The sequence below is a fragment of the Pseudosulfitobacter pseudonitzschiae genome, from assembly GCF_002222635.1.
Classification (GTDB): domain Bacteria; phylum Pseudomonadota; class Alphaproteobacteria; order Rhodobacterales; family Rhodobacteraceae; genus Pseudosulfitobacter; species Pseudosulfitobacter pseudonitzschiae_A.
This window is the reverse complement of the sequence record NZ_CP022415.1, coordinates 342,799-399,920: the sequence shown is the minus strand read 5'-3', so window position 1 is coordinate 399,920 and position 57,122 is coordinate 342,799. Positions and strand designations below refer to the sequence as shown.

General features: G+C 60.4%; 50 protein-coding genes and 2 pseudogenes (1 of these 52 running past the window's edge). 22 read left to right on the top strand and 30 right to left on the bottom strand.

The genetic code is table 11. The features are described 5' to 3' along the window. Positions 1-58: 58 nt before the first annotated feature. Positions 59-400, bottom strand: coding sequence for an ArsR/SmtB family transcription factor (locus SULPSESMR1_RS01805; RefSeq protein WP_089419292.1), 342 nt, complete (start codon positions 398-400; stop codon positions 59-61). A gap of 48 nt (positions 401-448) precedes the next feature. Here SULPSESMR1_RS01805 and SULPSESMR1_RS01800 point away from each other — a divergent pair, with 48 nt between their 5' ends. Together SULPSESMR1_RS01800 and SULPSESMR1_RS01795 are read left to right on the top strand one after the other, a co-directional pair. Continuing rightward, positions 449-895 carry an SRPBCC family protein gene (locus SULPSESMR1_RS01800; protein WP_089419291.1) on the top strand — a complete coding sequence of 149 codons (447 nt, stop codon included), beginning with the start codon at positions 449-451 and terminating at the stop codon, positions 893-895. Between the two features lie 27 nt (positions 896-922). Beyond that, positions 923-1,264 carry a hypothetical protein gene (locus SULPSESMR1_RS01795; protein WP_089419290.1) on the top strand — a complete coding sequence of 114 codons (342 nt, stop codon included), beginning with the start codon at positions 923-925 and terminating at the stop codon, positions 1,262-1,264. Positions 1,265-1,894: 630 nt separating this feature from the next. Here SULPSESMR1_RS01795 and SULPSESMR1_RS01785 read toward each other — a convergent pair. Next, positions 1,895-2,206, bottom strand: a complete 312-nt coding sequence (locus SULPSESMR1_RS01785; protein ID WP_157728956.1) for a hypothetical protein — start codon at positions 2,204-2,206, stop codon at positions 1,895-1,897. Between the two features lie 111 nt (positions 2,207-2,317). After that, on the bottom strand, positions 2,318-3,523 hold the full coding sequence (locus SULPSESMR1_RS01780; RefSeq protein ID WP_089419287.1) for an acetolactate decarboxylase: 1,206 nt from the start codon (positions 3,521-3,523) through the stop codon (positions 2,318-2,320). Positions 3,524-3,591: 68 nt separating this feature from the next. Here SULPSESMR1_RS01780 and SULPSESMR1_RS01775 point away from each other — a divergent pair, with 68 nt between their 5' ends. Next, positions 3,592-4,128, top strand: coding sequence for a Crp/Fnr family transcriptional regulator (locus SULPSESMR1_RS01775; protein WP_157728955.1), 537 nt, complete (start codon positions 3,592-3,594; stop codon positions 4,126-4,128). A gap of 360 nt (positions 4,129-4,488) precedes the next feature. On the opposite strand, the gene SULPSESMR1_RS01770 is transcribed toward SULPSESMR1_RS01775, so the two are convergent. Then, positions 4,489-5,808 (bottom strand): MFS transporter, encoded by a 1,320-nt coding sequence (locus SULPSESMR1_RS01770; RefSeq protein ID WP_089419285.1) that lies wholly within the window; start codon positions 5,806-5,808, stop codon positions 4,489-4,491. Next, on the bottom strand, positions 5,805-6,659 hold the full coding sequence (locus tag SULPSESMR1_RS01765; RefSeq protein WP_089419284.1) for a sterol desaturase family protein: 855 nt from the start codon (positions 6,657-6,659) through the stop codon (positions 5,805-5,807). Before SULPSESMR1_RS01765 ends, SULPSESMR1_RS01770 begins: the two co-directional genes overlap by 4 nt. Positions 6,660-6,745: 86 nt before the next feature. Here SULPSESMR1_RS01765 and SULPSESMR1_RS01760 point away from each other — a divergent pair, with 86 nt between their 5' ends. From SULPSESMR1_RS01760 to SULPSESMR1_RS01740, 5 genes are all read left to right on the top strand, one after another. Then, positions 6,746-7,408 (top strand): ArsR/SmtB family transcription factor, encoded by a 663-nt coding sequence (locus SULPSESMR1_RS01760; RefSeq protein ID WP_198362835.1) that lies wholly within the window; start codon positions 6,746-6,748, stop codon positions 7,406-7,408. A 182-nt stretch (positions 7,409-7,590) separates the two neighbouring features. Further along, positions 7,591-8,031, top strand: coding sequence for a MarR family winged helix-turn-helix transcriptional regulator (locus SULPSESMR1_RS01755; protein WP_089419282.1), 441 nt, complete (start codon positions 7,591-7,593; stop codon positions 8,029-8,031). Then, positions 8,028-9,101 carry an efflux RND transporter periplasmic adaptor subunit gene (locus SULPSESMR1_RS01750; RefSeq protein WP_089419281.1) on the top strand — a complete coding sequence of 358 codons (1,074 nt, stop codon included), beginning with the start codon at positions 8,028-8,030 and terminating at the stop codon, positions 9,099-9,101. The genes SULPSESMR1_RS01755 and SULPSESMR1_RS01750 overlap by 4 nt, the downstream gene beginning before the upstream one ends. Continuing rightward, on the top strand, positions 9,098-10,180 hold the full coding sequence (locus SULPSESMR1_RS01745) for an efflux RND transporter periplasmic adaptor subunit (RefSeq protein ID WP_089419280.1): 1,083 nt from the start codon (positions 9,098-9,100) through the stop codon (positions 10,178-10,180). Before SULPSESMR1_RS01750 ends, SULPSESMR1_RS01745 begins: the two co-directional genes overlap by 4 nt. Further along, positions 10,177-13,230 carry an efflux RND transporter permease subunit gene (locus SULPSESMR1_RS01740; protein ID WP_089419279.1) on the top strand — a complete coding sequence of 1,018 codons (3,054 nt, stop codon included), beginning with the start codon at positions 10,177-10,179 and terminating at the stop codon, positions 13,228-13,230. Before SULPSESMR1_RS01745 ends, SULPSESMR1_RS01740 begins: the two co-directional genes overlap by 4 nt. 61 nt (positions 13,231-13,291) lie before the next feature. Here SULPSESMR1_RS01740 and SULPSESMR1_RS01735 read toward each other — a convergent pair whose 3' ends face one another. Beyond that, positions 13,292-15,481 (bottom strand): NADP-dependent isocitrate dehydrogenase, encoded by a 2,190-nt coding sequence (locus tag SULPSESMR1_RS01735; protein ID WP_089419278.1) that lies wholly within the window; start codon positions 15,479-15,481, stop codon positions 13,292-13,294. Positions 15,482-15,724: 243 nt separating this feature from the next. Between SULPSESMR1_RS01735 and SULPSESMR1_RS01730 the strand changes: the two genes are divergently transcribed. Further along, positions 15,725-16,189 (top strand): hypothetical protein, encoded by a 465-nt coding sequence (locus SULPSESMR1_RS01730; RefSeq protein WP_157728954.1) that lies wholly within the window; start codon positions 15,725-15,727, stop codon positions 16,187-16,189. 124 nt (positions 16,190-16,313) lie between these two features. On the opposite strand, the gene SULPSESMR1_RS01725 is transcribed toward SULPSESMR1_RS01730, so the two are convergent. From SULPSESMR1_RS01725 to SULPSESMR1_RS01685, 9 genes and pseudogenes are all read right to left on the bottom strand, one after another. Beyond that, positions 16,314-16,682 (bottom strand): DUF4168 domain-containing protein, encoded by a 369-nt coding sequence (locus SULPSESMR1_RS01725; RefSeq protein WP_089419276.1) that lies wholly within the window; start codon positions 16,680-16,682, stop codon positions 16,314-16,316. Positions 16,683-16,724: 42 nt separating this feature from the next. Further along, a pseudogene (locus SULPSESMR1_RS01720) lies at positions 16,725-17,243 on the bottom strand (integrase core domain-containing protein); the annotation flags it as partial. A gap of 160 nt (positions 17,244-17,403) precedes the next feature. Further along, positions 17,404-18,543 (bottom strand): M20/M25/M40 family metallo-hydrolase, encoded by a 1,140-nt coding sequence (locus SULPSESMR1_RS01715; RefSeq protein WP_089419275.1) that lies wholly within the window; start codon positions 18,541-18,543, stop codon positions 17,404-17,406. A 67-nt stretch (positions 18,544-18,610) separates the two neighbouring features. Continuing rightward, entirely contained in the window at positions 18,611-19,777 is a 1,167-nt protein-coding gene (locus SULPSESMR1_RS01710; protein WP_089419274.1) for a M20 aminoacylase family protein, read from the bottom strand. Then, positions 19,774-21,459 (bottom strand): ABC transporter ATP-binding protein, encoded by a 1,686-nt coding sequence (locus tag SULPSESMR1_RS01705; RefSeq protein ID WP_089419273.1) that lies wholly within the window; start codon positions 21,457-21,459, stop codon positions 19,774-19,776. The genes SULPSESMR1_RS01710 and SULPSESMR1_RS01705 overlap by 4 nt, the downstream gene beginning before the upstream one ends. Before the next feature lie 3 nt (positions 21,460-21,462). Next, positions 21,463-22,350 (bottom strand): ABC transporter permease, encoded by an 888-nt coding sequence (locus SULPSESMR1_RS01700; RefSeq protein WP_089419272.1) that lies wholly within the window; start codon positions 22,348-22,350, stop codon positions 21,463-21,465. 1 nt (position 22,351) lies between these two features. Then, positions 22,352-23,293 carry an ABC transporter permease gene (locus SULPSESMR1_RS01695; protein WP_089419271.1) on the bottom strand — a complete coding sequence of 314 codons (942 nt, stop codon included), beginning with the start codon at positions 23,291-23,293 and terminating at the stop codon, positions 22,352-22,354. A gap of 74 nt (positions 23,294-23,367) precedes the next feature. Continuing rightward, positions 23,368-24,975, bottom strand: coding sequence for an ABC transporter substrate-binding protein (locus SULPSESMR1_RS01690; protein WP_089419270.1), 1,608 nt, complete (start codon positions 24,973-24,975; stop codon positions 23,368-23,370). Then, entirely contained in the window at positions 24,969-26,555 is a 1,587-nt protein-coding gene (locus SULPSESMR1_RS01685; RefSeq protein ID WP_089419269.1) for a M81 family metallopeptidase, read from the bottom strand. Before SULPSESMR1_RS01685 ends, SULPSESMR1_RS01690 begins: the two co-directional genes overlap by 7 nt. 123 nt (positions 26,556-26,678) lie before the next feature. Here SULPSESMR1_RS01685 and SULPSESMR1_RS01680 point away from each other — a divergent pair, with 123 nt between their 5' ends. After that, positions 26,679-27,488, top strand: coding sequence for an IclR family transcriptional regulator (locus SULPSESMR1_RS01680; RefSeq protein WP_089419268.1), 810 nt, complete (start codon positions 26,679-26,681; stop codon positions 27,486-27,488). A gap of 230 nt (positions 27,489-27,718) precedes the next feature. Here the strand turns inward: SULPSESMR1_RS01680 and SULPSESMR1_RS01675 are convergent, their stop codons facing one another. Then, entirely contained in the window at positions 27,719-28,240 is a 522-nt protein-coding gene (locus SULPSESMR1_RS01675; RefSeq protein WP_240311509.1) for a transposase, read from the bottom strand. Positions 28,241-28,334: 94 nt separating this feature from the next. Next, a pseudogene (locus SULPSESMR1_RS25165) lies at positions 28,335-28,436 on the bottom strand (transposase); the annotation flags it as partial. A 548-nt stretch (positions 28,437-28,984) separates the two neighbouring features. Between SULPSESMR1_RS25165 and SULPSESMR1_RS01670 the strand changes: the two are divergent. Next, on the top strand, positions 28,985-29,449 hold the full coding sequence (locus SULPSESMR1_RS01670; RefSeq protein WP_157728953.1) for a hypothetical protein: 465 nt from the start codon (positions 28,985-28,987) through the stop codon (positions 29,447-29,449). A gap of 124 nt (positions 29,450-29,573) precedes the next feature. Here SULPSESMR1_RS01670 and SULPSESMR1_RS01665 read toward each other — a convergent pair whose 3' ends face one another. The 5 genes from SULPSESMR1_RS01665 to SULPSESMR1_RS01645 all read right to left on the bottom strand — a co-directional run bounded on the left by SULPSESMR1_RS01665 (position 29,574) and on the right by SULPSESMR1_RS01645 (position 33,726). Beyond that, positions 29,574-29,831, bottom strand: coding sequence for a DUF4168 domain-containing protein (locus SULPSESMR1_RS01665; RefSeq protein ID WP_089419266.1), 258 nt, complete (start codon positions 29,829-29,831; stop codon positions 29,574-29,576). Between the two features lie 513 nt (positions 29,832-30,344). After that, positions 30,345-30,932, bottom strand: coding sequence for a PRC-barrel domain-containing protein (locus tag SULPSESMR1_RS01660; RefSeq protein WP_198362834.1), 588 nt, complete (start codon positions 30,930-30,932; stop codon positions 30,345-30,347). Positions 30,933-31,127: 195 nt separating this feature from the next. Further along, entirely contained in the window at positions 31,128-32,330 is a 1,203-nt protein-coding gene (locus tag SULPSESMR1_RS01655; RefSeq protein WP_089419264.1) for an MFS transporter, read from the bottom strand. A 143-nt stretch (positions 32,331-32,473) separates the two neighbouring features. Next, positions 32,474-33,103 carry an FMN-binding negative transcriptional regulator gene (locus tag SULPSESMR1_RS01650; protein WP_089419263.1) on the bottom strand — a complete coding sequence of 210 codons (630 nt, stop codon included), beginning with the start codon at positions 33,101-33,103 and terminating at the stop codon, positions 32,474-32,476. A 5-nt stretch (positions 33,104-33,108) separates the two neighbouring features. Beyond that, complete coding sequence (locus SULPSESMR1_RS01645) at positions 33,109-33,726, bottom strand: helix-turn-helix domain-containing protein (protein WP_089419262.1); 618 nt, start codon at positions 33,724-33,726, stop codon at positions 33,109-33,111. A gap of 125 nt (positions 33,727-33,851) precedes the next feature. Between SULPSESMR1_RS01645 and SULPSESMR1_RS01640 the strand changes: the two genes are divergently transcribed. Next, a complete protein-coding gene (locus SULPSESMR1_RS01640; protein WP_089419261.1) occupies positions 33,852-34,565 on the top strand; it encodes a B3/B4 domain-containing protein in 714 nt (237 codons plus the stop codon). Between the two features lie 155 nt (positions 34,566-34,720). Here SULPSESMR1_RS01640 and SULPSESMR1_RS01635 read toward each other — a convergent pair whose 3' ends face one another. Further along, positions 34,721-37,015, bottom strand: coding sequence for an adenosylcobalamin-dependent ribonucleoside-diphosphate reductase (locus SULPSESMR1_RS01635; RefSeq protein WP_089419260.1), 2,295 nt, complete (start codon positions 37,013-37,015; stop codon positions 34,721-34,723). A gap of 154 nt (positions 37,016-37,169) precedes the next feature. On the opposite strand from SULPSESMR1_RS01635, the gene SULPSESMR1_RS01630 reads away from it, so the two are divergent. Continuing rightward, positions 37,170-37,604 carry a DUF1489 family protein gene (locus tag SULPSESMR1_RS01630; RefSeq protein ID WP_240311505.1) on the top strand — a complete coding sequence of 145 codons (435 nt, stop codon included), beginning with the start codon at positions 37,170-37,172 and terminating at the stop codon, positions 37,602-37,604. Positions 37,605-37,669: 65 nt separating this feature from the next. Here the strand turns inward: SULPSESMR1_RS01630 and hisG are convergent, their stop codons facing one another. The 3 genes from hisG to hisS are packed head-to-tail and all read right to left on the bottom strand — an operon-like array spanning position 37,670 to position 40,943. Beyond that, positions 37,670-38,356, bottom strand: coding sequence for an ATP phosphoribosyltransferase (gene hisG, locus SULPSESMR1_RS01625; RefSeq protein WP_089419259.1), 687 nt, complete (start codon positions 38,354-38,356; stop codon positions 37,670-37,672). Continuing rightward, entirely contained in the window at positions 38,353-39,435 is a 1,083-nt protein-coding gene (locus SULPSESMR1_RS01620) for an ATP phosphoribosyltransferase regulatory subunit (protein ID WP_089419258.1), read from the bottom strand. Before SULPSESMR1_RS01620 ends, hisG begins: the two co-directional genes overlap by 4 nt. After that, positions 39,432-40,943: a histidine--tRNA ligase gene (hisS, locus tag SULPSESMR1_RS01615; RefSeq protein WP_089419257.1), complete on the bottom strand. Its 1,512-nt coding sequence runs from the start codon at positions 40,941-40,943 to the stop codon at positions 39,432-39,434. Before hisS ends, SULPSESMR1_RS01620 begins: the two co-directional genes overlap by 4 nt. Before the next feature lie 126 nt (positions 40,944-41,069). Here hisS and SULPSESMR1_RS01610 point away from each other — a divergent pair, with 126 nt between their 5' ends. Further along, positions 41,070-41,264 (top strand): SlyX family protein, encoded by a 195-nt coding sequence (locus SULPSESMR1_RS01610; RefSeq protein ID WP_089419256.1) that lies wholly within the window; start codon positions 41,070-41,072, stop codon positions 41,262-41,264. A 73-nt stretch (positions 41,265-41,337) separates the two neighbouring features. Here the strand turns inward: SULPSESMR1_RS01610 and SULPSESMR1_RS01605 are convergent, their stop codons facing one another. Beyond that, positions 41,338-42,330 (bottom strand): hypothetical protein, encoded by a 993-nt coding sequence (locus tag SULPSESMR1_RS01605; RefSeq protein ID WP_198362833.1) that lies wholly within the window; start codon positions 42,328-42,330, stop codon positions 41,338-41,340. Between the two features lie 89 nt (positions 42,331-42,419). Continuing rightward, complete coding sequence (gene dnaE, locus SULPSESMR1_RS01600) at positions 42,420-45,935, bottom strand: DNA polymerase III subunit alpha (RefSeq protein ID WP_089419254.1); 3,516 nt, start codon at positions 45,933-45,935, stop codon at positions 42,420-42,422. 209 nt (positions 45,936-46,144) lie between these two features. Here dnaE and xdhA point away from each other — a divergent pair, with 209 nt between their 5' ends. The 7 genes from xdhA (at position 46,145) to SULPSESMR1_RS01565 (ending at position 55,470) form a co-directional block, all read left to right on the top strand. Continuing rightward, complete coding sequence (xdhA, locus tag SULPSESMR1_RS01595; RefSeq protein WP_089419253.1) at positions 46,145-47,536, top strand: xanthine dehydrogenase small subunit; 1,392 nt, start codon at positions 46,145-46,147, stop codon at positions 47,534-47,536. Then, entirely contained in the window at positions 47,533-49,833 is a 2,301-nt protein-coding gene (gene xdhB, locus SULPSESMR1_RS01590; protein ID WP_089419252.1) for a xanthine dehydrogenase molybdopterin binding subunit, read from the top strand. The genes xdhA and xdhB overlap by 4 nt, the downstream gene beginning before the upstream one ends. Continuing rightward, a complete protein-coding gene (xdhC, locus tag SULPSESMR1_RS01585) occupies positions 49,830-50,780 on the top strand; it encodes a xanthine dehydrogenase accessory protein XdhC (RefSeq protein ID WP_089419251.1) in 951 nt (316 codons plus the stop codon). Before xdhB ends, xdhC begins: the two co-directional genes overlap by 4 nt. Beyond that, positions 50,777-52,291 carry an ABC transporter ATP-binding protein gene (locus tag SULPSESMR1_RS01580; RefSeq protein WP_089419250.1) on the top strand — a complete coding sequence of 505 codons (1,515 nt, stop codon included), beginning with the start codon at positions 50,777-50,779 and terminating at the stop codon, positions 52,289-52,291. The genes xdhC and SULPSESMR1_RS01580 overlap by 4 nt, the downstream gene beginning before the upstream one ends. Positions 52,292-52,360: 69 nt before the next feature. Next, positions 52,361-53,443 carry an ABC transporter permease gene (locus tag SULPSESMR1_RS01575; RefSeq protein ID WP_089419249.1) on the top strand — a complete coding sequence of 361 codons (1,083 nt, stop codon included), beginning with the start codon at positions 52,361-52,363 and terminating at the stop codon, positions 53,441-53,443. Then, a complete protein-coding gene (locus SULPSESMR1_RS01570) occupies positions 53,443-54,363 on the top strand; it encodes an ABC transporter permease (protein WP_089419248.1) in 921 nt (306 codons plus the stop codon). The genes SULPSESMR1_RS01575 and SULPSESMR1_RS01570 overlap by 1 nt, the downstream gene beginning before the upstream one ends. Before the next feature lie 27 nt (positions 54,364-54,390). Further along, the gene (locus SULPSESMR1_RS01565) at positions 54,391-55,470 is read left to right on the top strand and encodes a BMP family ABC transporter substrate-binding protein (protein WP_089419247.1); all 1,080 of its coding nucleotides are present in this window, start codon (positions 54,391-54,393) and stop codon (positions 55,468-55,470) included. An 88-nt stretch (positions 55,471-55,558) separates the two neighbouring features. On the opposite strand, the gene SULPSESMR1_RS01560 is transcribed toward SULPSESMR1_RS01565, so the two are convergent. Together SULPSESMR1_RS01560 and SULPSESMR1_RS01555 are read right to left on the bottom strand one after the other, a co-directional pair. Next, on the bottom strand, positions 55,559-56,236 hold the full coding sequence (locus SULPSESMR1_RS01560; protein ID WP_089422076.1) for a ZinT family metal-binding protein: 678 nt from the start codon (positions 56,234-56,236) through the stop codon (positions 55,559-55,561). A gap of 120 nt (positions 56,237-56,356) precedes the next feature. After that, entirely contained in the window at positions 56,357-56,680 is a 324-nt protein-coding gene (locus SULPSESMR1_RS01555) for a hypothetical protein (protein WP_089419246.1), read from the bottom strand. Between the two features lie 167 nt (positions 56,681-56,847). Between SULPSESMR1_RS01555 and SULPSESMR1_RS25930 the strand changes: the two genes are divergently transcribed. Next, on the top strand, positions 56,848-57,122 hold the 5' portion of the coding sequence (locus tag SULPSESMR1_RS25930) for a glutathione S-transferase family protein (protein WP_089419245.1). It continues 334 nt past the right edge of the window; 275 of the gene's 609 nt are visible here — the first part of the coding sequence; the start codon lies at positions 56,848-56,850; its stop codon lies off the right edge, out of view.

The window sequence follows — 57,122 nt, the reverse complement described above, 5'->3', positions numbered from 1 at the left end:
CCGATCACGGTACTTTGGCACGGCCAGTTCGAGCCCGCCGCGCCCCAGCATCAATCCTTTACTCTGCGCTGGCAACTTCGCCTTCCACCGCATCACTGAGATCACCCAACATGGAAACCGCGTAGGCCGCATAGGGACCGATCCAGCGCCGTTGCAGATCATGGATCGGAAGTGCATCCAGATGGTTCCAGCGCTCGCGGCCACGCCTCTCGATGGCGATCAATCCGGCTTTCTCCAACACGGACAGATGTTGCATGACTGTGCAGCGGTCAAGTTCAGGCAGCGCCTCGCAAAGTGCGCCGGTCGTTTGGGGCCCATCACGTAGCCGGTCAAGCATCTTCCGTCGCACTCTATGGCCGAGCGCCTTGAAAAGACTGTCGAATTTTTCTTCCGTTGACATGTTATAAATTTATAACATTATTGTACGAAACAAAAGAGGAATCGCACAATGGAGTTGAAATTCACCGTAGCGGGGCGGATCGCGAAACCTGTCGGGGAAGTCTTCGAAGCAGTCGTGGATCCGGATCTCTTGTCGAATTACTTCACGACCGGGGGTGCGCGGGGCCGACTAGAAACCGGCGCGGAAGTGACTTGGGATTTCCATGATTTTCCTGGTGCGTTCCCGGTCCTCGTCCAAGAGGTCATTCCCGATGAACGTATCGTCCTACAATGGGAGGCGGATTACACGCCGGGCAGCTGGACCACGGTCACGATGGACTTTCAGCAACTGGAGGACGGGCGCACGCTGGTCCGGATCAGCGAATTTGGCTGGCCCGAGACCGATACCGGCCTGAAGGCGTGCATGGGAAACTGCGAGGGTTGGACCGGAATGCTTTGCGCGATGAAAGCTTGGCTGGAACACGGCATCAATCTGCGCGCCGGTTTTTACAAGTAAGCGTTAAATAACAGGAGAAACGGAAAAATGAGACCTGGAAAGAATATCGCGATCAAGGTTCCACTGCATCGCTGGCGTGATACGGTTGCCTTTTACCGCGACCGTGTCGGGCTGACGGTGTCGCGCGAATTGGAGGAAAGCATCGGCTTTGAGTTCGGGGCGATGACCCTTTGGATTGATCGCGTGCCGCACCAGAGCCAGGTCGACGTCTGGATCGAACTGTTCGACGAAGACCCTGACGCGGCCCTTGCCGTTTTGGGTAGCCCGCAGCGCGAAGAACTGGAGCCGCTGACAGGCGTGACCGGACACTGGACCTCTGACCCCGCAGGAACGGTCATCCTTTTGCGCAAGGAAAACAGTGCGTCGTAGCTTGGAGTCATCGAAACCCAAGGATGGCGTTCCGAACGTCAGTGTCCAAAGGCTGGTCACTGCGATGGCTTTCACCAAGACCGGATCGGTTGAGTGCTTATTCTATCGCGCCTGAATCACAAGATTGAGGTGACTGCCGACACTCACCGCCATCTCCCGCCAGCCGGCGTTGCCCCAATCCGGCCCCTCACCATAGAACAGCCCCAAGATCTGCTTTTCAGGCAATCCGGCTTCGAGTTCGGCATTGAGCCAGACATCCCATTTTCGAAGGGTCGTTCGTCCAGAAGGGCGTTTGAGAAATGGTCCACTTCAAGGATGCAAAACGGCATCTGCTCATGGAACAGTTGCGCGGGGAAATTCCTTAGTTTTTCCCCTTTTGGTCAGAAGGGGCTTTCCTTTGTGATGTTGCACCGCCCTGGGAAATGGGGAAAGTTCCAAGACGGAGTTGCTGTTATTGAGTGTGCGAAATTCGATCATGTGAGAATATTGTGAATGACCACAGGTACTGGCCAGAACTAGCTCACGCCACGCCCAGCGCGCGATTTGGCGTCTGAAGCGAGGCGAAATCTATGATCTCTCCACAGATGCTCGATCTGAATTCGGGATAGGCGAAAGCTGACGATCACGTTGTCATTCTGACGTATCTTCAGCACCTTGCAGGCGCAGCCAGTTCGCCTGAGCGTTGCGACCCGCCAAGGCATCAAACTGCTCCGGATAGAAAAAGGCCGAGCGGTCAACATCGACGGAACCGATGACGCCCGCGCCGTCGTCAATATGGGCGCGCATCCTGTCCCGCAGATCTTGCAGATAGTTGCGTGTGCCTGCCCGTGCCTGCGCCAAGGTCGTCAGGGGCTGTGTCGGGGGACAATAAAGCTGTGAGTTCAGCGCCTCGATGGCGGCGACGCTGTCCGGCCACTTGGCCCTGTCCAAAAACTCCATCACGCCCTGAATTCGACCGACCTAGTCGAATTCGCCGGTGAACGCGGCTTGGGTGTCGAGCAATGGCAAGAAAAGCGCGGCAAGGGTCAAGACAATTTGCGTCACAGAAAACCCTCAGTGATCGTGCTGGCTCCGGCCCGAAGCCAGCGCCATATGATGGGCCTGATGGTGCATCCCAACCGTCATCAGACCGATGAAGCCAAGCCCCCGAATGCGTGCGGTGTCGGGTCCGGTGACGGTCATGATGACGCCGCCCTCGACCTCTTCAACCTGCATAGCCCAGCCTTCCACTCCGTTCATTGTGGCCACATGCGCCGGCACCATTGCGCGGATCGAAGCCGTGACGTCAGGATTCGCGGAAGTCACGACGAAACGCGCCCCTTCGTCGATCTTTTCGCGGGTGACATCGGCCCGCAGCGTGACGTTGTCCATTTCGATCAGGTGACGGCGCAGGGCTTCGATATCCACCTTGCTCCAATCCGTTGCGGGATCGGCCATCAGCGCGACCGTGATTTCCTGAAGCGCGGCAAAAGCTGATTGCCCGCCTTCACGCAAGGCGGGAGCGGGATCATGCACGGCGGGATCAAGCGCTGCGGCTTGCTGGGCTTTGGGAAGCAACAGCGCAGCACCTGCGGGGATCGTGATCTCGTCCACATGGCCGGAACGCATCCCGTCCGAAGAGACAAAATGCAGATGCAGTTTCTTGCCCGGATGCGAGGCGATACCCTCCAGTGCGGCGCCCGTGTAAACGCCAACGATCTCGCCAGTCGTCCCCGCTTCGTCGTAGATGTTCATCCCGGACTGGATATTGGAATGTCCCCTGCCATGCCCTCCATCTGCGCCTTGCGCCGATGCCTCGCCCGTCACCACATGCCAGACCAGATGGGGAAAGCTGCCCTGCACGCGGATTGGAGACCCGCCGTCAAGATCAAGGCCGATGCTTTGCGCCTGTATTTCAATGAAGTGGGTCAGACGATCGGGCGCCATGTCATGCGGGATCTCGATCTTCTGCCAGTCCGTAACGGTGCCATAGGCCAGTACGACAGCTTCCTCACCTGCCTCGGGTGGCGCGACACGGGCGTGCGCGTCATCACCACGGCTGACCAGGATTGCACCGTCACGGATCAATATCTCACCACGCAGGCCGGCGATGGCGCCCAGACCCCATGCTGAAGGGGCGGTCAGCGTGTCGAGGGCAATCGTGCCATCGGTTTCGCCCGAGTGTATCATGTGACGGAAATTGCCGTGGGCCGTCAGTTCCTGCGCAAAGGTAAAGCAAGGCAAGGTTACAGCAAACAACGTCAGTGGGATCAGTTTCATAGGTTATTCTCGCGGTTCCGGTTGCACCTTTATTGCAGGCCCGCTGCCCATGCCATATGATCGCAATCATGTCGCAAGGCTTGGAAACCCTGTTCACCGGATCACGATCCGTTCAACTCTCAGCGGGAGCTGTTCTGTTCCGCAGCGCGGCGCCCGTGTCCGAGATGTTCATGGTAAATGCGGGGCAAGTCCATTTGTGCCGCCATACGGTGCATGGCGCGGAACTGGTTCTGCAACGGGCGATGCCGGGCATGATCGTGGCCGAAGCGTCAGCCTATTCCGACAGATACCATTGCGACGCGACTGCCGCGACGGACTGTGTCGTTCTGGCGCTGCCCAAACCCGTTTTCCTGTCTGCTCTGGCAGCGGATGCAGGTTTCGCCGCCAGCTGGGCCGCAACGCTGGCCCGCGGGGTTCAGGCAGCGCGATTCCGATCAGAAATTCGGTCTCTGCCCAAGGTAGCAGACAGGTTGGATGCGTGGCTTGGGGAAGGAAACCATCTGCCACAGAAAGGCCACTGGCAGGATGTTGCGAATGAATTGGGCGTCGCCCGCGAGGCGCTTTACCGCGAACTGGCCCGACGCCGCAACGAGAGAGCAGGCTGACCTTTGCCTGATTGGCGACCAGTCTGATCCTTTGTGCGCTGATCTTTCTGTCTCAACGCGGATTAACAGTTAAGGTTTGTAAGCCGCGTCCTGTCGTCATCCATTGAAGCCGCTCTGCATGACAACAACGTTCGACCGTCCTGCGACCCGAAGCGTGCTCGGGCGGTATGCGCGAGCGTCTTCACCATCAGAACACCAGCACCTTGTTGGCGGCCAGCGTCGGCCATCAAGAAGACGGTGATCTCGGCCACGGGGCCGTTCCTGGCCAGGCGTGGGCCATGCGCAAGCCGTTAAAGCTGCGCTCGGTGCCGTAAGGCGGATCGTTCAAAAGGATCAGATGTTTCATGGTTTATCCTCAGTTCAGGGTGCGCATGTCGATGCGGGTTCCGGTCGAGGCGCGGGGTTGAGACGCGGGTGCGTTTCTGCGCCAAGCCAGAACAGCAGGCCGCCGGAAACGAACATCGAAATCGCAACGAACCAGAAGGCCGCCTCGGCCGCCCCGGACAGGTTGGCGGCGAGTCCAAGGCCAAGCGCGCCGATGGCATAGCCGAGATCGCGCCAGAAGCGGTAGACCCCGATGGCCGATCCGCGCCACGCGGGTGGCGTGATGTCGGCCACTGCCGCCGAAAGGTTCGGATAAAGCAGCGCCATGCCAAAGCCCGCCACGCCTGCCGAGACCGACCACCAGAGCGCGCCCGAACCCAGCACCACCATCGCCACGCCCGAACCGCAGATCCACATGCCCAGCACATTGGGCCAGAATCGTCCGACATGGTCCGACAGCCGCCCGGCGAACAACTGCGAGCCGCCCCAGACAAAACCGTAGACGCCGACGATCCAGCCGACCTCGGTCAGGCTTGCGCCCTTTCCCACGAGGAAAACGGGGAACAGCGCCCAGACCAGCGCATCAACAAACTTCTCGACAAGCCCTGCCTGACTGATCGCAAAGAGGCGCCGATCACGCCAGCTCATCAGTGCGAACACCTCGCCCGTTGTCGGGTTTTCCGAAACGTCTTGCGGATAGCGCGGCAATGAATTTGGTGGCGTCGCCTTATGCGCGGCGGTTTCGGCCATGGCCCATGGCAGCGTATCCTTGACCCAGACCACGGTCAGAACCAGCGCCAGTAGCACCACGACCATGCCGAAGATTAGCAGGCCCACGCGCGCGCCCAAGGCTTCGGCTGTATATGCAGTCAGGATGCCCGCGATTGCCACGCCCACATAGCCCGAAAATTCGTTCAGCCCCATTGTCAGACCGCGTTCCTCGGCCTTGGTGACGTCGAGCTTTGCCGTCTGCGTCATCGACCAGCAGAGCCCCTGATTGACGCCCAGCAGCACCGTAGCGACCACGATCCAGTTCCAGTCGGGCGCATACCAGATCATCACAGGAATCGGCAGCGCCACGACCCAGCCCCAGAACAGAACCCGCTTGCGCCCGATCCGCTCGGACCAGCGTCCGGCGACAAAGTTCATCACCGCCTTGACGGCGCCGAAGGCCACGACGAAGGAGGCCAGCAACAAGAACGAGCCCCGTTCGAGCCCGAATTCGCTTTCGGCCAATGCGGGGACAACCGTGCGGGTCATGCCGATGGCGAAGCCCACGAGCATCACCTGGATCAACTGATGCGCGACCTGGCCCTTGTTCTCGCGGATACCACGTTGAAGCTGGTTTTCCGTCATTCGGTGGGTTCCTTCATGGTAATGCGTGGATCGAGCGCGTGGCCCGACGCGGGGCCGCGCAAAGGTTGGATCAGCATCCAGTCGAGCCAAAGATCGCGCCGCGTGCGGAACTGCTCGATCCCGATCGCCATGCCCTCATGCCCCTTGGCGGGCTGGGCGATATAGGTGCCCAACAGCCGGTCCCACCACGGCAGGTTGAAGCCGTAATTCGAGTTGGTCTCGCGCGGGTCGACGGAATGGTGGACGCGGTGCATATCGGGTGTCACGACGAACAGGCGCAGTATACGGTCAACGGGCCGCGGCAGGTCAATGTTGGCGTGATTGAAGAGCGCGGTGGCGTTCAAAAGCACCTCGAACAACAGAACTGCGATGGCGGGCGGGCCGAGGGCCGCGACCACAACCAGCTTGATTCCCATCGAGATCAGGATTTCAACGGGATGAAACCGCAGCCCAGTAGTCGTGTCGAAATCAAGATCGGCGTGGTGCATCCTGTGCAGCCGCCAGAGAGCGGGGATTGCGTGGAACATGACGTGCTGAAGATAGATCGCCAGATCGAGCAGCAACATCGAAGCCATAATGGCCAGCCAAACCGGTACGCCAAGGTTGTTGAGCAGACCCCAGCCCTTGTCCTCCGCCATGACGGCAAGGCCCACCGCGACAATCGGAAAGCTCAGCCGCAGGATCACGGTATCCAGAACCACAAGACCAAGGTTGTTGGTCCAGCGGATCACACGCGGAATGTCACGCCGCCGCCGCGGGGCCGCGACCTCCCACAGCGCCATCGCCGCCAGAATGCCCAGAAAAATGGACAGGCGGATCGCGGGTTCGGCAGAAAGGATGGTTTCGGACATGACTATGACCCTTGGGGTTGCACAGTGCGAAAGATTCGCTATCATTCAATTACTCACTTGATTGTTCTAATCTCAGGAGACAGCTTGTGTCAATCAGCCCCAAAATGGCCCTTCTCGAAGAGTACGCCCTCGTTGCGCGCGCCCTGTCCGCCCCGGGGCGGCTGATGCTGCTCGAACAATTGGCTCAGGGAGAGCGGGGCGTGGAAGGTCTGGCGGAAAAGACCGGGCTGACCGTCGCCAACTGCTCCCAGCATTTGCAGCAGTTGCGCCGGTCTGGGTTAGTGACCAGCCACCGCGAAGGAAAAGCGGTGATCTACCAGCTGACGGATACGAATACGCTGGAGCTGATGGACCTCTTGCGTTTGCTCGCCGAGCGGAACCTTGCCAAGGTCGAGCAGATACTGCGCGGTCTGTCAGAAGGTGAAGAGGCGCCTAAGCCGGTTAGCCGCGATGAGCTTGCAGCGCGACTTGCCGAAGGTTCCGTGACGGTTCTCGACGTGCGCCCCGCCGACGAATACGCGAGCGCGCACATTCCCGGTGCCCGCAACGCGACGCTGGCCGATCTGGAGCGGATCCTCCCAACGCTCGACCCGACTACGGAAATCGTCGCCTACTGCCGGGGCCCCTACTGCATCTATGCCCATCAGGCGGTGACCGCTTTGCGCAAGCGTGGTTTGGCCGCCCGGCGGCTTGAGGGCGGGTTGCCAGAATGGCGCAAGGACGGACGGAAGGTTGCAACAACCGGCTAAGTACTAAAAAGGCCGCGATAGAGAAGCGGCCATTCAATCATGGGTCTAACAGCGGTCACTTTTCAGGACTTCTGGTAAGATGTGCCATTTACTTCGGGAAAAATATGTTTCATATTCTGAATTAAAATTGCCATGATCGACGTCACCCGCTTCAATCCCCTTCCACCCCGAGGATCGCATAAATGTCGAAAGAGATTTTTCTGTCGACCAGCATCCAGTCGCTGAACACTGCTTTGGACACACGGGTGCAGGCCGTCGAGTTCGAACTTAACCTGCCGCGCCACGACCTGCACATGCTGGTGCGGTTGTCTGATCCCAAACGCATGGGCGCGCTGGCTGATGAAATGCGGGTTCTGCCTTCGACTCTGACCACCATTGCCGACCGGCTTGAACACAGCGGTCTGATCCGGCGCACCCGTGACCCGGAAGACCGCCGCGCATGGTTGTTAGACCTGACTGACGAAGGCCGCGCGTTACGGACCCGTGTCATGGCCACCGCAACCGAAGGTTTCCGTGCACTGACCGGCCTGAACGACGAAGAAATCGAAATCTTTGCAAATTTGATGCAAAAGGTGATGACAAATATGAACGATACTTGTTGCTTTGAAGAGGTGACGCCATGATGCTTCTCACACGTGGCCTTTGCGTCCTGTCACTAGGTGTGGCGCTGGCCCTGACTGCCCCGTGCGCGCAGGCCGAAGAACCGCTGGCGGTCGAACTGTTCACCACCACCCGCAGCGCCCAGACGCTGACCTTTTCGCTGACCGGCGAAGTGGTGGCGCGCAACACGCTCAGCGCATCCTTCCCCGCAGGCGGTCGTATCGCACAACTGCAAGCCGAAGAGGGCGACCACGTCAAACAGGGTGCCGTTCTGGCGCAGATGGACAGCGTGCAACAGGCGCAGGCCTTGCGCGCCGCACAGGCCGGCCTGTCCACCGCCAAGGCAAACCACGCGCAAGCCATCGAAGATCTGAACCGCCAGAACACTTTGCTGGATCGCGGCGCCACCACGCGGATCAGCCGCGACAGCGCCGAAGACGCCCTGCGTATCACCGAGGGCGCGCTGACCCAAGCCAACGCCGAGCTTGATCGCGCGCAAAAGGCGCTGGACGACACGACACTGACCGCCCCGATGGACGCCACGGTGATTGCGCGGCTGGCCGAACCCGGTCAGGTCGTGGGCGCGGCCCAACCGGTTCTGGAACTAGCCTTGGGTGGCAAGATCGACGCAGTCTTTGACGTACCCGAAGTGCTGACAACCACGCCCCACCCCGTCAAGGACATCGACCTTGCCCTGATCGACCACCCCAAGGTGCAGTTCACCGGTAAAGTTCGCGAAATCTCGCCGCTGGTGGACCCTGCAGCAGGCACCGTTGCGATCAAGATCACCATCCCCGACTCTGTGCCGTCCATCACTTATGGCGACGCCATCCGTGGCACCGTGACGCTGACCGACGCACCTCGCATCGCCCTGCCCTATACCGCAATGGCGGCCACGGCGAATGGTCCTGCGGTTTGGGTTGTTGACCCCGATACAATGGCGGTGGCGCTGCGGGCCATCACCGTAGACCGCTACCAGACCGGCTGGATCATCCTGTCGGGCGGGTTGGAGGAAAACGAAGTGGTGGTGGGACGCGGGGCGCAACTGCTCTATCCCGGCCGGATCGTGCGCGCAGTTGGAGACAACCAATGAAAACCGCCCTCGTCCTGACGCTGTTGGCAAATCTCGCGGCCCCCGTGCTGGCCGGGGAAACCGCAACACCCGCGCAACCGACCCCGCGTCCTGTGGTGTCGGAAATCGTGGACACCACAGCAGGCTACCGCAGCCGCTTTGTGGGGATCGTGGCCGCGCGTGCCGAAACCGATCTTGGGTTTTTGCTGGCAAGCACCATCGCCGAACGCCCGGTGGAAACCGGCGATCTGGTCAGCAAAGGGGATGTTCTGGCGCGACTTGATCCCGAAGATCTGGACACCAACGTGCGCGCCGCCGAAGCAGGTGTGCAAGTGGCCACAGCCCAATTGCGCGCGGCCCGCGATGCCGAGAACCGCGCCCGCACCTTGTTGAACAGCGGTACAGATAGCGCCACGCGTCTCGAAGATGCAGAACGCGCCCTGACCGCAGCACTTGCCACCGTCGAGCAGGCCCGCGCTGCATTGGCACAGGCCCGCGACATGCGCAGCTTTGCAACCCTGACTGCCCCCCAAGACGGCGTGATCACCCGAACCAACGCCGAAGCGGGCGCCTCTGTTACCTCGGGTCAGGCGGTTGTGGTGCTGGCTGGCACCGAAATGCGCGAGATCACGCTGGATGTGGTGGAACGGGACGCCGCAGCGCTAAACGAGGGCTTGATGTTCGACGCCACACTGGCCGCGAACCCCGCTGTCACCGCCAAGGCAACCCTGCGGCGCATTGATCCGGTGGCCGCATCCTCGACCCGCACGCGCCGTGTCCACCTGACCCTGCAAGACCCGCCCGAAGGCTTTCGGCTGGGTGCGCTGGTACATGTCAGTCTGGCCGCCACCGCCAACCCTGACATCACCCTTGACCACGACGCCGTACTTGACCCAGACGGCTTGCCCGCCGTTTGGGTGGTACAGCGCGACGCTGGTGGCCAGACCGGCACAGTGCACCGCAAGGCTGTCACATTGGGGGCGCAATTCGGGCCTCGTGTGCGCATCACCGAAGGCATCGCAGCAGGTGACGAAGTCATCACCAAAGGTATCCATTCTCTTGAGGAGGGCCAGATCGTTGGCCCCGGCGTGTCCCAATGAACCGTTTCAACCTGTCCGACTGGGCGCTGCAACACCGCTCGTTTGTGTGGTTCCTGATGATCGTATCGATCGTTGCCGGAACGATGGCCTATTTCAGCATCGGCCGCGAGGAAGACCCCAACTTTGCCATCAAAACAATGGTCATCGCCTCGTCCCTGCCCGGTGCCGATGTGGAAGAGACGCGCACCCAAGTCACCGACCGGATCGAGAAAAAGCTGGAGGATCTGGCCGAGCTTGATTTTACCCGTTCGATCACCCGCCCAGGCGAAGCGATTGTCTATGTGAACCTGCGAGACACCGTGCGCGGCGACACGTTGCCCCAGACATGGCAAAAGGTCCGCAACATGATGAACGACATCCGCGGGGAATTTCCCGACGGATTCTCGGGTTTCGCTTTCAACGACGACTTTGGCGATGTGTTTGGCAACCTTTACGCGTTCACCTCTGACGGGTTCAGCCCGCGCGAGGTGCGCGATTATGTCGAACGGACCCGCCGCGCGATCCAGCAACTGGACGATTCCGGCAAGATCAACATTTTCGGCACCCGCGACGAAGTGGTCTATATGGAGTATTCCACCGAACGACTGGCCGCGCTGGGGTTGAACCAGCAGGCGGTGCAGGCCACGCTGGCGGCACAAAACGCGATCCTGCCCAGCGGCGTGATCGACGCGGGCCCCGAGCGGGTGATGGTGCGGATCGGCGGGCAGTTCACCGACGCCGGCAGCCTTGAGGATATCAATCTGCGCGTCGATGGCCGGTTTTTCCGGTTGACCGATGTGGCAGACATTCGCCGTGGGTACGAAGACCCGCCGTCAGAATTGTTCCGCTACAATGGCCAAGAGGCGATCGGTCTGGCCGTGGGCATGCGTGCGGGTGCCAATATCGTCGACTTCGGTGCCGAACTGGAACAGGTCATCGCACAGGTGCAGACCGACCTGCCCGTGGGCGTCGAAATTCATCAGGTCGCCGACCAGCCCCACGTGGTGGACGAGGCCGTGGGCCACTTTATTCAAGCCCTGATCGAAGCGGTTCTTATCGTTCTTGCGGTCAGCTTTGTCAGCCTGGGCATGCGCGCGGGCTTTGTCGTGACGTTGACCATTCCACTGGTTCTGGCGATCACATTTATCATCATGGATTATCTCGGCTTCACCCTTCAGCGAATTTCGCTGGGGGCGCTGATCATTGCACTGGGTCTGCTGGTGGACGACGCGATGATTGCCATCGAGACGATGATTTCGCGGCTTGAAAAGGGCGAAAGCCTGACAAAATCGGCATCCTATGCGTGGACCTCGATTGCCTTTCCGATGCTGTCGGGCACGCTGGTCACCGTCGCCGGTTTCATTCCCATCGGGCTGAACTCGTCCTCGGCGGGGGAATTTACGTTTTCTCTGTTTGTCGTGATCGCCGTTTCGCTGCTGGTCAGCTGGGTGGTTGCGGTCCTGTTCGCGCCGCTGCTTGGGGTCACCTTTCTGCCCGCCAAATGGAAACACCACAATCAAGAACCGGGCCGTGTCCGGTCCAGCTTTCACCGCATCCTGCGCGCGGCCATGCGGTTTCGCTGGGTGACCATCGGGGTGACGGTTGTGACCTTTGCCCTGTCGGTCTGGGGGCTGGGATCGGTCGAGAACCAGTTTTTCCCCAGCTCGGACCGTCCTGAACTGATCGTAGACATGACCCTGCCGCAAAACGCGTCAATCTCTGAAACCAAGTCGCAGGTTGAACGGCTGGAGACCCTTCTGGAAGATGACGAAAACGTTCTGTTCCAGACGTCTTATATCGGGCGCGGTGCACCACGGTTCATTCTGGCTTATGACGTGCTGACGCCGGGGCCGAACACCGCGCAAATCGTGATCCAGACACCGTCCGTTGCGTCACGCGACGCCCTGCGTGCCCGCATCGAGACCGAGGCCGCCGACAGCTTTCCCGGCACCGACGTCTTTGTGAAGCTGCTGGAAGTGGGCCCGCCCGTCGGCCGCCCTGTGCAATACCGTTTGAGCGGCCCAGAGATCAGCCACGTCCGCGATCTGGCCCGTGAACTGGCGGCTGTTGTATCCTCTGATCCGCGCACCAAAAGCACTGTAATGGACTGGAACGAACCGGCGCGCGTGGTGCGCGTGAACCTACTGCAAGACAAAGCGCGTCAGTTGGGTATTTCGTCCAGCGACATCGCGGCGGCGCTGAATGCAGTCTATGACGGCACGCGGGTGACGCAACTGCGCGATGCAGCCTATCTGATCGACATCATCGGACGCGGCGACGACACATCACGCCAGTCGGTCGAGGCGCTGAAGGAATTGCAACTGAACATTCCAAGTGGCGTGACCATTCCCCTGCAATCGGTTGCGACCTTTGAATATGGCACTGAACAGCCTGTATTGTATCAACGGGGCCGGATGCCCACCGTTACGGTCATGGCGTCGATTTCCACCGATGACCAGCCTGCCACGGTGGTCAACGATCTGGTGGATCAGGTCGCGGAATTCCGGGACAAACTGCCCTACGGCTATGCCGTCGAGGTTGGTGGATCGGTTGAATCCAGCGCTGAAAGCCAAGGGCCAATTGCAACGGTCGTGCCGTTGATGATGCTGATCATGCTGGTGCTGATCATGATCCAGATGCAAAGCTTTCGCTTGGGGTTTGTGGTGCTTTGTGCCGCCCCGCTGGGTCTGATCGGTGTTGTGGCAGCGCTGTTGCTGTCGGGTGCGCCACTGGGGTTCGTGGCCATTCTGGGTGTGCTGGCATTGGTCGGCATCCTGATCCGCAACTCGATCATTCTGGTACACGAGATCGAAGTGCTACGTAAGAAGGGCCGCACCGCTTGGGCTGCAGTGTTCGAGGCCAGCGACAGCCGCGCCCGTCCGATCCTGCTGACGGCAGCGGCGGCCAGTCTTGCGCTGATCCCGATCTCGCGCCAGATTTTCTGGGGCCCGATGGCCTATGCGATGATGGGCGGGATTATCGTCGGCACGATCATCACGCTGCTCTTCGTGCCTGCGCTGTATCTTGCTGTGTTTCGCGTCGAACCGGACACCGCGGACACACAGGGTTGACCCAAAAACGGCCCCCGCGTGATGCAGGGGCCGTTGATTGCAACATGGAAATCGGAGCTGCCTAGCCGATGATGTCGTTCAGTGTTTTCGACGGACGCATTACTGTTGCGGTTTTGGCCTCGTCCGCGTGGTAATAGCCGCCCAGATCGGCAGGTGCGCCTTGAACGGCTGCCAACTCGGCAAGGATCTGCGCTTCGCCCGTGGCCAGCGCTTTGGCGATCGGGGCAAAATGCGCAGCAAGCTCGGCATCGTCGCTCTGTGACGCCAATGCTTCGGCCCAATAACGGGCGAACCAATAGTGGCTGTCGCGGTTGTCCGGCTCGCCGACCTTGCGCGATGGCGAACGGCCGTGGTCCAGAATGCCTTGCGTCGCGGCGTCAACCGCCTGCCCCAGAATACGGGCCTTTTCGTTGCCTTTGCTGTCCGCAAGGAACGTCAGACTTTCCCCCAAGGCGCAGAATTCACCCAAGCTGTCCCAACGCAGGTGGTTTTCCTCTTGCAGCTGCTGAACGTGCTTGGGGGCCGAACCGCCCGCGCCGGTTTCAAACAAACCGCCGCCGTTCATCAGTTTGACGATCGACAGCATTTTAGCCGAAGTCGCCAGTTCAAGGATGGGAAACAGATCGGTCAGATAGTCGCGCAGCACATTGCCGGTGATGGCAATCGTGTTCTTGCCCTCGGTGATGATCTCAAGCGACGCGCGGGTGGCTTCGCGCGGTGCCATGATCTTGAATTTGTCGGCCACGCCCTTGGCTTCAAGGATCGGCTTGACGTAGGCGATCAGCTCCGCGTCGTGGGCGCGCCCCGCGTCCAGCCAAAAAATCGCACTGCACGCCTCGGCTTTTTGACGGTCTATGGCCAGATTCACCCAGTCTTCGATCGGCGCCTTGCGCGCCGAAGCAGACCGCCAGATGTCGCCTGCTTCGACCTTGTGCTCGTGCAGGACACTGCCGTCTTCGAGGATCATCTTGACGGTGCCCGCTTCGGGGATCTCGAATGTGGTCGGGTGCGAGCCGTATTCTTCAGCCTTTTGCGCCATCAGGCCCACGTTCTGAACTGTGCCCGCGGTTGCGGGGCTCAGCTTGCCATTCTCTTTGAAGAACTTGATCGATTCATCATAAACTGGCGCATAGGAATTGTCGGGGATCACGCAGTTGGTGTCCGCTTCCTTGCCATCGGGGCCCCAACCCTTGCCGCCTGCGCGGATCAGTGCAGGCATCGACGCGTCGATGATCACGTCGGACGAGACGTGCAGGTTGGTGATGCCTTTGTCAGAGTTGACCATATACATCGGCGGGCGCGCGGACATGCAGGCGTCGATGTCCGCCGTGATTTCAGCATTGTCTTTCACGCGCGCCAACAGGTCACCCAGACCGGAGTTCGGGTTTACACCCAAGTCGTTCATCGCATCCCCGTGCTTTTCGAACACAGGCGCCAGAAACGCTTTGACGGCGTGGCCAAAGATGATCGGGTCCGAAACCTTCATCATTGTGGCCTTCATGTGCAGCGAAAACAGCGTGCCATCGGCCTTGGTTTTCTCGATCTCGTCCTCAAGAAAGCTTTGCAGTGCAGCGGCGCTCATGAATGTGGCGTCGACAACCGTGCCTGCGGGATAGGAAACGCCGTCTTTCAGAACGGTTTCGCCCGCATCTGTAACCAGCACGATCTTGGCAGTTGTGTCTTTGTCCAGCGTGGCCGAGCGTTCATTCGAGAAAAAATCGCCGCCTGACATGGCTGAAACATGGGTTTTGCTGTCAGCCACCCAGTCGCCCATGCGGTGCGGATTGCTCTGGGCAAAGCTTTTCACAGCTTTGGCCGCGCGGCGGTCCGAGTTACCTTCGCGCAGGACCGGGTTCACAGCCGACCCCTTGATGGTGTCATATTTGGCGCGCACTTCTTTCTCGGCGTCGCTCTTGGGCGCCTCGGGATAATCGGGCAGTGCAAAACCCTGCGACTGAAGCTCTTTGATGGCGGCCACAAGCTGTGGCACCGACGCAGAAATGTTCGGCAGCTTGATGACATTCGCATCGGCGGTCTTAACCAGACGGCCCAGCTCGGCCAGATCATCGGACTGGCGCTGGTCTTCTTTCAGATGCTCGGGGAACGTGGCAAGGATTCGGCCAGCAAGGCTGATGTCCTTGGTGCCAACGGTCACACCCGCCGCTGCGGCAAATTTCTGAATAATCGGAAGGAAAGAAGCAGAAGCCAGTTCGGGTGCTTCGTCAACTTTGGTGTAAATGATATCGGGCATGGGGCGCTCCTTGAGAGGGGATTTTCCTTTTCATAGCTGACCCGTTTGCCAAGGTCGACAGTATACCTTTGCATACAGAGATTAGTTTGCGGACAATGCAGAATCTTTATGCGACGTGTTAAGACGCATTCGGAGTTGATGGGGTAGAGCCCCCGATGGCATCGTAAGGTCCGATGGAACCTTGGAGCACATTACGAGGAGATTGCAAAATCCGGCAAGCAGCCTAGTTTCCTCGGCATGATAATGAACCCTCACCTTACGGTCCCCGCCGCGCCCGTGTGCGCATTCTTTAATTTTATCTTCCAGCAACTGGATTGGAGATGGCTGAAAGGAACTCTGCGCAATATCGCGGTTGCCGCCTGTCTGGTGTTGCCGCTGGCGATGACCCTGCAAGCAGATGAACCCAGGCCAAACTGGCTGCCGGAGGCGATAGAATTGCCCGCCGACAATGATGTGCTGATGGATCGGTCCATCGGGTCTTCGCTGCGGATGTTCTCGTTCAGCACCGAACACAACACCAAAACCTTGCTTGAAGATTGGGAAGAAGCGTTGCGCCTGGCTGGTTACAGCATCAACCAGACAAAGGGCGATGTCCTTGAAACAGCAATCGAATTTTCAGGTCAGGGGATCAACAACGCCAAGATTGTCGTTGCACCGGCAAGTGCCGACGGTCGGTCAACAATCGAAATTGATGCCACATTGCAATAAGAGGCATCCATGAATTCGTCCAAATTCTCTGATTGACGAAACCAGATCTGACTTGCGCAGAATGAAAACGCCCACCAGCCCAAAAGGCACGGTGGGCGTCGAACATTTTACCGGAAATATCGGATCACTTTTCCAGCTTTTCCACGATCACGGCTGACACGTCAGGATCATTCTGCGCGATGGTCATGATTTCGACATAGCGGGCCACATCAATGCCCGAAGTCGCGTCCACGGCTGCAGCCTTTTTGATCTGAGCTTCTTCCTCCAAAGTCTGGATCTCGGCCGCATCCGACGTTTGCTGGATCTGTGCCACGTATTCTTGATCGATCGCCTGAACTTCCTTGAAAGCAACGACAAAGGCATCGACCTCGCTACTGGGCACCTCTGCAACAGGGGGTGCGGATTGCTGGGTTTGTGCAACGACGGCAATCGGTGCCGTGCCGGCCATCACCCCGACAAGCGCCAGTGTGCTTACATATTTGTACAGTTTCATGATTGTAAGGTGCGGTTACTCGCGAGACTTCTCTTCTGTTGATTATAGCTTTTCTCTGAGAGCTTCGTAAGGTGTCTTTCCGTTGTGCGCGCCGTGCGGCCTGTGGAAGTTGTAGAAGCGCTCCCATTCGTCCAGTTTGGCTTCGAGATCGACATCGCCTTTGTAGCTAAGCAGCTGATAGAATTCCTGCCCGTCAGAGCGGTGCGACCGTTCTACCTTGCCGTTGAGTTGGGGCGTGCCTCGTTTGATGTAAGCATGGCGGATACCGAGATCTTCGACGTGCCAATGGAACGTCGCTTGGAACTCATGGCCATTGTCGGTCCTGATTTCCCGGATGCGGAACGGAAACTTTTCAATAATATGGTCGACGAAGTCGATTGCATTGGCCTGTATGTGTCGTTCGTAAACCTTTAGCGCGCGAACCCGCGTGGCATCATCAACGGCCGTATATTGAAAGCGGCGCACCTTCTCTCCTTGTTTGCCTTTGAAAGTCAGAAACTTAACGTCCATCTGGATGTGGTGCCCAGGAACCTGCTTCTGATAACGCTTGGCGTGGACTTCACAGGTTCCAGCACGCCGAAAACGAAATCGCATCGCCACCCGTGCGCAGCACTTCGGCCACGGCCTCGGCGGCCTGCCGGTGCTAGGCGATCACGAAGGCCCGGTCGGTTTTACCACAAGCTTGTGAGCCCGCATGCTACGCAACAGGGCACCTGACATCTCAGGCCCCCAACCGGCAATACAGGGCCGCCGCCAGCTTGGCCCGTTCCACCAGGCTGTCCACTTCGATATGCTCCTTGAGAGTGTGCAACCCCTTGCCCCGCACACCGATGGAATCAAGCGTCGGAAGGCCCAGAAAGCCGGTAAAGTTGCCGTCCGATCCGCCGCCCGCCGAACTGCCGGTCAGTTCAAACCCGATCTCGCGCCCGATCTCTTGGGCAAGGGTCAGCATCGCCATCGTGCCGGGCTGATCGGGTTCCCACACCGGGCGGGTCACGCCACGGGTCACTTCCATGATCACATCACCCGCATCCGAGTTCAGCGCCAGCATTCGGCCCACGCCTTCGTCCAGCTGCTCCTGGGTCTTGGCCATCGACAGGACTTCGGCATCACAGACGGACGACACACAGTTCACCCATTGCCCTGCGTTGAACACCCCCAGCGAAAAGGTGCAACCTTCGGTCGTCATGCCTTCGATCACCGCCACATGCTTGGCCATCTCGGCAATGGCCGACCGCCCCTCCGCCAGCGCCCAGCCTGCATGAGACGGCTTGCCGCGCGTTTGCAGATTGAAACGCGCGATGGCGTAGCGCCCGATGACAGCGCCCCCGTCAGGCCGCGCAGGTTCGGGGACAAGGATGAACTGATGGCGTTTTGCCTCGGCCTCGATCAACTCGCGCGTCGACGGTGTGCCGACCTCCTCGTCCGGGGTGAACAGAACCGTCACCGGCAGCGGCGTTTCTATTCCCGCGGCCAGAAGTTTGCGCAGCGCATCCAGATAGACATAGTTGCCGCCCTTCATGTCCATCAGACCGGGGCCGTAACAGATGCCACCTTCGCGCTTGAACGGCAGCTGTTTCAGCGTGCCCACCGGATGCACCGTGTCCATATGGCCCAACAGCAGGATACCGCCCTGCCCCGCCTTTGGATGGGGCATCGTCGCGCGCACACTATCGCCGAACCCCATGCGGCCCGGAATACGCTCGACCCGCGCGCCCAGAGCGGCAAGCTCGTGCTGCACCACATCCATCATGCGGTTCACCGCCGCCGCATCAAACGTCGGGCTTTCGGTTTCGATCCAGGGCTTCAACCCCGCCAGCATTTCGTCAGCGTCAAAAGGCAGATCAAGTGGGTTGGTCATTTCGAGGTTCTCCGGTCCGGCTGCGATCCGCCGGTTTTGGTTTCATATATATTTTTAAGGGGGTGCCTCAGGCTTTGGGCAAACGGGTCTCGACGATCCGCGCATAGATCGACGCACCGACGGGCAGGATCGCGTCATCCAGTACGAACGCCGGATTGTGCAGCGGGATGCTGCCCGCATGGCCGACACGGCAATAGGCGCCCGGAACCACCTTCAGCATATCGGCAAAGTCCTCGGATCCGGTGGCCTGTTCGGTCGATTCCGAAGCCATGTCAGTGCCCACCACATCCGCAGCCGCCGCCAGATAGGCAGTGGTCAGATCCGGGTCGTTCATCAGCACGTCAAAGACATTGCGCAGCGCGACCTCGATCTCGACACCGTAAGCCTGCGCCATCCCCGCGCAAAGGTCGCGCATTCGCGCCTCGGCCATATGAATCACGTCATCGTGGAAATAGCGGATCGTGCCCGCAATCGTCGCCGTCCCCGGCACTACGTTATAGGCAGAACCGGAATTGAACTTCGTGACGGACAGCACCAGCGGCTTCGTCGGCGGGGCATTGCGGCTGACCACCGACTGCAGCTGCTGCACCAGCGCTGTGCCGATCACAATCGGGTCTTGCGACTGGTGCGGCATTGCGGCGTGGCTGCCGGTGCCCTTGATCGTGATGTCAAAGAAACTGGCCCCCGCCATCGCGGCCCCAGGCGTCACGCTGACCACACCGGGTTCTGAATTCGGATCATTGTGCATCCCGTAAATTTCGTCGCAGGGGAACTTGTCGAACAGCCCCTCCTCGATCATCCGGCGCGCGCCGCCCAAGCCTTCTTCGGCGGGCTGGAAGATCAGCACCACGGTCCCGTCAAACTCGCGCGTTTCCGCCAGATACCGGGCCGCCCCCAGCAGCATCGTCGTGTGCCCGTCATGGCCACAGGCGTGCATCCGCCCCGGATTGGTCGAGGTAAAAGCAACCCCCGACGCTTCCTCGATCGGCAGCGCGTCCATATCGGCGCGCAACCCGACACGGCGGTTGCCGCCCCCCTGCCCTCTGATCAGCCCGACAACACCCGTACCGCCCAGTCCCTCATGCACCTCGTCCACACCATAGGCCCGCAGCTTGTCCGCAACGATACCCGAAGTGCGAACCTCCTCGAACCCCAGCTCGGGGTGGGCGTGAAAATCCTGCCGGATGGCAGTCAGCTCGTCGGCAAATGCCTCGATTTTGGGAATGACGCTCATGTGGTGGCTCCTTGTCTTGGATGCGCGAGTTCTAGCGCGCGGAAATTGGCAAAGTCCCATTGGCGGCCCGGTGCTGCCTCGATCAGGTTGCGTGTGTAGTCGTGGCGCGGATCGGCCAGCACCTGCGCCGCAGGCCCGTGTTCAACCACAAGCCCCTTCTGCATCACCAATACCTCGTCGCAAATCTGCGCCGCGACGCGCAAATCGTGGGTGATGAACAACATCGCAACACCGAACCGCTCCTGAATGTCGTCCAGCAGGTCCAGCACCTGGGCCTGCACGCTGACGTCCAGTGCCGACACCGCCTCGTCCGCGACCAGCACGTCGGGTTTCATTGCAACCGCGCGCGCAATGGCGATGCGTTGGCGCTGGCCACCTGAAAACTGGTGCGGATAGCGGTCCAGCGCGTCGCGCGGCAAATCCACCAGTTCCATCAACTCGGCTGCCTTGGCCATCGCCTCGTCCTTCGGGGTGCCGAAGTTGATCGGCCCTTCGCACAGACTCCGCGCCACGGTCCAGCGCGGGTTCAGCGAACGGTAGGGGTCCTGAAACACGATCTGGAAATGCTTGCGATGGGGCTGCAACTGGCGCCGTCCCAGCTGCGCGATCTCGGTGCCCGCCACTGTGACCTTGCCCTCCGTGGGATCAATCAGCCGCATGATGCAGCGTGCGACAGTGGACTTGCCCGATCCACTTTCGCCCACGATGCCCAAGGTCTGCCCCGGACGGATCGTGAAATTCACGTCCTGCGCGGCCTTGACCCCTTCGGATTTGCGAAAGAACCCGCTGCCGCCATAGGTCATGTCCAGCCCCTGCACGGAGATCACCTCCTGTGCCGTGGTCGCCGCGCGCGCCGCCCGCGGTGCAAGGTTGGGCACGGCGCGCAGGAGCTTTTTGGTATAATCCTCCTGCGGATCGGTCAGCAGGTCGCGGATCGGCGCACGTTCGACGATGCGGCCGTGCTGCATCACGCTGACCGTATCCGCAATCTCGGCGACCACGCCCATGTCATGGGTGATGAACAGCACGGCAGTGCCCTGACGTTCCTGCATTTCGGAAATCAGCTTGAGGATCTGCAACTGTGTCGTCACGTCCAGCGCGGTCGTCGGCTCATCCGCAATCAAAAGGTCCGGGTCCAGGATCAGCGCCATGGCGATCATGATGCGCTGGCGCTGGCCGCCCGACAACTGATGCGGGAACGCCTGGTAGATGCGCTGAACATCCGGTAAATGCACCTGCTCCATCATGTCGAGCGTGCGCTTCTTCGTCTCGGCCTGGCTCAGATCAGTGTGCATGTTCAGCACCTCCTCGATCTGTTCACCCACGCGCAGCACCGGATTCAGCGCTGTCATCGGCTCCTGAAAGATCATGGCGATCTTGCGCGCTCGCAACTCGCGCATCTGCGACGCGCTGGCCGCAGTGATTTCGACACCCTCAAGCGCGATCAGCCCGCCCTGCACCTCGAGCGCGTCCTTGGGCAGCAGACCCATCACAGCGAGTGAAGTCACGGATTTGCCAGACCCGGATTCGCCCACAAGGCAGTGGGTTTCGCCCGCCCGAATGTCCAGATCGATGCCGTCCAGCACCGGTTCGGCATCGGGTCGGCCCGTCAGCCCGACCTTGAGCTTGCGGATCTTCAACACCCTTCCGGCCTGCGAAAAGTCGCGTGACTTGAACTCCATAGCTTATCCCTCGCGCTTTTTCATGCGTGGATCCAACAGATCGCGCGCGGTGTCGCCCAACAGGTTGATCGCCAGGATGCACAGTGACAGCATCAGCCCGGGCCAGAAGATCAGGCCCGGCTTGATCTGAAAATACGTCCGCCCCTCGGCCATGATGTTACCCCATGTGGGAATCTCGGTCGAAACACCCGCACCCAGGAAACTCAGGATCGCCTCGATCAGGATGGCCGAGGCGCAAATATACGTTCCTTGCACGATCAGCGGCGCGAATGTGTTGGGCATCAGGTGCTGGATCAGGATCTTGGGCATGGACGAACCCAGCGCGATCGCCGCCTCGACATACGGCTCTTCGCGCGCGGACAGGATGACCGAGCGCACCAGACGCACCACGCGCGGCACCTCGGGTACGGTAATGGCGATGATCACCGACGTCAGGCTAGGCCCGTTCAGCGCAACCAGCGCGATGGCCAGCAGGATCGCCGGAATCGCCATAAGGCTGTCCATGATCCGCATGATCACGCCGTCGGCGGCGCGAAAGAACCCGGCAACCAGCCCGATCATCAGGCCGATGGCCACGCTGACCGCAGCCGCCCCGATCCCGATCAGGAGCGAGACACGCCCACCCACCATCACCCGGCTGAAGGTGTCGCGTCCGTAAGGGTCAGTGCCCAGCAAATGCGCGGACGACGACGCTTGCAGCCGCGATGTCGCGTCCATCGCAAGCGGATCATAGGGCACATATAGCGGCGCCAGCACCGAGGCCAGCACGATGGCCACCAAGATAACTGCGGCGATTATCGGGCCTGCGCCGATGCGCGCCCCGGCGGGCAGGGAAAACAGGCCGGTCAGCACCTGGAACGCGCTGTGGCGGGATGTGGGGATCTCTGTCATGTCAGTATCGGATCCTCGGATCAAAGAAGGAATAGGACACGTCGACCAGCAGGTTGACAAAGACGTAGATGCCCGCAGTCAGCAGGATCATCGCCTGGATCACCGGATAGTCGCGCGCCAGAATGGCATCGACGGTCAGCCGCCCGATGCCGGGAATGTTGAACACCGATTCCGTCACCACCACGCCCGAGATCAACAGCGCGAAACCGGTGCCGATGATCGTCAGGATCGGCACAGCGGCATTGCGCAGCGCGTGACGGAACAGCACCACGTTTTCGCGCACACCCTTGGCGCGGGCAGTGCGGATGTAATCCTCGCCCAGCACCTCGAGCATCGAGGCCCGCGTCATCCGCGCGATCAGCGCGATGTAGATCGTGGCCAGCGTCAGCGATGGCAGGATGGCGCGGGAAAAGAACGGCCCAATGCCGTCCGAGGGCGCGCGATACCCCTGCACCGGCACCCAGCGAAGTTCGATCGCGAATATCTGGATCAGGATATAACCGATAACGAAGACCGGCACCGAAAAGCCCAGCACCGAAAATGACATCACGAGGAAATCAACCCAGGTGCGGTGGCGCCAGGCGGCGATCACCCCCATTGGCACGGCCAGCGCGACGGAAATTACGATGGTCATCAGCGCGATGTTGATGGTCGGCCCCAGACGGTCAACCAGCATGCCCGAAACCGAGGTGTTGGAAATCAGCGACGTGCCCAGATCACCGCGCAGCAGCTGGCCCATCCATCGCATGAACTGGACGATCAGCGGATCGTTCAGGCCCAGCCGCTCGCGAATGCGATCAAGCTGGGCAGGCGTTGCGGAATCGCCCGCCAGGATCGCCGCCGGATCGCCCGGCGTCAGGCGCAGGAGCAAAAAGACGAAAACGGCGACGATGACCATCACCGGGATCGTGGCGACAATCCGTTTGAGGATATAGACGAACATGCGCGGAACTCTCCTGGATCAAGGCAGGCGGCGGGCAGGAATGGGGGCGCAATTGCTGCGCCCCCCGGAGCCGATCACTCGGCCTCTTTGGTCATGTTCCAGAACACCGGAACCGGCGACGGGATCATGTTCTGGATCGTGTTCCGGCGCGCCTGCGGGATGATGTATTCCCCCATCATGATGTAGTTGACGTTGTCCATGACGTGTTCCTGGATCTTCATGGCCACTTCTTTCTGGGCGTCCGCGCCATCGGCGGCAACGAATTCGGCGCGCAGATCCTCGATCTCGGGATCGGTCGGCCAGCCGAACCAGGCGTCATCGCCGCGCCCGTTGACCATCACGTTGATCAGCGGGTCCGACACTTCGGGCACCATCCAGTTGGTAAAGAACATGTTCCAGCCGCCTTCTCCCGGCGCGCTTTGCTGGGCGCGGCGCTGCACGACCGATTGCCAGTCCATGGATTGCAGGTCCACCTCAAAGCCCGCCTGGCGGAGTGCCTGGGCCGCGACGACCGGCTGGTTAATCAGGCTGACCACATCAGTGGGCGCCATCAGCACGACGGGCGTCCCGTCATACCCGGCCTCCTCCAGCAAGGCGCGCGCCGCTTCGGGATCGGCACCGCCGGTCAGGGGTTCGGATCCTTCCTCGGACCCCAGCGGAGTGGAGCAACCAAAGATCGCACCGCAGACGTTGTAGTATTCGGGATCACCCTGCATCGTCGCCAGCATGGATTCCTGATCCAGCGCCGCCATCGCCGCCTGGCGTACCAGTTTGTTGTCGAACGGCGGGTGCAGGAAGTTTGGCCGCCCGATGGTCACATAACCCAGTTCGTCACGCTTTTCGACTGTGACATCCGGGTTACCCTCGATGATTGGCATGAGGTCGATCTGCACCTGCTCGAGGTAGTCGATCTCTCCCGCCGACAGGGCATTCAGCGCGGTCAGCGCGTCGGGCATCGTGGTCCAGACCACCCGGTCCACGTTCACCATCTTGCCGCCTGCCATCCAGGACGCCGGTTCGTCGCGCGGCACATAATCGTCGAATTTTTCGTAAGTGACGTTCACGCCGGGTTCGTATTCGGCCTCGTTGAACACGAATGGTCCCGAGCCGACGTATTCCGTGATCGTCTCGTCCGCCGAAGTTTCGGCGACCCGCGCGGGCATGATGAAGGGCGGTACGGCAGATTGCTTGGAAATCACGTCCAGCAGCGGTGCGAACGGCTCGCTCAGGGTCCAGACCACGGTCTTGTCGTCGGGCGCCTCGAGGCTGGCCGTGCGGTCGAATATCAGCTGTCCGCCCGAATCCTTCTGACCCCAGCGGCTCAGCGACGCGACCACATCGGCACCCGTCACCGGCGCGCCGTCGTGAAAGACCAGACCGTCGCGCAGGGTAAAGGTGTAGGTCAGCCCATCTTCGGACACCTCCCAGTCGGCCATCTGCGGCTGGGGTGCGAAATTCTCGTCCACAGCCGTCAGCACGTCATAGATCATATAGCCGTGGTTGCGTGTAATATGCGCGGTGGTGATCACCGGGTCCAGCACACGCAGACCCGAGTGCATCACGGCGGTGATGGTGGTTTCCTCTTGCGCGGCCAGCGCTCCGGGAGCGATCAGCGCCGATCCGGTCAGCAGCGCCGCCGCCAGCCCGCGGGTGGTTCCAAGTGCGGATTTCAAGTTCAGCATATCAGTTTCCTCTGTTGGGTGTCAGTTTGATCGTGTTGTTGGACCGCGGCAGAGGGTCCGCCGGGATCGGGGCGCGCCGCATCGACACGCGCGGCTCCAAAGGATGGGCCGTTGGGCGACAGCCGCAAACCCGCGCGCAGCCGCGTGAACGGCAGGTCGGCAGGGTCGAACGGCATCGGGCCGGGGCTGCGCGCCACAAGGATTTCGCGCGCGATCGGCGCGAAATCGGCCCGAAAATGGGTCGAGCTCTTTACAACAAGGATCGCCTGATCCTCTGGCACGACACCGGCGAAACGGAACATGGCACGATCCGCCATCTGCGCAATGCGGCTGGTGATCACGACACGCACACCACCGATACGCAAACAGGCCGAGACGCCAAGATCCAACATCGTGCCGCCATAATAGGGGCCCGTCGCGTGCAGCCTGCCATCGGACAAAGTCTCGACCACGGCATCGACTTCGACCGGGGCATCATCTGGCAGGCCCGGATGGCCACCGATGCGGAACCGGGCAGTCGCGCCCCTCCCCGCGTGGTGCGCCTGCGCCGCCGCAGCAGGGTCAACAATCAGCCCGATTGCCGCCCCTTGGGTATCTGCGTCGATCAGCGCGCGCAGCAAACCAGTGGTGGCGGAAACGCCCCCCGCGCCGGGATTGTCCTGCGTGTCAGCGATCACCACGGGGCCACTTCCCGCCCCATTCGCCAGCCGCATCGCGGTGGCCACAGCCTCGGGTCCAGAGAACGTCACGTTGTCGAAACCGGCCTCGGCAGCCATGTAGGCAGCGGCGATGGCATCGGCGGCGCGATCGGCCTCCGCCTGCGTTTCACCGTAAGCCACTGCGGTCGGTCCGCAATCGGCAATATCCGCCGCCGGAAAGCCCATGAACAGCGACGCGCTGATGACATCTTGGTGCGCCAGCCCGGCGTAAAGCCCGCGCGCCGGTTCCATGTCGGTGGTCTGGAACGGGATGGGCACAAGGTAAGACATGCATCGGAACGCCCGCGCCGGACGGGTGCCGGTGGTCATCATGCGATCCAGCAAGCGCGCCGCCGACGCTCCGGTGTCGGCCATGTCAACATGCGGATAGGTACGGAACCCCACCAGTCCGTCCACCTGCGCGACGAACCCGGCCGAGATATTGCCATGCAGGTCCAGCGCCGCCGTTACCGGCACGTCCGGTCCCACCACGTCGCGCACCCGGCGCGCGATCTCGCCCTCACCGTCGTCCAGATGCTCGGCCACCATTGCGCCGTGCAGATCCAGGAACACACCGTCCAGCGGCAGGGCCGCGCGCAGCCCGGTGATGATTTCTTCTGCGATGGTCTCGAAAGCGTCGCGGGTCACATGAGCCGACGGGATCGCCGCCGTCCAAAGAATAGGTACAACATCCCAACCCAATTCGCGTGCCACATCCAGCGCGCCGACCATGCCCAAATTCACGCCCTTCAATGCCGACATCATGTCGTGTCCGCGCACCATCGGAACATAGCCGCCGCCGAACTGGAACGCCGCAAGATCCGCTCGCACTGGGGCGAACGTATTGGTTTCGTGCAGAAAACCGGCAACGGCAACTCTCAATCGAGACTCCTTAATGGTTGTGCGCAACCGTGATCGCAAAGGCTTTGTATCGACAGGCGATACATCTATAGCGTATAGTAAGCGTATTGACCCCTATCGAGATTCGTCAAGCAAAGGTTTCCCATGCCAAGTATTCTTCGCGCAGATCCGCCGGAGGCGATCAATTCTCAGGCAAAAGACGACCGTCTGTTCGTTCGCGCCGCCGGGCGAGCAATGCTGGTTCTGGGCGCGTTTCACCAAGCCGGTGGCCCACTCAGCCTGACCGAGATTGCGACACGCGCCAACATCGACCGCTCTGCCGCGCAGCGGCTGGTACACACGCTGATGACGCTGGGCTATATCCGGCGCAGTGCAGACGACCGCGGCTATCTGCCCGGCCTGCGCCTTCTGGATCACACACTGGACCTGCTGCGGTTGGACCCGGTGGTGCAAAAGGCGACTCCGGTGCTGCTGGAGTTGCGCAAGACGATCCGCGAACGGGTGGATTTCAGCCTGTATGACGAAACTCGACTGATCTATGCCCTGCGGATGCAGTCCAAGCGCGAAACGTTCTATGCCACGCTGGTCGGTCACAGCGTACCGACCTATTGTACCGCTGGCGGGCGCGCGGTCCTGTCTGCCCTACCCGAACCCGAGGCGCGCACCATCCTCGCCCGCAGCCTGCTTCATCCCTACACCGCGCACACGCAGACCGACCCAGAGGCGGTGATGGAAGCCATTGCACAGGCCCGTAGAGACGGCTTTGCCATGGTGGTTGATGAATTTGTGCTGGGCGAGATTGCCATCGGCATCGCCATCACCCGCCGCGACGGTCGCCCCTTGGGTGCGATCCATGTAGCCGGGTCGCAGTCCGAATGGACCCCCGACGACTTTATCCGCCAAGCCGCCCCGGTCGCGATCGAGGCCGGGCGCGCGATCACGGACAGCCTCTGACCGCACGCGCGAGGCCCGTCAGCGCGCTTATTTGCAGGCGTTGTATCATTGCTTTGATGTCAACTTTGGGCAGAATCCCGAAGGCAGATTCAAAATGAACATCTGGGGTCAGGGACGGTCGCATAATTCACCAACGACGTTTATCTCAATTCCGCAATGGCGAGATCTACGAACACGATACATAAGATTGCCCAAAACCAGCCGAACCCCATTCCGAACCCATACCATAATCATTCATCACTTCTCTCTCCTGATCTGCACGGGAGGTGACCTTTGCGAAAGTCCACAAGCTGCGTCGAGACCAGGACCGGCACGCGGTTTGACGGGAACATCATGGCCGCGCCCCCGATTGCCCGCACGATCTCGGCAATCCGATCAGAACTGCTGGTGCCTTCAAGCCGGATTATCACGCGACCTATCGCAATCTCGATGGATCCAGGGGACGACCCGTCAGGCTTTGCGGGCTGCCCCGGCAACAGCTGGCACATGCGCACCGCCGCCATCCGGCACCACGATCGACGCAAAACAGAAGCTGTCATCTTCAAACGCAGGCAAACTAACCGGCCAAGGCGTGCCCGACTGCGCCATTCCGATAAATGGTTCGCCCGAAGCCCATACCGCGCTGCAACTGCATTCACAGTCACACTCGGCTGCAAACTCTCAGCCACGATCCGTGCCTTGATCTCATCCGTCCAACGCCGCGGCCCGTTGGTCCTTATGTCCACCCCGTAGTCCTGGAGAAACTCCCCCATAGTCGCCATCGCGAAACTCCTGCACCGATATACATCGGGCACGGCATCGCAGGTCAGACAATCGGATAGAAGGTGAGGACCAGCGACCGCTTACGCTCATCCCGTGCTCGCGGCACAACTCAGCCGCCGACAGTCCGCCTTCAGCTGGCCGCAGGATCGCGATGATCTGCGCCTCAGTATATCTGCTTGTCTTTATTCAGAATCTCTTCGCTCATCTTGCCGAGAAAATTCTACTTATGCAGCCCCTTACTTTCGGGGGGTACCCATCGCAATGTCTTTCGTTATCTCAATTTATCACTAATCCCAGTATAGTATCTTGCGTACCGTTCCAAAGACCGCAAACGGCGAGCCGCGCCGTCGATCTTCAGCTCAGTCCGCGAGGGGCGGACCGGCTGCACTCAGCCGACCTTGAAAGCACATGCCGATGGGCGGCTTCTGGAATTTTACCGTGCTGGCCAAGGCATCCGATCGTCAAAGATCAAGCGCACATAGGCGGGATACCGCAACGCCCCCGGTTGTCCCAGAGTTGCGTTGTGTCAGTACATGCCGAACTTTGGTCAATCATCATAAAAATAAAGGGTTCCATCCTAAATCGACAGAGCCGGTGATCATTTATCACCACGCGACAGCGACGTGGATCGCAGCCAACGGGACGTCTGATCGCACCAGATTGCCCGCCGGTGTTTCGCTAAGTGACATTTGATTGCAAAATCCGGCAAGCAGCCTAGTTTCCTCGGCATGATAATGAACCCTCACCTTACGGTCCCCGCCGCGCCCGTGTGCGCATTCTTTAATTTTATCTTCCAGCAGCTGGATTGGAGATGGCTGAAAGGAACTCTGCGCAATATCGCGGTTGCCGCCTGTCTGGTGTTGCCGCTGGCGATGACCCTGCAAGCAGATGAACCCAGGCCAAACTGGCTGCCGGAGGCGATAGAATTGCCCGCCGACAATGATGTGCTGATGGATCGGTCCATCGGGTCTTCGCTGCGGATGTTCTCGTTCAGCACCGAACACAACACCGAAACCTTGCTTGAGGATTGGGAAGAAGCGTTGCGCCTGGCTGGTTACAGCATCAACCAGACAAAGGGCGATGTCCTTGAAACAGCAATCGAATTTTCAGGTCAGGGGATCAACAACGCCAAGATTGTCGTTGCACCGGCAAGTGCCGACGGTCGGTCAACAATCGAAATTGATGCCACATTGCAATAAGAGGCATCCATGAATTCGTCCAAATTCTCTGATTGACGAAACCAGATCTGACTTGCGCAGAATGAAAACGCCCACCAGCCCAAAAGGCACGGTGGGCGTCGAACATTTTACCGGAAATATCGGATCACTTTTCCAGCTTTTCCACGATCACGGCTGATACGTCAGGATCATTCTGTGCGATGGTCATGATTTCGACATAGCGGGCCACATCAATGCCCGAAGTCGCGTCCACGGCTGCAGCCTTTTTGATCTGAGCTTCTTCCTCCAAAGTCTGGATCTCGGCCGCATCCGACGTTTGCTGGATCTGTGCCACGTATTCTTGATCGATCGCCTGAACTTCCTTAAAAGCAACGACAAAGGAATCGACCTCGCTACTGGTCACCTCTGCAACAGGGGGTGCGGATTGCTAGGTTTGTGCAACGACGGCAATCGGTGCCGTGCCGGCCATCACCCCGACAAGCGCCAGTGTGCTTACATATTTGTGCAGTTTCATGATATCTCTCCGTCTGTTTCGGTTTCCAACCGGACAAGTTCTGCTCGGTTGCCAGACAGCTATTGCGAGGACCGGACTGCTGCAAATAGCTGGGCATAAACTTGCTGGAGCGCGAAAGCGATCGGCATCAACCCGCGTAAGCGGCCTGTGTTAAGATGAAGACAGTGCTTTTCCTAAACGGATACCAGCGGCCAAATTCAGAATGGCCGACACGAGATAATCTTAAGCCCCCGATCCACCGACCTGCACACAGATAGCCGTTGAGGGGCTTTTGCTGGTTTGACCAGCCACCCTCGAAATGGCGGTCTAACCCTACGAGCGGCGGCCAAACAATGTGTGCAGGTTGCCAGATAACTGCTATCAGGCTGGATCGAGATTTACCTCCTACGGTATCAGCAACAATCAGTTACCGGCGGTCGTGCCAGAGTCAATCGTGCCGGTACCAGTCGTACCCATTCCAGAATCTGCTCCAGTCCCGGTAGTCATATTAGGATCAGCAGGGGGAAGTCGTTCCTGATCACGGTAGCTATATTCAGGTGCAGCTTCGGCTTGTTCAATTGTGATGCCAAGTCTCACATCGTTGGCATCGTAATTCAATTCAAGCTCGGACCAATCAACTGCAATTTCCTTTGAACCGATTCCAAGGAACCCGCCAACAGAAATGATGGCAGCATTCACCGATCCATCTTCCTTATCAATAATCATATCTTCGATGTAGCCTATTCTCGCACCGTCCGGCGTAAGAACGCGCGCACCGAGAACCCAGTCCCCTCGGACTTCCACGCGCTGTTGCTCCTTAACGATCACGTCTCCGGAACTCTGCGCGAACGCCCCTTGGACCAATAGCGGAGCCGCAATAGCGGCAATAACTGTAGTTCTAAGCATCTTGTTTCCTTTCCGTTCTTTGGTGAGAATTTTACGAGAAAGAATACGGGGTTGCTTTCTCAAAAAGACTTTGGCCACCAAGGTTGCAATGAAAAACCAACGCAAGTGAGTGTTTCGTGTTCCTTATCCACAAACGGAATAGGCAAACTTTTGCCAGTTCCAAACTAATGTAATTTATGTCTGACGTCAGCACCTGTGGGACAGATTTGCCGGGTTTGAGCGCCGGAGGGTTTCTGGTTCATCGTAGCCTTTGAGGAGCGAAGATGAACAAGAAGCCCGAAACATCAGCTGACAAGCTGGTCAAGAATAACCTTCGTGGCGCGCCGGATCGACGAAGCCTACATAAAGAGTAACGGCTAACATTGATCCGGCGATCACGATCAACGCGACTTCCAAAGATATTGCTGTCAACACGGCGCTCGTGAAAATAACTCCAACCGAATAAGAGGTACGAAGGAGAGCAAACACCTCTGGTCGCTTCTCTGGTGGAGCAAGCCTGTCCAGGATAAGCGCATAGTAGGTTCCCAGTGGGGCCAGCACCAGACCTATGATGATGGCGCCGATTATGGTGACAGCCAGGGAAACGCCCAAGGCCACCAAGCCCATCCCGAATGTCATGATGGACAACTGGGCGAACACGGCTTTTCGGCTCGATAAACGGTTCCTGATGCTGATCCAGATGCCACCGGCAACGGAAGCCAAACACAGGGGCACCGTGAAAAGAATTGCGAGCGCGGGTTCGTAATCGAACTTCAAGGCGAGTGCGACGGCTCCGATTTCAATAGCGGCTACGGTTGCGCCCGCCGTCCCTGCACAGGTGAGCCACAGCAAAATGGCAGGGGTCAAAATCGATCCGCTGACCTGCAAGGTATCATCCGCCGATTTTGCGTCTACCTGAGGGATCAGGAAAGCTGGTGTCCCCCCGACGATCGCCAGTACCACTATCGCAAAAACCGGAGAGATTGTGCCGAGCCCCGAAGCAACTACCGGTCCAAGAACGAAAGTCACCTCATTCAGGGTGGCGGCAATGCCCTGCGCGCGGGGCAGTTTCGATTCTGTCGTCAGATGGTTGAGCAAGGAGCGCAGGTATCCGTAGGCCGCTCCGTTGACCAGCCCGGCAATGGCGGCGGAAGCGATGAGCCAGGCAAATGAAACCTCAAAATACGCACAGAGGGCGATTGCGATGAGGGCCAATGTTCGGAAGATAACCAGCAATTTCAGAAAGGTTGCTGCGGAACACTTCTTTCCAAGACGGGTGATCGGAACCGCGCCAACTACTTGGGCCAGGGTCATCGCAAGGATCATCGCGGCACCACCTCTGGCATCGCCAATCGCACTCAATGCTACAAGGGAGAACGCCACAGGACTTGCTGCTTGTGGGACAGCCAGTGCTGCGGACGATATAAACCAACGAAGTAGAGCCCCGCGGCCAGGGCGCTCCGCAGAGGCCGGATACGCCGCAGCGCTAATTGCGGCAATAATATCCGGCATCGTTTTCTCCATTCATCGTCATTGTGGTGTCGTTTGTGCTCACTCAAGTTAACGAGAACAAAATCGAAACAAGCTTCCGGAAGCCAATATCGACAGGTCGGGCAATGAAGCGACCGCCTCGCCCGCATGGATTGCCAGGGTCTCGATCGGCATCCTCAATCCTCCAGATTGCCATAGCGCCGCACCACTGCGGCCATGTCGGGATGCGCCTCGGCCAAGCCTTGCGCCACGCCCGCGCGGTCAGCCTCTGGTCGGTTCTGGCTGACCTTCCACTTGCCCTCGATCTGGCGGATGTCGATCTCGATCCCGACGATCCCGCGCAGTTGAGACTCGATATAAGGGCGGGGTGCATCCGAAACCTCCCACGGTTCGGCGCGGGCCGCCTCATGCCGATCGGTCAGCGCGGCGATCTGGGTATCGAGCCAGGCCTGATCATCCCGTACTTGCGCGGTCCCCCGCGCCTGCACCATGACGTAATTCCATGTCGGCACGACCTTGCCCGTCTCGCGCTTGGTCTCATAGAAGGCTGGCGTGACGTACGTCAGCGGCCCCTGAAACACGACCAGCACATCCTGGCCATGCAGCCCCCGCCATTGCGGGTTCGCCCGCGCGAGATGCACCTGCAACCGGCCGAATTCCCCCTCACGCCGTTGCAACAGAAACGGCAGACCATTGGCCAGCAACCCGTCGGTGCCGGTCGAGATCAACAGGCCAAAGGGATGCATCTCGATCAGGTCGTGCTGAACCTCAAGCCGGTCTTCGCGGTGGTGGGCGGGCTGATACATCGGGTCTATTCCTTGGGCGGTTCGTGAACGGTCATGGAGAACCGGACCGGTTCATTGGCGGGGTTGGCATAGGCATGGGGGCGGTCGGTCAGCGCGATGGCCGACATTCCGGCAGCGATCAGATGGGTGGTGCCATCGACTTCCAGCACAAGACTGCCCTCGGTCACGTGCAAAAGCTCACGGGTGCCGCGGCCATGCACCGCCGCCTCGAAACGCTCGTTGGGCATGAGAATCCAGTCCCAGATCTCCAGCATGTCCGGGCCTGTCGTCCCGGCCAGAAGCACCGCGGCACCCCCCTCGGGGCCTGTCCACAGCCGCCGCGCCTGCGCCCCGCTCACCAGTGTCACAGCCTGCGCCCCGACGCCGGGCGGAGCGACAAGATCGGCCACCGAAACCTCCAGCGCGGCAGCAAGCCGACATAAGGTAGAGATGCTTGGATTTGCCCGCTGCTGCTCAATCTGCACAAGCGTGCCCTTGCTGACCCCCGCCAGTTGGGAAAGCGCATCGAAAGACAGCTTCTTTTCCCTCCGCAAAGACCCAATGCGCTCCGCCACCAAGGCAGCGATGGCCGCTTCTTGCGCGGTTGCGGTATCATTCCGGGGTGAGGTTGTGGATTCGGTCATTATGATCGCATAATATTCTGGTCTACCTCTGTCAATACACGGCATATCTGCCTGATCGGTCATTTTATTGACATACACGGAGCGTCCTGCCAGAGAGTGGTGAACCCAGAAACCGCGAGGCTCCAATGCACTTTCATCCCATCATTGACCCTGAAATCTTCACCCTGCGCCCTGACTTCACTGCCCTCAGCCTGTCCGTTGAGAACGGCCGCAACACCGCCAGCACGTCGGACAGTAAAGCCCAGCTTGCGCAGGCCATCGCGGCCCTCGAAGGCAACCCTTGGGCCGAAGCACATCTTGATGCCTGGCGCGAAGCCTATCGCGCGTTTGGAGCCAAACCGAAGCGCACACCCTCGTCGGCCGAGGCACTGCGCAAGCGGGCGCTCAAGGACGGGCAGATGCGCCCGCTGAACGCCGTGGTCGATCTTTACAATGCGATCAGCCTTCGATTTGCCATCCCGGTCGGCGGTGAAGACGCGACGTCCTATGATGGTACGCCACACCTGTGCAGGGCGACCGGGTCAGAGCCGTTCCACACCACAGTGGACGGACAGCCCGTTGTTGAATCACCCGATCCGGGCGAGGTCATCTGGCGCGACAACACCGGTGTCACCTGTCGCCGCTGGAACTGGCGGCAAGGCCCGCGCACGCAGATCACCGAAGGTTCGCGCGACATATGGTTCGTACTGGAACGCCTGGACCCAATGCCGATCGAGGCTTTGCTGCAGGCGGGCGAGGACCTGATTGTTGGTTTGCAACGGCTATCGTCTGATCTGAATGTGTCGGTCATGCAGTACGATGCTATCAGGCCCGAGGGTACTCCCGTGGCTTTGACTTAATCGGGGTTCGCGCAAATTCCTGCCTCGGCCGATTTTGAAATGGCCAATGCTGCGCTCGTATCGGTCTGCTTTCGGCTCTTCGTTACGGCTACATCGCCGCCACAACAGGTATCGAGCGGGTTCACATAATGGCAGGAAGGTCCGCGAACCGGTCATCACCCGCACTTACTAAAACCACATGACGCGCATGTCATGCAGCCCTCCACCATGCGCAGTTCATAGCTGCCACATGACGAACAGGCTTTGCCGCGCGGAGCGGCGTTTTCAAGGTCTACAACCTGTGCTGTCGGATCCGTCTTCAGGCCCATACCCTCGCCCGCTATAAATCCGGTGACGATCATGTGTTGTTCAATCACGCCGCCGATCGCCGCAAGAATAGAGGGGATATATTTCCCGCGCATCCACGCACCGCCGCGCGGATCAAAGACCGCCTTCAATTCTTCGACCACAAAGGACACGTCACCGCCGCGCCGGAACACCGCCGAAATCATCCGCGTCAGCGCTACGGTCCATGCGAAATGCTCCATGTTTTTCGAGTTGATGAACACCTCGAACGGACGACGACGTCCGCCGATCACCACGTCGTTGATCGTGATATAGATCGCGTGCTCGCTATCGGGCCATTTGACCTTGTAGGTGTTGCCTTCCAGCGTTTCGGGGCGGTCTAGCGGGTCTGCCATATAGATGACATCGCCGTGTGGTTGCATCGGCTCGGCGTCCGAGTTTGCGATAACTTCGGGCGCGGCTTTCTTGTCTTCCGATACGCTCAGAACCGATCCGGTTACATCGTTGGGTCGATAGGTCGTGCAGCCTTTGCAACCTGTGTCCCACGCCTGCATGTAGACATCCTTGAACGCGTCAAAGCTGATGTCAGCGGGGCAGTTGATCGTTTTGGAAATCGAGCTGTCGATCCATTTCTGGGCTGCGGCCTGCATCTTGACGTGGTCCGCAGGGGCCAGCGTCTGTGCGTTGACAAAGTAATCAGGCAGCGCAGCATCGCCCCTCAGGTCGCGCCACATTTGCACGGCGTAATCCACGACCTCTTCTTCAGTGCGTGATCCGTCCTTTTGCAAAACCTTGCGGGTGTAAGCATAGGCAAATACCGGCTCAATCCCCGAACTGACGTTCCCCGCATAAAGAGAGATGGTGCCCGTCGGCGCAATCGACGTCAGTAGCGCGTTGCGGATCCCGTGGGTGCGGATCGCATCGCGCACGTCTTCATCCATGTTCTTCATATTGCCCGAGGCCAGATAGGCTTCGGCATCGAACAGCGGGAAGGCGCCCTTTTCCTTGGCCAGATCGACCGACGCCAGATAGGACGCCCGCGCGATCGCTTTCAGCCATGCTTCGGTCTGGGCCGCAGCCTCGTCCGAACCATAGCGCAGGCCGACCATCAGCAGCGCATCGGCCAGACCCGTGACCCCAAGGCCGATGCGGCGCTTTTGCTGCGCTTCGCGTTCTTGCTCGGGCAGCGGAAATTTCGACGTATCCACCACGTTGTCCATCATGCGGATGGCAGTCGCGACCAGACGGGTCATTTTTTCCTCGTCCAGACCGGCACCAGCGCCAAAGGGATCAGCGACCAGCCGCGCCATGTTGATCGACCCCAACAGGCAGGCACCATAGGGCGGCAAGGGCTGCTCGCCGCAGGGGTTGGTCGCAGCGATGGTTTCGCAATAGCTCAGGTTGTTGGCGGCGTTGATCCGGTCAATGAAAATCACGCCCGGCTCGGCATAGTCATAGGTGGCCTGCATGATCCGGTTCCACAAATCCAACGCCTGAACAGTCTGGTAAACCTTGCCGTCAAACACCAGATCCCACGATGCGTCGGCCTTAACGGCCTCCATGAACGCATCGGTGATCAACACGCTGACGTTGAACATGCGCAAACGGGCGGCATCGGATTTGGCGGTGATGAAATCGCCGATATCAGGATGATCACAGCGCATGGTGGCCATCATCGCACCGCGACGGCTGCCCGCCGACATGATGGTGCGGCACATCGCGTCCCACACATCCATGAACGACAGCGGGCCAGAGGCGTCCGCAGCCACACCATGCACATCCGCGCCCTTGGGGCGGATGGTGCTGAAATCATAGCCGATACCGCCGCCCTGCTGCATGGTCAGCGCAGCCTCTTTCAGCATATCGAAAATGCCGCCCATGCTGTCGGGAACTGTCCCCATCACAAAGCAGTTGAACAGCGTCACCTTGCGCGCGGTGCCCGCCCCTGCGGTGATACGGCCAGCGGGCAGATACTGGAAATCCTCCAGCGCGCCGTAAAAATTCTCTTCCCACTTGGCAGGGTTATCCTCGACCTGCGCCAGATCACGCGCAATGCGGCGCCATGTGTCTTCTACGGTCACGTCCTTGGGCGTGCCATCGGCCGCCTTGAACCGGTACTTCATATCCCAAATTTGTTCGGCGATCGGGGCGGAAAAGCGTGTCATGGCGTCGATTCTCTGGCTTGTGGAAAGATGCCCAAGATGCCCGAGCGCTCCTCAAATCACAACCATTGAAGTGCGCCGAACCACAACCCATTGAAGACACAGTGCCAAACGCTACATCATAGAGTGTGGGGAAAATGATTCTGTGGGTAAAGCTGTGAACAAATCATGTGTAAATCTGATCAAGCTCAGCGTCGGTACCGAAAACGTCGATGATCTGGCCACTTGGCAGTCCAGCAAGCAGGCACAAACTGCCAAGGGGCAGCCGCGCCACATCACCCGCATGTTCCCCAAACGCGTTGACGAAATCCTGAACGGCGGATCGATCTACTGGGTGATCAAAGGCGTCATTCAAGCCCGCCAGCGCATTCTGCGTCTGGACGAAGTCATTGGTGGCGACGGCATCCGCCGATGTGCCATTGTCCTCGACCCCGAACTGATCCGCACCCAAACCAGCCTGCGCCGCCCGTTTCAAGGATGGCGCTACCTTATCCCCGCAGACGCGCCCCCCGACCTGCCCAAAGGCCGCGAGTCCGAAGACCCATTGCCCGTTGAGCTAAACCGCGCGCTGGCAGAGATCGGTGTGCTTTAATCCGTACTTCTTCTGGCTAAAATATCCCCGCCGGAGGCTCCTGCCCCCGGCCAGAAATCCGGTCCTCAGCCCAAACGCGCAATCAGGTCCGCCATCGCCTTGCGATCCTCGTCCGCCACATCGGCCACCCGCGACCGCCACAGCGTCGCTTGCGACCGCAAGATTAAACCGTCAGACAGAATCTTCAGGTGGTTCGCCCGCAGTGTCTCACCGCTGGACGTAATATCGGCAATCGCCTCGGCGGTCTCGTTGGCCACGGTGCCTTCGGTGGCACCCTGACTGTCCACGATGGCATAATCGGCCACCCCCGCATCACGCAGGAATTCGCGGACCAGCCGGTGATATTTTGTAGCAATCCGCATCCGGAACCCGTGTGCGGCCCGAAACGCCGCCGCTGCCGCATCCAGATCGTCCAGCGTATCCACATCGACCCACGCCTGCGGCACCGCCACGATCAGATCCGCCTCGCCAAAGCCCATCTCTTCCAGCGGCTCGACCTGTTGTTCCCATAGCGGCAGTTTGTCCTGCACCAGATCGGTGCCGGTCACGCCCAGATGTATACGCCCCGCCGCAAGTTCGCGCGGGATTTCACCCGCGCTCAGCAGCACCAGCGACACGCCGTCAATGCCGGTCACCGCACCTGCGTATTCGCGGTCCGACCCCGTGCGGCTTAGCCGGATGTTACGGGCCGCGAACCAGTCAAACGTCTTTTCCATCAGCCGCCCCTTGGACGGCACACCCAGTTTGATCATGCGCCTTTCTCCAGTTCAGCCATCAGGCCGGGGCGCAGCACGGCGCCCACAGCCGGTATTTCCGCGCCGCCGCCCAGTCTGCGCGTCAATGCATCGTAGCGCCCGCCGCTGACCACCGCTGGCAGATCAGCACGCCCTGCGGCGTAAAATCCGAAAACAAAGCCGTCGTAATATTCCATCGACGTGCGGCCATAGCTTGCCTCGAAGTCCAATGTGTCCACGTCCACGCCCCGCGCCACCAACGCATCCGAACGCGCCGCCAGTCCCTCGACCGCACCCGAGATCGACGGCATGTCCACTGTCAGATCACGCAGCTGCGACAGGGCAAAAGGCACCGTTTCACGCACGTTCATCAGCACATCAAGCAGGTCCATTTCACCACTGCTGATCGGTTTGGCCGCCGCGTCAGCATGCAGCGCGCTGATCCGTGTTTCGATCTCGGCAGCAGAGCGCATACCTATCAATGGTGCAGATCCCAAACGGGGCTGGGCGTTGGCCAGCAACGCCTTGCGGCTAACGGGCACTGGTATGCGCCCCGCAAACCGGTCAAGCAGCGCGCGAAAGCGGCGCGGACGCCAGATGTGGCGCAAAAGTGCGGCGCGTCTGGCCTCGGTGGTGCGCAGCCCGTTGACCGCCGCCGCCAGAATTCCGATGTCGCCCGTGGCCGCCCGCAGGTCCAGCCCCGCGACAGCCTGTGCCATCAGCGCAAACACCTCGGCGTCTGCCACCGCAGGGTCGGAGCGATCGAACACCTCGAAACCCACTTGCAGAAACTCGTTGGCGCGGTCAGGGTCGTCCTCTTGCCGGCGGAACACTTCGCCCGCATAGGTGTATCGTGCCGGATCAGCCCCGTGGGCCATGTGCATCTGCACCACTGGCACGGTAAAATCCGGACGCAGCATTTGTTCGCCGCGCAATGCGTCGCTGGTCACATAGGCGCGCGCACGGATGTCTTCGCCGTAGAGGTCCAGCAGCAGCTCGGCGCTTTGCAGCATCGGCGGCTCGACCACTTGCGCGCCTGCGGCTTCAAAGCGATCACGCAGAGCGGCAGCCTTGGCGCGACCTTCGCGGGTGATCATGTATCTTGTCCTTCAAGAATTTCGCGGACTTTCGCCAGCATCTGGTCACGCGGCACTTCGAACTGGCTGGGCCGGTCTTTCCACTCTTCGTGGGTGGCGGTTTCGGCAATCTTTGCGCCAAGGATCAAATCCTTGATCTGCACCACGCCGCGACCTTTCTCGTCGCCACCTTCGATGATGGCCACGGGGCTGCCGCGTTTATCGGCGTATTTCAATTGGTTACCAAAATTCTTGGGATTGCCAAGATAAACCTCGGCACGGATACCGGCCTGACGCAATTCGGCGACCATCGCCTGATAATCCGCCATCCTGTCGCGGTCCATCACTGTAACGACAACGGGCCCCTGCACTGCGCTGTCCATACGCCCCTTGGCGGTCAGCGCCGCCAGCAACCGGTCAACCCCGATCGAAACACCCGTTGCAGGCACTTCCTGACCTGTAAACCGCTTGACCAAGTCGTCGTAACGCCCACCGCCAGCAACCGATCCGAACTGCCGCTTGCGGCCTTTCTCGTCAAAGATCTCAAAGGTCAGCTCGGCCTCGTAGACGGGACCGGTGTAATAGCCCAACCCGCGCACCACCGATGGGTCGATCTCGATCCGGTCGGGGCCATAACCGCCCGCCGCCAGCAGTTCGACAATCTGTTCCAGTTCGTCCACCCCCGTCTCGCCGGTTGCCGATCCGGCGACCAACTCGCGCAGACGTGCCACGGTGGCCGACCCGCTGTCGCGCTTGGCCTGCATAAAGCCCATGACCACATCGCTTTGCGCATCGCTTAGGCCCGCGCCCTCGGTGAAATCACCACTGTCATCCTTGCGCCCTTCCCCCAACAAAGCGCGCACGCCGTCGACGCCCAGTCGGTCCAGTTTGTCGATGGCCCTCAGGACGATGCCGCGCTCGGCCTCCATCGCGTCGGGGTTGGCAGGGTCCAGCACACCGGCAACCTCCATCACCCCGTTCAGCACTTTGCGGTTGTTGACCCTAATGATGTAGTCGCCGCGCGGGATGCCGACCTGCTCCAGCGTGTCGGCCAGCATCGCACAAATCTCGGCGTCCGCGCCCATGCTGGCGCTGCCGACGGTGTCGGCGTCGCACTGATAAAACTGCCGGAACCGGCCCGGACCCGGTTTTTCGTTGCGCCACACAGGCCCCATCGCATAGCGCCGGTAGGGATTCGGCAAATCGTTGCGATGCTGGGCATAAACCCGCGCCAGCGGTGCCGTCATGTCATAGCGCAGCGCCAGCCAGTCGCCCGACCGCTCGCCTTCGCCGTCCTCTTGCCAGCCAAAAACACCCGCGTTGGGGCGGTCCACATCGGGCAGAAACTTGCCCAATGCCTCGACCGTCTCGACCGCACTGGTTTCCAGCGCATCAAAGCCGTAGCGATGATAAACCCCGGCAATCGCTTGCAGCATCTCGGTGCGGGTGGTCACCTCGGCTCCGAAATAGTCGCGAAAACCTTTGGGCGTCTCCGCCTTGGGGCGTGGGGTCTTTTTGGGCTTTGCCATGACAGGCTCCAATGGGATGAGCGTTCGCGCACGGGCTTACGATATGGGCCAGATGGGGGCAAGCACCTCGCTCCCCATTGCAAGCGGCGGCATGATGGCGCAAATGGGCATCAAAGGAGATCCCGCATGGAACAGCTCGAAGAACAGATCGCCCACCTGATCCGCGCCGTTGACGACCTGTCGGATGTCGTTGCCCGCCAAGAGGGCGAGATCGCCACCCTGACCCGCCGCGTTCACATGCTGATGCAACGCGAGGGCGAACGCGAATCCCAGACCACCGGCGGCACCGTGACCGGTGACGAACGCCCGCCGCATTACTGACAGGTGCGATCAAGCGGCAAATCGACCCTTCGGGGAGAGTTTATCTGGCAAGATGAAGCAGGCCACATGCGGCTCAGGGCATTTTGATCGCCGCCGCCATCACATGGCCGTCATGTAACAAGATGTCGGCCCAACGCGCGTTGTTGCCAAAGTGCTCGTAGGTACTGACAAAGACGGTGTCTTTTTCCAGCCGACCGATGGCACTGCCGCAGGGTTTGCGTTTTCCTACGCGGCAAATTTGCGACTTGACCTTTTCATAGGCCTTGTCGGTGTCGCTATAAGGATATTCTTCCGCAGGTCGACCATAGCGCAGCTGTTCGTGCATCGACGGCGCGCCGAACATGGCAAGGGCGGCCGTGAACTGGCGGGCACAACCGTCGGAAAAGCCGGTGATAAAGAACGTGCGCGCAACGGTGCTTTGCGGATTGCTGTCATAAAGCGTAAAACCGTTGCCGCGTGCAGGGGCCTTGTCGATCTTGGTGCCCATCTGACCACGACCCGCATCACAGACCCGTGCAATGGCACCATAGGGTAGCACCGCGCCCAAAGGCACATCCAGCATATCAGGACCGGATGCGCGTGCAGCACGCCCGCCGCCAAACAGACCGCCGCGTTTTTCCTCGGAAACGCGCGCTTGGGGGGCGGCCTCGGTGATTTCGGGTGAGAGCGATACGGTTTGCACGCCAGCAGCCTGCGCGTTCGCGTCAGTGGTGGTACCCGCCCGCAGCAGACCAAAGAGGCCACGGCGCTTTTCTGGTTCGACCAGAGGGGCCGCATCACCTTCGGTGGTTCCGGTTTGTGGCGCGTCTGTCGTCACGGCATCGACGGTGCCCGCATCTGCCGCAATGGTCTCATCCTCTTTGGCAGGCTCTGCCGGTTTGGCCCCGTTGAAAAGGCTGGCAAAAATACCCCCCTCACGGGCCAATTCTTCGGGCGAAGGCAGGGCGGCTGCCACAGGTTCGTTTTCGGCCAGTTCGACGTCAGAGAAATGTTCGACCTTGTCCAGCGGGTCGCCGCAGCCTGCCAAGGCAAGCGCCATCACCAATCCTGTCAAAGCCCTGTGCACGCCGCACCTCCTGCGTTTCGCGTGCGGTTGTGTTAGCGCAATGGCCGCGCCCCTGTCCACCAAGTCGCAACAAACCAGCAATGCGGCGCCTAGATTTCCTCGACTTCTATCACGCCGCCCAGACTTTTTATCGCGCCCTTGATCTGCGGGTTTACGGGGAAGTCATCGCCCAGTTCGACATCGACCTCGCCGTTCAGCCCCGCGCCCATCAGGCACAACTGGACCGGTCCGCGTCCGATCGCGCGCGTGCCTTTTGTCGCACCGTCCAGCACCGATGCGATCGAGCCGATAGCCCCCGCGTCGTTGATGTACACGCGCAGGCCCATGCCACCCACATCGGCCACCACGGCATCAATCGGTGCCACGGAACGCGCCAGCAGCTTAAGCTGATCGCTCTCCATCGTTGCTTCGGCGGTGATGATCACCTTGGCCCCGGTCACCAGAAAGTCCTGAGATTTCTCCAGCGCTTCCGAGAACAGGGTGACCTCGTAGGCACCTGTGGTGTCCGACAACTGGGCAAAAGCAAAGCGGTTGCCCTTGGCCGATTTGCGGATCTGACACCCCGCAACCACGCCCGCCAGTTTGGCATTCTTTGCCCCGCGCCGTTCGACATCGGCAAGCACCTCATCCAGTGTCTGCACGCCCTTGCGTTTCAGCGCGCCGGCATAGTCGTCCAGCGGGTGGCCGGACAGATAAAAGCCCACGGCCTTGAACTCTTCGGCCAGACGTTCAGCGGGCAGATAATCATCGCCCGGCATCATCCGCGGTTCGGGCAGATCGTCGCCAGCCTCGCCGAACAGCGACACCTGATCCGAGTTCTTCTGGTCGTGGATGGCTGCGGAATATTGCACCAGAGCGTCCAGCGCATCATACACCCTGCGGCGGTTGTTATCGAGTTGGTCAAAAGCCCCAGAACGGGCCAGCATCTCCAACGGGCGTTTGCCCACCCGTTTCAGATCAACCCGTCGAGCCAGATCGAACAGCGTTGCAAAGGGTTTGTCCACTCCATCCACCTTGCGGCCTTCGGTGACCAGTTTCATCGCCTCGACGCCCACGTTCTTCAAGGCACCCAGCGCATAGACCAGCGCGCCATCGACTACCTTGAACATCGCATCCGAGCGGTTCACACAAGGCGGCACCCATGGCAGGCCCATCGCCTTGCGGACCTCTTCGAAATAAATCGCCAGTTTGTCGGTCAAGTGGATATCGCAGTTCATCACACCGGCCATAAACTCGACCGGATGGTTCGCCTTCAGCCATGCAGTCTGATAGCTGACCACCGCATAGGCGGCAGCGTGGGATTTGTTGAAACCATAGTTGGCGAACTTGTCGAGAAGGTTCCAGACCTCCATCGCCTTGTCCTTGTCCACACCGTTGGCTTTGGACCCTTCCAGAAACTTGGGCCGCTCTGCGTCCATCGCTTCCTGAATTTTCTTACCCATCGCACGGCGCAGCAGGTCGGCACCGCCAAGACTGTATCCCGCCATGTCCTGCGCGATCTGCATCACCTGTTCCTGATAGACGATGATGCCTTGGGTCTCATCGAGAATATGGTCGATCGTCGGGTGCAGGTTTTCGCGTTTGCGCAGGCCATTCTTGACCTCGCAATAGGTCGGGATGTTTTCCATCGGACCGGGACGGTACAGCGCCACAAGGGCCACGATGTCCTCGATGCACGTCGGCTTCATCCGTTTGAGCGCGTCCATCATACCGCTGGATTCCACCTGAAACACGGCGACGGTCTTGGCGGCAGCATAAAGCTTGTACGATGCCTCGTCATCTAGCGGGATGGCGTTGATGTCATTCTGCGTGCCCGGGGCGGGCTCATATAACTGCGTGCCATCGGCCCCGACATGCAGGTCACGCCCCGCACCACGGATCTGGTCCACAGCATTCTGGATCACAGTCAGGGTCTTCAGGCCCAGAAAGTCGAACTTGACCAGACCGGCCTGTTCCACCCACTTCATGTTGAACTGGGTCGCGGGCATGTCGGAACGCGGGTCCTGGTACAGCGGCACCAGCGCATCCAGCGGACGGTCGCCGATCACCACACCGGCGGCGTGCGTCGATGCGTTGCGCAACAGCCCCTCGACCTGCTGGCCGTAATCCAGCAGCCGTTTGACCACCTCTTCATTGCGCGCCTCGTCGCGCAGGCGCGGTTCGTCGATCAGGGCTTTGGCGATGCTGACAGGTTTTACCCCCTCGACCGGGATCAGTTTCGACAACCGGTCGACCTGACCATATGGCATCTGCAATACCCGCCCGATGTCGCGCACTGCCGCCTTGGACAGCAGCGCACCAAAGGTGATGATCTGCCCCACCTTGTCGCGGCCGTACTTCCTTTGCACATAGCGGATCACTTCCTCGCGGCGGTCCATGCAAAAGTCGATGTCAAAGTCGGGCATGCTGACCCGTTCGGGGTTCAGGAACCGCTCAAACAGCAAGGCATAGCGCAGCGGATCAAGGTCGGTAATGGTCAGCGCATAGGCCACCAGACTGCCCGCACCCGACCCACGGCCCGGACCCACCGGAATATTCTCGTCCTTGGCCCATTTGATAAAATCGGCAACGATCAGAAAGTAACCGGGGAACCCCATGCCCTCGATAATATCCAGTTCGAAATCCAGCCGCTTCTGATAGTCTTCGACCGGCGCGGCATGCGGGATCACCTCCAACCGCGCCTTCAGGCCTTCGTTGGCCTGACGGCGCAGTTCGACCACTTCGTCGTCGGCAAACTTGGGCAGGATCGGATCACGGCGATAGGCCATAAAGGCGCAGCGCTTGGCAATCTCGACAGTGTTCTGGACCGCCTCGGGCAGATCGGCGAACAGCGTCACCATCTCGGACTGCGATTTGAAATAATGCTGGTTGGTCAGACGGCGTCGGTCCTGCTGCTGGTCGACATAGGCTCCCTCGGCAATGCAGATCAGCGCGTCATGCGCCTCGTACATATCTGTGGCCGGAAAGTACACATCGTTGGTGGCCACCAGTGGCAAATCCATCGCATAGGCCATCTCGACAAAGGGCCGCTCGGTCAACTTTTCCGCATCGGGCTGACCGTCGGGGCCGGGATGCCGCTGCAACTCGACATACAGCCGCTGCGGGAAAGCTGCCGCCAGCCGGTCCATCATCGCCTGCGCTGCTGGGCGCTGGCCTGCACGCAGCAACATGCCCAACGGCCCCTCGGGCCCACCGGTCAGACAGATCAGCCCCGCCGACAGCGCCTCAAGCTCGTCCAGTGTCACCTGCGGTAACTGCCCGTCTCCCTTAAGATACAGGCAAGAGTTCAGCTTCATCAGGTTCTCGTAACCCGTCTCGTTCTGCGCCAGCAGCACAAGGCCCGCAGGCAGGCGCGGCCGGTCACCGGGGCGGGTCTCGGCCCATGTCAGATCGACCTGACAGCCGATGATCGGCTGGATTCCCGCCCCCGACAGCGTGACAGAGTATTCCAACGCCGCGAACATGTTGTTGGTGTCAGTCAACGCCAGCGCAGGCATATCGTGTTTTTTGCACAAGTCAGGCAGCTTTTTCAGCCGCAACGCGCCCTCCAGCAGGGAATACTCGGAATGGGTGCGCAGGTGAATGAATCGGGGATCATGGGGCATGCCCCAACCCTAACGCCCGCCTGCGCCCCCTGCCAGAGCGATGACACATTTCGCGCCACTTTCCGGCACCTTCCCGGTCAGGCCGCGCCAAATCTCTTGCAATGCAACGCTTTGCCCGCCTAGGCTGATCGCCAACACGCCCGCGCCCGTCTACGCCACATCGACGTCGCGCCTTGTCGGGCATTGGTAGGGTGGCAGGTCAGTACCTTATGAACGTGTCTTTTCGTCTGAACGGAGAGGACGTCACCGCGACAGATGTCTCCCCCACGACGACACTCCTCGACTGGCTGCGCGAAACGCGCGGCCTGACCGGCACCAAGGAAGGCTGCAACGAAGGCGACTGCGGTGCCTGTTCCGTTATCGTCACCGACGCAGGCGGCGCCCGCCCGCTGAACGCCTGCATCCTGTTTTTGCCGCAACTGCACGGAAAAGCCATCCGCACCGTCGAAGGCATCAGCGCGCCAGACGGCACCCTGCATCCGGTCCAGCAGGCGATGATCGACCACCACGGCTCTCAATGTGGCTTCTGCACACCCGGCTTCATCACTACGATGGCCGCCAACCACCTCAATGGCCGCACCGACCACGACACAGCCCTTGCGGGCAACCTCTGCCGCTGCACCGGTTATGCCCCGATCGTCCGCGCCGCACAGGCTGCCCAAAGCGCCCCTATCCCCGCCCACATGCACGACAGCCCGCTTCTTTTGGCCCAAAATATCCCGGGGGAGCCGCAGGCGGGGGCAGAGCCCCCGAACCACCCCACCACGCTTGACGGCTTTGCCGACTGGTACGCCGCCAACCCCGACACGACGCTGATCGCCGGTGCCACTGATGTGGGCCTGTGGGTGACCAAGCTGATGCGCGATCTGGGGCAGACCGCATTCCTGACCCATGTGGACGGCCTGCGCGGCATCACCACCACCGACGACACGATTACCATCGGAGCAATGGCAACGCTGTCCGACCTGTACCCCGTCATGGCCGAACACCATCCTGCCTTTGCCGAACTGATCCGCCGGTTCGGGTCGGCACAGGTGCGCAATGCCGCGACCATCGGCGGCAATATCGCCAACGGTTCGCCCATCGGTGACGGCCCGCCCGCACTGATCGCACTGGACGCCACATTGCACCTGCGGCGCGGCTCTGAGACCCGCAGCCTGCCTGTCGCGGATTTCTTCATCGACTACGGCAAACAGGACCGCAAAAAGGGTGAGTTTCTGACCCATATCACCCTGCCGCGCAACGCGGACCATCTGCACTGCTACAAGCTGTCGAAACGCTTTGATCAGGATATTTCGGCCGTTTGCGGTGCCTTCTGGATCAAGGTCGCGGAGGGAACGGTCACAACCGCCCGCCTCGCCTTTGGCGGCATGGCCGGCATCCCGAAACGCGCCGCAGGGGCCGAGGCAGCCCTGACCGGACAGCCATGGACCGAAGCAACCGTGCGCACAGCGATGACCGCGCTGGCAGAAGATTTTACTCCGCTGTCAGACACGCGCGCCAGCGCCGGCTACCGGATGGAGACCGCGCAGAACATGCTGTTGCGGGCATGGAGCGCAGACCAAGGTGCGCCCACTTCAGTGCTGGAGATCCGCGCATGAGTGTTGCACGGCCCCTGCCCCACGACGCCGCCCGCCTGCATGTGACCGGTGCTGCGCGCTATGTCGACGACATCCCGACCCCGCGCAATACGCTGCATCTGGCTTTCGGCACCAGTCCCGCTGCTGCTGGCACGATTGAAACCTTGGACCTTAGCGCCGTTCGCACAGCCTCCGGAGTAGTCGCGGTAATGACCGCCGCCGATCTGCCGTTTGACAACGACGTCTCGCCATCGAACCATGACGAACCGCTGTTGGCGACTGACGCCGTTCATTACCTCGGCCAGCCATTGTTTCTGGTGATCGCTACCAGTCACGGTGCCGCCCGCCGTGCCGCCCGTCTGGGCCGTGCAACGATCACCGAAGCCACTCCGGTCCTGACCATCGCCCAAGCCGAAGCCGCTGACAGCCGTTTCGAGGACGGTCCGCGCATCTATGCGCGCGGCGATCTGGATGCAGGTTTTACCAACGCCCCACACCACCTGTCGGGGAGGCTTGATATCGGCGGGCAAGAGCACTTCTATCTCGAAGGTCAGGCGGCCCTCGCCCTGCCTGGCGACAACGGCGATATGCATGTGCATTCATCAACCCAGCACCCCTCCGAGATCCAGCACAAGGTGGCCGAAGCCATTGGCCTGCCCATGCACGCCGTGCGGGTCGAAACACGCCGCATGGGCGGCGGTTTCGGCGGCAAGGAAAGTCAGGGCAATGCGCTGGCCGTGGCCTGCGCGGTCGCAGCCCGCGCCACAGGGCGGCCTTGCAAGATGCGTTACGACAGGGATGATGACATGATCATCACCGGCAAGCGCCATCATTTCCGCATCACCTATGATGTCGGCTTTGACGACGCTGGCCGTATACTTGCGCTGGACGTGCGCCACGACACCCGCTGCGGCTGGTCAATGGACCTGTCCCTGCCTGTGGCGGACCGCGCAATGCTGCACGCCGACAACGCCTATTACCTGCCCGCCGTACGCATCACCAGTCACCGCTGGAAAACCAACCACCAGTCGGCCACCGCCTTTCGCGGCTTTGGTGGCCCGCAGGGCATGCTGGGAATGGAACGGATTATGGATCATGTTGCCTACGCCCTCGGGGCCGATCCGACTGCGGTCAGGCGGGCAAACTTTTATGCCTCCGGCGGGGATATTTCCAGCCAAAAGAAAAAGCAGACGACGCCCTATGGGCAAGAGGTGGATGATTTCATCGGTCACGAGATGCTGGCGCAGTTGGAAAAGGCGTCAGACTATGCGGCACGGCGGACGGCGGTGGACGCATGGAACGCCAAGGGCGGCGTGATCCGCAAGGGACTGGCGCTGACGCCGGTGAAGTTCGGGATTTCTTTTACGCTGACGCATCTCAATCAGGCGGGCGCATTGGTGCATGTCTATGCCGACGGATCGATCCACCTGAACCACGGCGGCACGGAAATGGGTCAGGGTCTGTTCCAGAAGGTGGCTCAGGTCGCGGCCAGCCGCTTTGGCGTGCCGATAGAGGCGGTGCGGATCACCGCGACAGACACCGCCAAGGTGCCGAACACGTCGGCCACGGCGGCATCGTCGGGATCGGATCTGAACGGGATGGCGGTGCGCATTGCCTGCGACACGATAAGAGAGCGTATCGAATTGCATCTGGCCCAGTTGCATCAGTGCAGGCCAGCTGATGTGGTGTTTGAGGGTGGCCGCGTGACCGCAGGCGGCACCGAGTACAGCTTTGCCGAAGTAGCAGCGCTGGCCCATCAGGCGCGGATCAGCCTGTCGTCCACCGGCTTTTATAAAACGCCCGAAATCTCGTGGGACCGGATCAAGGGCCATGGCCGCCCGTTCTTTTACTTTGCTTACGGCGTTGCCGCAGTCGAGGTGGCAGTGGACACGCTGACCGGCGAGAACCGGATGCTGCGCGCCGATATTCTGCACGACGCGGGCACCTCGCTGAACCCTGCGCTGGACATCGGACAGGTCGAGGGGGGCTTTGTTCAGGGGACAGGCTGGCTGACCACCGAGGAACTGGTCTGGGACAATAAGGGCGCCCTGCGCACCCACGCGCCATCGACATACAAGATCCCTGCCTGCGGCGACCGCCCCGAGGTCTTCAATGTCGCCCTGTGGGACGGCGAGAACCGCGCCGATACGATCTACAAATCCAAAGCCGTGGGCGAGCCGCCGTTGATGCTGGGTATTGCCACGTTCCTTGCGCTGTCGGATGCGGTCGCGTCATGCGGAAAGGACTATCCCGAACTGCACGCGCCTGCGACGGCCGAGCAGGTGCTGGCGGCGATTCACCGGGCACGCGGCGCATGATGGATCTGAGCGCATTGGCTGCTGCGATCGACGCTCGGGGCCGCGTCGTGCGGATCGTGCTGGCCGATGTGCGCGGGTCCGCGCCCCGTGCTGCGGGCACGTCGATGCTGGTCTGGGCAGACGGGTTGGCAGGCACCATCGGCGGTGGGCGACTGGAGTTGGAAGCGATCCGCCATGCGCGGGATATGCTGGACCAGAACGCGCCACCCGCGCGGGTCGAAAAGCTGGCGCTGGGACCAACGCTAAACCAATGTTGCGGCGGGGCGGTGGTGCTGGTGCTGGAATGGTTCGACGCCGCCCGCTTTCGCGCCATCGATACGTCCTTTGCGGGTATCTGGGCGCGGCGGGTCAGCGGGACGCAGGATATACCTGCGCCGATGCAACGAGCCTGTGCGCGTACGGCCAATGGCGACACGCCGCTGCGGATCATGCTGCAAAGCGGCTGGATGGCGGAATCGCTATGGCAGGCGCATCAGCAGGTCGTGATCTATGGCGCGGGTCACGTGGGGCGTGCGCTGGCGGGCGTGCTGCACGGGTTGCAGCAATACGACGTTCTGGTCAGCGACGTGCGCAAGGACGAACTGGCGCAATTGCCACAAACAATCGCCCGTACAGACGCCATTTCCAGTGATGTTCTGACCGGCGCAGATGACACAGCGGCGCATTACATCATGACGCCTGAACACGACCATGACCTTGAGCTGTGCCATCACCTTCTGGGCCGCGACTTTGCCTTTGCGGGGCTGATCGGGTCGGCCACCAAATGGGCGCGCTTTCGCACACGTCTTGCGGCGCTGGGGCACGCGACTGCCCGAATTGACCGCATCACTTGCCCCATTGGCGATCCTACATTGGGAAAACATCCGCAAGCCATTGCCGTTGGGGCCGCCGCGCAGCTACTACTGACACGCAAGCCTTTGCCAGCCATGACGAAAGAGACCGCATGACAGCCCTTCTGGACCTTTCCGGTGTGACCAAGGCCTATCCTGGCGTGGTGGCCAATGATTCCGTCAGCCTGACCATCCAGCCAGGCGAGGTGCATGCGTTGTTGGGGGAGAACGGCGCTGGAAAATCCACGCTGGTCAAGATGATCTACGGGCTGGTGAAACCCGACGCGGGGCAAATGACGCTGAAGGGTGCCAGCTTTGCTCCGGCTGATCCGCGTGCGGCGCGGGCTGCGGGCATCGGCATGGTGTTCCAGCATTTTTCCTTGTTCGACGCGCTGACAGTTGCAGAGAATATCGCGCTGGGGATGGAGAATGCCCCCCCGATGCGGCAGCTTGCGGCACAGATCCGCGCAGTATCGGAAACCTACGGCCTGCCGCTGGCACCACACCGGCTGGTGGGCGATCTGTCGGCGGGCGAACGCCAGCGGGTCGAGATCATCCGCTGCATGTTGCAAGACCCCAAGCTGCTGATCATGGACGAGCCGACCAGCGTTCTGACCCCGCAAGAGGTCGAGATTCTGTTCACCACCCTGCGCAAACTCTCTGCCGAAGGCACCGCGATCCTGTATATTTCACACAAGCTGGAGGAAATCCGCAGCCTGTGTGACGCCGCCACGATCCTGCGGCTGGGCAAGGTTGTGGGCCACTGCACTCCGCGCGACACCTCGGCCGCCGAGATGGCCGAGATGATGGTGGGCAGTGCGCTGAAGCCGCCACAAAAGGCCGCAGGGTCGGTGGGGGAGGTATTGCTGGAACTTCGCGCATTGTCGCTGCCCCCTGTCTCGGCTTTCGGGATGCCGCTGCGCGAAATTTCCGTCTCGGTCCACGCGGGCGAAGTTCTGGGCATCGGCGGCGTGGCGGGCAACGGGCAGGACGAGCTGTTGTCTGCCCTGTCAGGCGAAGTGCAAGTACCCCTGGGCACCGTATTTTTCAAAGACATGGACATGGCACGAATGACCCCGAACGCACGCCGCGCAGCGGGGCTGTTGACCGCGCCCGAAGAACGACTGGGCCATGCCGCCGCCCCCGATATGTCGCTGACTGAAAATGCCATGCTGACCGGTGCCGCCCGTCAGGGACTGGAGCGCAACGGGATGCTGGACTGGGGCGCGGCACGCAGCTTTGCCAAACAGATCATTGCCGATTTTGACGTGCGCACTCCCGGGCCGGGCAACGCGGCGCGGTCGTTGTCGGGGGGTAACTTGCAGAAATTCGTGATCGGGCGCGAAATATTGCAACGCCCCGAAGTACTGGTGGTGAACCAGCCGACGTGGGGCGTTGATGCCTCGGCGGCGTCGGCGATCCGGCAGGCCTTGCTGGATCTGGCAGAGGGTGGGGCTGCGGTGATCGTAATCTCGCAGGATCTGGATGAACTGATGGAAATTTCAGACAATTTTGCGGCCCTCAACGAAGGACGACTGAGCGTCGCACGCCCTGCTGCGGGCCTGACCGTATCCGAGATCGGCCAGATGATGGGCGGGGCGCACGGGATGGAGGTGGCCCATGTCTGAGCTTTGGACATGCGGCTGGCCGACCCTTCGGGGAGAGTTTATCTGGCAAGATGAAAATGGGATATCGCGATGATCCGACTTGATAAACGGCCCCAGCCAAGCCGGGCGATGGCGCTGGCCACGCCGCTGCTGGCGGTGCTGGCCACGATGGTCTTTGGCGGGGCGCTATTTGCGGTGCTGGGCAAGGATCCGGTGCAGTCGATCCTGACGATTTTCTGGCAACCGCTGTTTGGCGAATTTGCCTTTTACTACCGCCCGCAACTGCTGGTCAAAGGCGCGCCACTGGTGCTGATCGCGATGGGTCTGGCGCTGGGGTTTCGCGCGGGCATCTGGAACATCGGGGCCGAAGGGCAATACATCATGGGCGCGATCTGCGGGGCTGCGGCGGCGCTGGCGTTCTATCCGCTGGAAGCGTGGTGGATTTTCCCGTTGATGGTGATCTGCGGTGGTCTGGGTGGTTTTCTGTGGGCGATGATACCAGGATTGCTGAAGGTCAAATTCGGCACCAACGAGATTCTTGTCAGTCTGATGCTGGTCTATGTGGCCGAGCAATTGCTGTCGTCCGTGTCGCTGGGCCTGTTGAAAAACCCCCAAGGCTACGGCTTTCCGGGGTCGCGGAACCTGCAACATTACGCATCGGCGCACAACGCCGAGATTATTACCGGATCGGGTATGCACTGGGGTGTTGTAGCAGCGCTGATCGCGGTCATCTTTGCCTATGTTCTGCTGACGCGGCACCGTTTGGGGTTTGCCATTCGGGTCACCGGCGAAGCGCCGCGTGCGGCCAAGTTCGGCGGCGTGAACCCTGCGCGGCTGGTGCTGTTCTGTCTGGGCGTCTCGGGCCTGCTGGCGGGGCTTGCTGGAATGTTCGAGGTGGCGGGGCCTGCGGGACAGATCACCATCGATTTTAACGTCGGCTATGGCTTTACCGCGATTATCGTGGCGTTTCTGGGCCGTTTGCATCCCGTTGGTATCCTGCTGGCGGGCGGATTGATGGCGCTGACCTATATCGGCGGGGATATCGCGCAATCGCAACTGGGCCTGCCCGCTGCCGCTATTCAGGTGTTTCAGGGTATGCTGCTCTTTTTCCTTTTGGCACTGGATGTGCTGACAAATTACAGGCTGCGCTTTGGCGCGGCAGAGGTGGCCTGATGGACCTGTCTGTTATCAATCCGATCCTGCTGCTGGCAGCGCTGATGAGTGCGGCAACCCCGATCCTTCTGGCCGCCACGGGCGAGCTTGTGGTCGAGCGCAGCGGTGTGCTGAACCTTGGCGTCGAAGGCATGATGATTGTCGGCGCGATCGCGGGCTTTATCGTCGCCGTCCACACCGGATCGCCTGCGCTGGGGTTCATCGGTGCAGCAATTGGCGGCGCTGTGCTGTCACTGCTGTTTGTGTTTCTGACGCAAGTGGCGCTGGCCAATCAGGTCGCCTCGGGCTTGGGGCTGACGCTGTTCGGCTTGGGGCTGTCGGCGCTGATGGGGCAAAGCTATGTGGGTGTCAAACCGCCGCGCATGGCGGATATGAACCTTGGACCGCTAAGCGATATTCCGGTGCTGGGGCCGATCCTGTTCAGCCATGATGCGATGGTTTACATCGGGTTGCTGATCGTGGCTGGCGTCTGGGCTACACTGAAATACACCCGCGCCGGTCTGGTGCTGCGTGCTGTGGGCGAAAACCACGATGCGGCGCACGCATTGGGCTACAAGGTCAAACGCATCCGCACGCTGGCCGTCATGTTCGGCGGTGCCTGTGCGGGGATGGGCGGGGCATATATTTCCCTGATCCGTGTGCCGCAATGGACCGAAGGCATGACTGCCGGCGTCGGCTGGATCGCACTGGCGCTGGTGGTCTTTGCCTCGTGGAAGCCGTGGCGGGTTTTGCTGGGCGCCTATCTTTTCGGCGGCATCACCCAGTTGCAGTTGAATCTGCAAGGCGCGGGCGTTGCCATTCCTGTCGAGTATCTGGCAATGTCGCCGTATATCGTGACGATCATCGTTCTGGTGATCCTGTCTGCTGACAAATCTCGCGCACCAGGTTCTCTGGGGCGCATTTTCCATGCCTCGCATTGAGGCCAATAACCGGGGAGTAACACACTCATGACTTTCACCAAACTGATGGCCACGGCGGCATTGACGCTGGGCCTTGCCACTGGCGCCTATGCCGCTGGCGACGAAAAAACCAAAGTGGGCTTTGTCTTTGTCGGCCCCGTCGGCGACGGCGGCTGGACTTACGAACACAACGAGGCGCGTCTGGCCGTTGAAGAAGAATTCGGCGATAAAGTCGAAACCGTCTTTGTGGAAAGCGTGGCAGAGGGCCCCGACAGCGAACGCGTGATGACGCAGATGGCGCTGGACGGTGCCGATCTGATTTTCACCACCTCGTTTGGCTATATGGACCCGACGATCAACGTCGCTGCCAAATTCCCCGACGTGAAATTCGAGCACGCCACCGGCTATAAACGCGCGGAAAACGTGTCGACCTATTCGGCACGTTTCTACGAAGGCCGCGCCATTCAGGGCCACATCGCCGGTTCGATGACGGAATCGAACATCATCGGCTACATCGGTTCGTTCCCCATCCCCGAAGTGATCCGAGGCATCAACTCGGCCTATATCCACGCGAAAAAGGTCAACCCCGACGTCCAGTTCAAAATTATCTGGGCCTACACATGGTTTGACCCCGCCAAAGAGGCCGACGCGGCCAAGGTTCTGATCGAACAAGGGGCCGACGTGATCCTGCAACACACTGACTCGACCGCACCACAAGCGGCTGCGCAAGAAGCAGGCGACGTGATCACCTTTGGTCAGGCATCCGATATGATCCAGTACGCCCCGCTGCCGCGCGTGTCGTCGATCATCGATGATTGGGCCCCCTACTACATCGCCCGCACCAAGGCCGTCATGGACGGCACATGGACGTCGACAGACACATGGGACGGTATCGGCCCTGGCATGGTTGGCATCGGCGAAATTTCGGACGCCGTACCAGCCGAGGTCAAAGCCGAAGCGCTGGAACTGAAAGACAAGATCGCATCGGGTGAATACCACCCCTTCACCGGCCCGCTGAAAAAGCAGGACGGCAGCGACTGGCTGGCCGAGGGCGAAACGGCTGACGACGGCACGCTGGCTGGCATGAATTTCTATGTCGAAGGCATCGAAGGCGACATCCCGCAATAAACGGCGATCGCTGTGAAACACGAAAAGGCCCCGGTTGTTTCCGGGGCCTTTTTTAGTGGCCTATGCCCTGTTCACGCCAGAGCGCAGATCAGTGGGCCACCATCTCTGCCGCGATCTCTTCGCCGCTTTTAGACGACGGATAATAGGTTGGCCAATTGGTTACCTCTTCCAGCAGGGCAGCGCGGTCATCGCCCCAATACAGGTGATAGTGACCAGCTACCTGAGGCGCGATTGCGTGGTCGCTGAACTGGATAAACGCAGGTGCCAGCGCATCGCCCGAAACTTTTTCGAAGATGTAGCGCACACCGCGATTGCCTGCCTTGTAGGTCAGGATTTCATAGCCATCGTTTTCATAGGTGCCAGCAAAAGTGCCACCTTTCTGGGAAAAGGTCACGGCGTCACCTTGAATCACGATGCGGTCGACGTCGGTTTGATAGCCGACCTCGTACATGGCGCGATATTCTGCGGCTGTCTTTTCGCCCTTGGCGGCTTTGTGTTCCATAACCGGATCCAAAGTGCCGTCTTGCAGCAGCGGATAGACCGATTGCCAGTCTCCCTGCCAGTCAGCCAATGTCCTGGGCGCGATCTGGCTGTCATCGAAGTGGCCGCGATAGATGTCGTCCGCCCCATGTGTGTGGTCATGGGAGTGGGCTTCGTCTCCATGCGCATGGCTGTGGGCTTTTGTCTCGGCCTGAGCATATGGCGCGCACAGAACCAGCGCTCCAAATGCCGCAACGGCGGCTTGGATGGTAATCGACATTTGCATCATTAATCCTCTCGTAAGTGATGAGGCCGCAGCTATGCCATGATTCGTTACGTTATAACATATCCTTTTATGCACAACATCGCGGTATCCGGTTACACGCCGCGATCATCCGCTGCTGCGTTAATCCTGCGCCGCGCACGAGAACGGCAGAAACGACCCCGCCATGCCTTCGGCCACGGCCATCAGTGCCAGCGTATCGGCAAGTTGGTATTCCGCATCGCTGACCGGGCAGACACGGCCCTGCAAACAACCCGACGCCAGAAACGCGGCATGATCGTCCAAAAACCGGTCGCTGACACCGGACATGTCACCGGATGTCATCTGCGCCCACGCCGCAGAATACCGGCTGCATTTCTCAGCGCTCCACCCGTCGGGCTGTACCTGTGCCATCACCGGCGGCACCAGCAGCAGCGCCGCCGGTATTATTACAAACCAGCGTTTCATAAATGCTCCTGAACCCTCTTTTGTAGTCTTCTAGGCCGTAAGCGTTGATCGTGCCAACCCGCAGCACGCGACGTCGGCAACGAATGAACACTGCACGATACCTCCCGCGACGTCACAACATCGCAAAACGGGTTTCCAAGGTGCCATCAGCGTGGCAACCTGAGCGTATGATCACACTTTATCACCTCAACCGGTCCCGCTCTCATCGCATTCTGTGGCTGCTCGAAGAGATCGGCACGGAGTATTCGGTCAATCACTACAAACGCGACGAAAAGACCAATCTCGCACCGCCCGAGTTGACTGCGATTCACCCGCTGGGCAAATCACCGATGATCGAGATGGACGGACGCCTGATCACCGAAAGCGCCGCTATTGTCGAACTGATCTGCGCGAAACATGCACCACAGATGGTGCCGCCGCGCGATGATCCGGCCTATGTCCA

Bases quoted from the DNA above. Each gene is read 5' to 3' on its own strand.
- SULPSESMR1_RS01655 (WP_089419264.1), bottom strand. From the start codon at position 32,330: ATGGAGAAAACGATGCCGGATATTATTGCCGCAATTAGCGCTGCGGCG.
- SULPSESMR1_RS01620 (WP_089419258.1), bottom strand. From the start codon at position 39,435: ATGATCACCCGCGAAGGTCGCGCCAAGGCTGCCGCTCTGCGTGATCGC.
- SULPSESMR1_RS01755 (WP_089419282.1), top strand. From the start codon at position 7,591: ATGTCGAAAGAGATTTTTCTGTCGACCAGCATCCAGTCGCTGAACACT.
- SULPSESMR1_RS01680 (WP_089419268.1), top strand. From the start codon at position 26,679: ATGCCAAGTATTCTTCGCGCAGATCCGCCGGAGGCGATCAATTCTCAG.
- SULPSESMR1_RS01805 (WP_089419292.1), bottom strand. From the start codon at position 400: ATGTCAACGGAAGAAAAATTCGACAGTCTTTTCAAGGCGCTCGGCCAT.
- SULPSESMR1_RS01555 (WP_089419246.1), bottom strand. From the start codon at position 56,680: ATGAAACGCTGGTTTGTAATAATACCGGCGGCGCTGCTGCTGGTGCCG.
- SULPSESMR1_RS01725 (WP_089419276.1), bottom strand. From the start codon at position 16,682: ATGAAACTGTACAAATATGTAAGCACACTGGCGCTTGTCGGGGTGATG.
- SULPSESMR1_RS01710 (WP_089419274.1), bottom strand. From the start codon at position 19,777: ATGAGCGTCATTCCCAAAATCGAGGCATTTGCCGACGAGCTGACTGCC.
- SULPSESMR1_RS01765 (WP_089419284.1), bottom strand. From the start codon at position 6,659: ATGTCCGAAACCATCCTTTCTGCCGAACCCGCGATCCGCCTGTCCATT.
- SULPSESMR1_RS01560 (WP_089422076.1), bottom strand. From the start codon at position 56,236: ATGCAAATGTCGATTACCATCCAAGCCGCCGTTGCGGCATTTGGAGCG.
- dnaE (WP_089419254.1), bottom strand. From the start codon at position 45,935: ATGCCCCATGATCCCCGATTCATTCACCTGCGCACCCATTCCGAGTAT.
- SULPSESMR1_RS01690 (WP_089419270.1), bottom strand. From the start codon at position 24,975: ATGCTGAACTTGAAATCCGCACTTGGAACCACCCGCGGGCTGGCGGCG.
- hisG (WP_089419259.1), bottom strand. From the start codon at position 38,356: ATGATCAAACTGGGTGTGCCGTCCAAGGGGCGGCTGATGGAAAAGACG.
- xdhA (WP_089419253.1), top strand. From the start codon at position 46,145: ATGAACGTGTCTTTTCGTCTGAACGGAGAGGACGTCACCGCGACAGAT.
- SULPSESMR1_RS01675 (WP_240311509.1), bottom strand. From the start codon at position 28,240: ATGGGGGAGTTTCTCCAGGACTACGGGGTGGACATAAGGACCAACGGG.
- SULPSESMR1_RS01735 (WP_089419278.1), bottom strand. From the start codon at position 15,481: ATGCCCGATATCATTTACACCAAAGTTGACGAAGCACCCGAACTGGCT.
- SULPSESMR1_RS01775 (WP_157728955.1), top strand. From the start codon at position 3,592: ATGTCGCAAGGCTTGGAAACCCTGTTCACCGGATCACGATCCGTTCAA.
- SULPSESMR1_RS01700 (WP_089419272.1), bottom strand. From the start codon at position 22,350: ATGACAGAGATCCCCACATCCCGCCACAGCGCGTTCCAGGTGCTGACC.
- SULPSESMR1_RS01750 (WP_089419281.1), top strand. From the start codon at position 8,028: ATGATGCTTCTCACACGTGGCCTTTGCGTCCTGTCACTAGGTGTGGCG.
- SULPSESMR1_RS01770 (WP_089419285.1), bottom strand. From the start codon at position 5,808: ATGACGGAAAACCAGCTTCAACGTGGTATCCGCGAGAACAAGGGCCAG.
- SULPSESMR1_RS01645 (WP_089419262.1), bottom strand. From the start codon at position 33,726: ATGACCGAATCCACAACCTCACCCCGGAATGATACCGCAACCGCGCAA.
- SULPSESMR1_RS01650 (WP_089419263.1), bottom strand. From the start codon at position 33,103: ATGTATCAGCCCGCCCACCACCGCGAAGACCGGCTTGAGGTTCAGCAC.
- SULPSESMR1_RS01745 (WP_089419280.1), top strand. From the start codon at position 9,098: ATGAAAACCGCCCTCGTCCTGACGCTGTTGGCAAATCTCGCGGCCCCC.
- SULPSESMR1_RS01780 (WP_089419287.1), bottom strand. From the start codon at position 3,523: ATGAAACTGATCCCACTGACGTTGTTTGCTGTAACCTTGCCTTGCTTT.
- SULPSESMR1_RS01575 (WP_089419249.1), top strand. From the start codon at position 52,361: ATGATCCGACTTGATAAACGGCCCCAGCCAAGCCGGGCGATGGCGCTG.
- SULPSESMR1_RS01580 (WP_089419250.1), top strand. From the start codon at position 50,777: ATGACAGCCCTTCTGGACCTTTCCGGTGTGACCAAGGCCTATCCTGGC.
- SULPSESMR1_RS01640 (WP_089419261.1), top strand. From the start codon at position 33,852: ATGCACTTTCATCCCATCATTGACCCTGAAATCTTCACCCTGCGCCCT.
- SULPSESMR1_RS01730 (WP_157728954.1), top strand. From the start codon at position 15,725: ATGAACCCTCACCTTACGGTCCCCGCCGCGCCCGTGTGCGCATTCTTT.
- xdhC (WP_089419251.1), top strand. From the start codon at position 49,830: ATGATGGATCTGAGCGCATTGGCTGCTGCGATCGACGCTCGGGGCCGC.
- SULPSESMR1_RS01610 (WP_089419256.1), top strand. From the start codon at position 41,070: ATGGAACAGCTCGAAGAACAGATCGCCCACCTGATCCGCGCCGTTGAC.
- SULPSESMR1_RS01705 (WP_089419273.1), bottom strand. From the start codon at position 21,459: ATGGAGTTCAAGTCACGCGACTTTTCGCAGGCCGGAAGGGTGTTGAAG.
- SULPSESMR1_RS01570 (WP_089419248.1), top strand. From the start codon at position 53,443: ATGGACCTGTCTGTTATCAATCCGATCCTGCTGCTGGCAGCGCTGATG.
- SULPSESMR1_RS01800 (WP_089419291.1), top strand. From the start codon at position 449: ATGGAGTTGAAATTCACCGTAGCGGGGCGGATCGCGAAACCTGTCGGG.
- xdhB (WP_089419252.1), top strand. From the start codon at position 47,533: ATGAGTGTTGCACGGCCCCTGCCCCACGACGCCGCCCGCCTGCATGTG.
- SULPSESMR1_RS01670 (WP_157728953.1), top strand. From the start codon at position 28,985: ATGAACCCTCACCTTACGGTCCCCGCCGCGCCCGTGTGCGCATTCTTT.
- SULPSESMR1_RS01635 (WP_089419260.1), bottom strand. From the start codon at position 37,015: ATGACACGCTTTTCCGCCCCGATCGCCGAACAAATTTGGGATATGAAG.
- SULPSESMR1_RS01565 (WP_089419247.1), top strand. From the start codon at position 54,391: ATGACTTTCACCAAACTGATGGCCACGGCGGCATTGACGCTGGGCCTT.
- SULPSESMR1_RS01740 (WP_089419279.1), top strand. From the start codon at position 10,177: ATGAACCGTTTCAACCTGTCCGACTGGGCGCTGCAACACCGCTCGTTT.
- hisS (WP_089419257.1), bottom strand. From the start codon at position 40,943: ATGGCAAAGCCCAAAAAGACCCCACGCCCCAAGGCGGAGACGCCCAAA.
- SULPSESMR1_RS01715 (WP_089419275.1), bottom strand. From the start codon at position 18,543: ATGACCAACCCACTTGATCTGCCTTTTGACGCTGACGAAATGCTGGCG.
- SULPSESMR1_RS01795 (WP_089419290.1), top strand. From the start codon at position 923: ATGAGACCTGGAAAGAATATCGCGATCAAGGTTCCACTGCATCGCTGG.
- SULPSESMR1_RS01695 (WP_089419271.1), bottom strand. From the start codon at position 23,293: ATGTTCGTCTATATCCTCAAACGGATTGTCGCCACGATCCCGGTGATG.